The organism is Pseudomonas entomophila (assembly GCF_013523165.1).
Lineage (GTDB): Bacteria > Pseudomonadota > Gammaproteobacteria > Pseudomonadales > Pseudomonadaceae > Aquipseudomonas > Aquipseudomonas entomophila_A.
Map to the genome: position 1 here is coordinate 1 of NZ_JAAMQI010000014.1, position 57,671 is coordinate 57,671.

General features: G+C 65.1%; 43 protein-coding genes and 5 pseudogenes (1 of these 48 running past the window's edge). 19 read left to right on the forward strand and 29 right to left on the reverse strand.

Features of this window, described 5'->3' with window-relative positions; genetic code table 11:
* Positions 1 to 605 precede the first annotated feature (605 nt).
* The 3 genes from G7Z99_RS12745 to G7Z99_RS12755 form a co-directional block, all read right to left on the reverse strand.
* Positions 606 to 1,712 (reverse strand): NADH:flavin oxidoreductase/NADH oxidase, encoded by a 1,107-nt coding sequence (locus G7Z99_RS12745; protein ID WP_181094281.1) that lies wholly within the window; start codon positions 1,710 to 1,712, stop codon positions 606 to 608.
* A 103-nt stretch (positions 1,713 to 1,815) separates the two neighbouring features.
* On the reverse strand, positions 1,816 to 3,525 hold the full coding sequence (gene recJ / locus G7Z99_RS12750; protein ID WP_181094283.1) for a single-stranded-DNA-specific exonuclease RecJ: 1,710 nt from the start codon (positions 3,523 to 3,525) through the stop codon (positions 1,816 to 1,818).
* A 27-nt stretch (positions 3,526 to 3,552) separates the two neighbouring features.
* Positions 3,553 to 4,095, reverse strand: coding sequence for a YaeQ family protein (locus G7Z99_RS12755; RefSeq protein ID WP_181094285.1), 543 nt, complete (start codon positions 4,093 to 4,095; stop codon positions 3,553 to 3,555).
* 129 nt (positions 4,096 to 4,224) lie between these two features.
* Here G7Z99_RS12755 and G7Z99_RS12760 point away from each other — a divergent pair, with 129 nt between their 5' ends.
* Positions 4,225 to 5,424: a CaiB/BaiF CoA transferase family protein gene (locus G7Z99_RS12760; protein ID WP_181094288.1), complete on the forward strand. Its 1,200-nt coding sequence runs from the start codon at positions 4,225 to 4,227 to the stop codon at positions 5,422 to 5,424.
* A gap of 202 nt (positions 5,425 to 5,626) precedes the next feature.
* Here G7Z99_RS12760 and G7Z99_RS12765 read toward each other — a convergent pair whose 3' ends face one another.
* From G7Z99_RS12765 to ffh, 12 genes are all read right to left on the reverse strand, one after another.
* A complete protein-coding gene (locus G7Z99_RS12765) occupies positions 5,627 to 5,908 on the reverse strand; it encodes a DUF3509 domain-containing protein (RefSeq protein ID WP_181094290.1) in 282 nt (93 codons plus the stop codon).
* A gap of 80 nt (positions 5,909 to 5,988) precedes the next feature.
* Positions 5,989 to 6,429 carry a histidine kinase gene (locus G7Z99_RS12770; RefSeq protein ID WP_181094292.1) on the reverse strand — a complete coding sequence of 147 codons (441 nt, stop codon included), beginning with the start codon at positions 6,427 to 6,429 and terminating at the stop codon, positions 5,989 to 5,991.
* 152 nt (positions 6,430 to 6,581) lie between these two features.
* Complete coding sequence (thrC, locus tag G7Z99_RS12775) at positions 6,582 to 7,991, reverse strand: threonine synthase (protein ID WP_181094294.1); 1,410 nt, start codon at positions 7,989 to 7,991, stop codon at positions 6,582 to 6,584.
* Between the two features lie 149 nt (positions 7,992 to 8,140).
* The gene (locus G7Z99_RS12780; protein ID WP_181094296.1) at positions 8,141 to 9,445 is read right to left on the reverse strand and encodes a homoserine dehydrogenase; all 1,305 of its coding nucleotides are present in this window, start codon (positions 9,443 to 9,445) and stop codon (positions 8,141 to 8,143) included.
* A gap of 79 nt (positions 9,446 to 9,524) precedes the next feature.
* Entirely contained in the window at positions 9,525 to 10,268 is a 744-nt protein-coding gene (locus G7Z99_RS12785; protein ID WP_181094298.1) for a disulfide isomerase DsbC N-terminal domain-containing protein, read from the reverse strand.
* 151 nt (positions 10,269 to 10,419) lie between these two features.
* Positions 10,420 to 11,316 (reverse strand): site-specific tyrosine recombinase XerD, encoded by an 897-nt coding sequence (gene xerD / locus G7Z99_RS12790; protein ID WP_181094300.1) that lies wholly within the window; start codon positions 11,314 to 11,316, stop codon positions 10,420 to 10,422.
* Between the two features lie 132 nt (positions 11,317 to 11,448).
* On the reverse strand, positions 11,449 to 11,859 hold the full coding sequence (locus tag G7Z99_RS12795; protein WP_181094302.1) for an acyl-CoA thioesterase: 411 nt from the start codon (positions 11,857 to 11,859) through the stop codon (positions 11,449 to 11,451).
* A gap of 99 nt (positions 11,860 to 11,958) precedes the next feature.
* Positions 11,959 to 12,309 (reverse strand): 50S ribosomal protein L19, encoded by a 351-nt coding sequence (gene rplS, locus G7Z99_RS12800; RefSeq protein ID WP_008094487.1) that lies wholly within the window; start codon positions 12,307 to 12,309, stop codon positions 11,959 to 11,961.
* Positions 12,310 to 12,351: 42 nt separating this feature from the next.
* The gene (trmD, locus tag G7Z99_RS12805; protein WP_181094304.1) at positions 12,352 to 13,104 is read right to left on the reverse strand and encodes a tRNA (guanosine(37)-N1)-methyltransferase TrmD; all 753 of its coding nucleotides are present in this window, start codon (positions 13,102 to 13,104) and stop codon (positions 12,352 to 12,354) included.
* A gap of 3 nt (positions 13,105 to 13,107) precedes the next feature.
* A complete protein-coding gene (gene rimM, locus G7Z99_RS12810) occupies positions 13,108 to 13,644 on the reverse strand; it encodes a ribosome maturation factor RimM (protein WP_181094306.1) in 537 nt (178 codons plus the stop codon).
* A gap of 5 nt (positions 13,645 to 13,649) precedes the next feature.
* Entirely contained in the window at positions 13,650 to 13,901 is a 252-nt protein-coding gene (gene rpsP, locus G7Z99_RS12815) for a 30S ribosomal protein S16 (RefSeq protein ID WP_060392783.1), read from the reverse strand.
* Positions 13,902 to 14,133: 232 nt separating this feature from the next.
* Positions 14,134 to 15,513: a signal recognition particle protein gene (gene ffh / locus G7Z99_RS12820; protein WP_181094308.1), complete on the reverse strand. Its 1,380-nt coding sequence runs from the start codon at positions 15,511 to 15,513 to the stop codon at positions 14,134 to 14,136.
* 239 nt (positions 15,514 to 15,752) lie between these two features.
* Here ffh and G7Z99_RS12825 point away from each other — a divergent pair, with 239 nt between their 5' ends.
* From G7Z99_RS12825 to G7Z99_RS12835, 3 genes are all read left to right on the forward strand, one after another.
* A complete protein-coding gene (locus G7Z99_RS12825) occupies positions 15,753 to 16,562 on the forward strand; it encodes a cytochrome C assembly family protein (protein WP_181094310.1) in 810 nt (269 codons plus the stop codon).
* A gap of 9 nt (positions 16,563 to 16,571) precedes the next feature.
* Positions 16,572 to 17,777 carry a transporter associated domain-containing protein gene (locus G7Z99_RS12830; RefSeq protein WP_181094312.1) on the forward strand — a complete coding sequence of 402 codons (1,206 nt, stop codon included), beginning with the start codon at positions 16,572 to 16,574 and terminating at the stop codon, positions 17,775 to 17,777.
* Between the two features lie 229 nt (positions 17,778 to 18,006).
* Positions 18,007 to 19,311, forward strand: coding sequence for an MFS transporter (locus tag G7Z99_RS12835; protein ID WP_181094314.1), 1,305 nt, complete (start codon positions 18,007 to 18,009; stop codon positions 19,309 to 19,311).
* Between the two features lie 305 nt (positions 19,312 to 19,616).
* Here G7Z99_RS12835 and purT read toward each other — a convergent pair whose 3' ends face one another.
* The 5 genes from purT to G7Z99_RS12860 all read right to left on the reverse strand — a co-directional run bounded on the left by purT (position 19,617) and on the right by G7Z99_RS12860 (position 22,783).
* Positions 19,617 to 20,801: a formate-dependent phosphoribosylglycinamide formyltransferase gene (gene purT, locus G7Z99_RS12840; protein WP_181094316.1), complete on the reverse strand. Its 1,185-nt coding sequence runs from the start codon at positions 20,799 to 20,801 to the stop codon at positions 19,617 to 19,619.
* 62 nt (positions 20,802 to 20,863) lie between these two features.
* Complete coding sequence (locus tag G7Z99_RS12845) at positions 20,864 to 21,364, reverse strand: VUT family protein (RefSeq protein WP_181094318.1); 501 nt, start codon at positions 21,362 to 21,364, stop codon at positions 20,864 to 20,866.
* A gap of 61 nt (positions 21,365 to 21,425) precedes the next feature.
* Positions 21,426 to 21,620 carry a DUF1289 domain-containing protein gene (locus tag G7Z99_RS12850; protein ID WP_181094320.1) on the reverse strand — a complete coding sequence of 65 codons (195 nt, stop codon included), beginning with the start codon at positions 21,618 to 21,620 and terminating at the stop codon, positions 21,426 to 21,428.
* Between the two features lies 1 nt (position 21,621).
* On the reverse strand, positions 21,622 to 22,146 hold the full coding sequence (locus tag G7Z99_RS12855; RefSeq protein ID WP_181094322.1) for a gamma carbonic anhydrase family protein: 525 nt from the start codon (positions 22,144 to 22,146) through the stop codon (positions 21,622 to 21,624).
* A gap of 37 nt (positions 22,147 to 22,183) precedes the next feature.
* Positions 22,184 to 22,783 (reverse strand): CoA pyrophosphatase, encoded by a 600-nt coding sequence (locus tag G7Z99_RS12860; protein WP_181094324.1) that lies wholly within the window; start codon positions 22,781 to 22,783, stop codon positions 22,184 to 22,186.
* Positions 22,784 to 22,910: 127 nt separating this feature from the next.
* Between G7Z99_RS12860 and G7Z99_RS12865 the strand changes: the two genes are divergently transcribed.
* The 6 genes from G7Z99_RS12865 to G7Z99_RS12890 all read left to right on the forward strand — a co-directional run bounded on the left by G7Z99_RS12865 (position 22,911) and on the right by G7Z99_RS12890 (position 34,947).
* Positions 22,911 to 23,465: an NUDIX hydrolase gene (locus G7Z99_RS12865; protein ID WP_181094326.1), complete on the forward strand. Its 555-nt coding sequence runs from the start codon at positions 22,911 to 22,913 to the stop codon at positions 23,463 to 23,465.
* A 17-nt stretch (positions 23,466 to 23,482) separates the two neighbouring features.
* The gene (locus G7Z99_RS12870) at positions 23,483 to 24,043 is read left to right on the forward strand and encodes a L,D-transpeptidase family protein (RefSeq protein ID WP_181094328.1); all 561 of its coding nucleotides are present in this window, start codon (positions 23,483 to 23,485) and stop codon (positions 24,041 to 24,043) included.
* 145 nt (positions 24,044 to 24,188) lie between these two features.
* Positions 24,189 to 25,871, forward strand: a complete 1,683-nt coding sequence (locus tag G7Z99_RS12875; protein WP_181094330.1) for a ShlB/FhaC/HecB family hemolysin secretion/activation protein — start codon at positions 24,189 to 24,191, stop codon at positions 25,869 to 25,871.
* 26 nt (positions 25,872 to 25,897) lie between these two features.
* Positions 25,898 to 30,436, forward strand: coding sequence for a hemagglutinin repeat-containing protein (locus tag G7Z99_RS12880; protein ID WP_181094332.1), 4,539 nt, complete (start codon positions 25,898 to 25,900; stop codon positions 30,434 to 30,436).
* A gap of 196 nt (positions 30,437 to 30,632) precedes the next feature.
* The gene (locus G7Z99_RS12885; protein ID WP_181094334.1) at positions 30,633 to 32,672 is read left to right on the forward strand and encodes a PhoX family protein; all 2,040 of its coding nucleotides are present in this window, start codon (positions 30,633 to 30,635) and stop codon (positions 32,670 to 32,672) included.
* Between the two features lie 232 nt (positions 32,673 to 32,904).
* On the forward strand, positions 32,905 to 34,947 hold the full coding sequence (locus tag G7Z99_RS12890) for an HET-C-related protein (protein WP_181094336.1): 2,043 nt from the start codon (positions 32,905 to 32,907) through the stop codon (positions 34,945 to 34,947).
* Positions 34,948 to 34,989: 42 nt separating this feature from the next.
* Here G7Z99_RS12890 and G7Z99_RS12895 read toward each other — a convergent pair whose 3' ends face one another.
* Together G7Z99_RS12895 and purL are read right to left on the reverse strand one after the other, a co-directional pair.
* A complete protein-coding gene (locus G7Z99_RS12895; protein WP_181094338.1) occupies positions 34,990 to 35,301 on the reverse strand; it encodes a Nif3-like dinuclear metal center hexameric protein in 312 nt (103 codons plus the stop codon).
* Between the two features lie 2 nt (positions 35,302 to 35,303).
* On the reverse strand, positions 35,304 to 39,200 hold the full coding sequence (gene purL / locus G7Z99_RS12900; RefSeq protein WP_181094340.1) for a phosphoribosylformylglycinamidine synthase: 3,897 nt from the start codon (positions 39,198 to 39,200) through the stop codon (positions 35,304 to 35,306).
* A 272-nt stretch (positions 39,201 to 39,472) separates the two neighbouring features.
* Between purL and mltF the strand changes: the two genes are divergently transcribed.
* Entirely contained in the window at positions 39,473 to 40,930 is a 1,458-nt protein-coding gene (mltF, locus tag G7Z99_RS12905; RefSeq protein WP_181094341.1) for a membrane-bound lytic murein transglycosylase MltF, read from the forward strand.
* Positions 40,931 to 40,957: 27 nt separating this feature from the next.
* Here the strand turns inward: mltF and tadA are convergent, their stop codons facing one another.
* From tadA to G7Z99_RS12925, 4 genes are all read right to left on the reverse strand, one after another.
* The gene (gene tadA, locus G7Z99_RS12910) at positions 40,958 to 41,446 is read right to left on the reverse strand and encodes a tRNA adenosine(34) deaminase TadA (RefSeq protein WP_181094343.1); all 489 of its coding nucleotides are present in this window, start codon (positions 41,444 to 41,446) and stop codon (positions 40,958 to 40,960) included.
* Positions 41,446 to 42,828, reverse strand: coding sequence for a multicopper oxidase family protein (locus tag G7Z99_RS12915; protein ID WP_181094345.1), 1,383 nt, complete (start codon positions 42,826 to 42,828; stop codon positions 41,446 to 41,448). Before G7Z99_RS12915 ends, tadA begins: the two co-directional genes overlap by 1 nt.
* A gap of 193 nt (positions 42,829 to 43,021) precedes the next feature.
* Positions 43,022 to 44,974 (reverse strand): DUF4034 domain-containing protein, encoded by a 1,953-nt coding sequence (locus G7Z99_RS12920; protein WP_181094347.1) that lies wholly within the window; start codon positions 44,972 to 44,974, stop codon positions 43,022 to 43,024.
* Positions 44,975 to 45,115: 141 nt separating this feature from the next.
* Positions 45,116 to 45,466 carry a hypothetical protein gene (locus G7Z99_RS12925; protein ID WP_181094349.1) on the reverse strand — a complete coding sequence of 117 codons (351 nt, stop codon included), beginning with the start codon at positions 45,464 to 45,466 and terminating at the stop codon, positions 45,116 to 45,118.
* 307 nt (positions 45,467 to 45,773) lie between these two features.
* Between G7Z99_RS12925 and G7Z99_RS12930 the strand changes: the two genes are divergently transcribed.
* From G7Z99_RS12930 to G7Z99_RS20285, 7 genes and pseudogenes are all read left to right on the forward strand, one after another.
* Positions 45,774 to 47,720, forward strand: coding sequence for a putative bifunctional diguanylate cyclase/phosphodiesterase (locus tag G7Z99_RS12930; RefSeq protein ID WP_181094351.1), 1,947 nt, complete (start codon positions 45,774 to 45,776; stop codon positions 47,718 to 47,720).
* A gap of 318 nt (positions 47,721 to 48,038) precedes the next feature.
* On the forward strand, positions 48,039 to 49,280 hold the full coding sequence (locus G7Z99_RS12935; RefSeq protein WP_181094353.1) for a DUF1835 domain-containing protein: 1,242 nt from the start codon (positions 48,039 to 48,041) through the stop codon (positions 49,278 to 49,280).
* A gap of 425 nt (positions 49,281 to 49,705) precedes the next feature.
* Positions 49,706 to 50,860, forward strand: a pseudogene (locus G7Z99_RS20150) (FIST signal transduction protein); the annotation flags it as partial.
* A 486-nt stretch (positions 50,861 to 51,346) separates the two neighbouring features.
* Positions 51,347 to 51,727 (forward strand): annotated as a pseudogene (locus tag G7Z99_RS20155) (methyl-accepting chemotaxis protein); the annotation flags it as partial.
* Positions 51,728 to 51,941: 214 nt separating this feature from the next.
* Positions 51,942 to 52,733 (forward strand): annotated as a pseudogene (locus G7Z99_RS20160) (cache domain-containing protein); the annotation flags it as partial.
* A 417-nt stretch (positions 52,734 to 53,150) separates the two neighbouring features.
* Positions 53,151 to 53,852 carry a methyl-accepting chemotaxis protein gene (locus G7Z99_RS20165; protein WP_375139153.1) on the forward strand — a complete coding sequence of 234 codons (702 nt, stop codon included), beginning with the start codon at positions 53,151 to 53,153 and terminating at the stop codon, positions 53,850 to 53,852.
* 139 nt (positions 53,853 to 53,991) lie between these two features.
* The gene (locus G7Z99_RS20285; RefSeq protein ID WP_181094359.1) at positions 53,992 to 56,133 is read left to right on the forward strand and encodes a methyl-accepting chemotaxis protein; all 2,142 of its coding nucleotides are present in this window, start codon (positions 53,992 to 53,994) and stop codon (positions 56,131 to 56,133) included.
* Between the two features lie 149 nt (positions 56,134 to 56,282).
* Here the strand turns inward: G7Z99_RS20285 and G7Z99_RS12955 are convergent.
* Positions 56,283 to 56,463: pseudogene (locus G7Z99_RS12955) on the reverse strand (transposase); the annotation flags it as partial.
* Between the two features lie 103 nt (positions 56,464 to 56,566).
* Between G7Z99_RS12955 and G7Z99_RS12960 the strand changes: the two are divergent.
* Positions 56,567 to 56,841: pseudogene (locus G7Z99_RS12960) on the forward strand (transposase); the annotation flags it as partial.
* A 42-nt stretch (positions 56,842 to 56,883) separates the two neighbouring features.
* On the opposite strand, the gene G7Z99_RS12965 reads toward G7Z99_RS12960, so the two are convergent.
* Together G7Z99_RS12965 and G7Z99_RS19740 are read right to left on the reverse strand one after the other, a co-directional pair.
* The gene (locus tag G7Z99_RS12965; protein WP_181094361.1) at positions 56,884 to 57,381 is read right to left on the reverse strand and encodes an SMI1/KNR4 family protein; all 498 of its coding nucleotides are present in this window, start codon (positions 57,379 to 57,381) and stop codon (positions 56,884 to 56,886) included.
* Between the two features lie 14 nt (positions 57,382 to 57,395).
* A protein-coding gene (locus G7Z99_RS19740) for an HNH endonuclease (protein ID WP_308812293.1) crosses the window boundary here: on the reverse strand, positions 57,396 to 57,671 show its 3' portion. It continues 141 nt past the right edge of the window; only the last 276 of its 417 coding nucleotides appear in the window; the start codon falls outside the window, past its right edge; the stop codon is at positions 57,396 to 57,398.

Sequence of the window (57,671 nt, forward strand, 5' to 3'; positions counted from 1 at the left end):
GGTCTGCTCGGAGGCGCCAAAGGTCAGTCGGGCGGGCTGGGTGGCCTGCTGTCAGGGGCCGGGGGCGGCGCCCAGCAGATCGCTCAGCCCACCCCCTTTGCCCGAGGTACGGTCCTGAAGCAGCGATTGGCCTGATTTGAACAGGTTTTCGAGCAAGGCACGGGTATTCATCTGCAGTCTCCTGAAGGGAATGGCTTGCAGATTAGAGTCCTTGGCTTGACAGGCGCTTAAAAGATTGTGCTTCGGGATGTTGCGTAGGAGTCCACCCGCCGCCTTGGCGCCGCGCTGTCACGCAGAGAACATGACGATAGTTAGGAGGGCCCTGGGCTTTACTGCTAATCGATTTTAGGGCCGCTTTACGGCCCATCGCGGCACAGGGGCCGCTCCTACACCCGTAGTCCCACCGCGGGGTTGCAGGCTATCGCAGTCACCTGTGTGCGGCCCCTGTGCCGCGATTGGGCCCGCAGGGCCCACAAAGCTCTTTAATTAATTAATTTAAAATCAACAAGTTATCTTATGCTCTATGAGAGAGGGGAGTAGCCTGGGCGGCCTCATGGAACAGGACGCCACCCTGGGCACGCGACGAGCGGCCCAGGGCCTTGCCGTCAGTCGCGCAAATCCGACTCGTGAATCGGCTGATCGCGGTGCGTGGCCCGTTGGTATTGCGCCGGCCAGACCGCCTGCTTGCCGCCCAGGTCGTCGTCGGCATGCAGAGGCCAGTACGGGTCGCGCAGCAGCTCGCGGGCCAGGAAGATCATGTCGGCCTGCCCGGTGCGCAGGATATGCTCGGCCTGGGCCGGCTCGGTGATCATGCCCACCGTGCCGGTGGCCAGCCCCGACTCCTTGCGCACCTTCTCGGCGAAACGCGTCTGGTAGCCTGGCCCGGTCGGGATCTCGGCGTTGGCCGACGTGCCGCCAGACGACACGTCGATCAGGTCCACGCCCAGGGCTTTCAGGCGCTTGGCCAGCTCGACGGTTTCATCGGGGTTCCAGCCGTCCTCGACCCAATCGGTGGCCGAGACGCGCACGAACAGCGGCAGCTCCTGGGGCCAGACCTCGCGCACGGCCTCGGTCACCTCCAACGTCAGGCGAATGCGGTTCTCGAAACTGCCGCCATAGCTGTCGCGACGCTGGTTGCTCAGGGGCGAGAGGAACTGGTGCAGCAGGTAGCCGTGGGCGGCGTGCAGCTCGACCACCTTGAAGCCGGCTTCCAACGCGCGTTGCGCCGACGCCACGAATGCCTGCACCAGGTCCTTGATCTGGGGTTCGCTCAGCGCCACAGGCGCGGTGTGCTCAGGGTCGAAGGCGATCGCCGACGGCCCTACCGGCTGCCAGCCGCCGGCGTCGACCGACACGCTGCCGTGCTTGCCCAGCCAAGGGCGATGGGTGCTGGCCTTGCGCCCGGCATGGGCCAGCTGGATGGCCGGTATCGAACCCTGGGCGACGATGAAGCGAGTGATGCGTTGCAATGGTGCGAGCTGTTCATCGTTCCACAGCCCAAGATCTTCGGCGGTGATGCGACCGTCCGGCGTCACGGCGACGGCCTCGGTCATCACCAGGCCCGCACCACCGACGGCACGGCTGCCCAGATGGACCAGGTGCCAGTCGTTGGCCAGGCCGTCGACACTGGAGTACTGGCACATCGGCGAGACGGCAATGCGGTTGGGCAAGGTCAGCTGGCGCAAGGTGTACGGCTCGAGCAGCAGGCTCATGGGGGGTCCTCCGAAGGCGACAAGGGGGCCGGCCGTGCTCACCCAGGAAGGGCAAGGCACGTACCGGCTTCTCTGAGCCTAGACCCGTTTCACCGTACCCGGTTCAGCGGGGTTCGAGGTGCGTGATCAGCAACTGGACGCTTTCCTGACCGCGAAACTCGTTGACGTCCAGCTTGTAGGCCAGCTCCACCCAGCGCACGGCAGGGTCGGGCCAGACCGCGAGATCGACACCAAAGGCGATTCCGTCCAGGCGCACGCTGCCACACTCGCTCTTGAGCACCACTTTCAGGTGACGCTCGCCGACCAGGCGCTGCTCGACCAGCTGGAACACCCCATGGAACAACGGCTCGGGGAAGTGCTGGCCCCAGGGGCCGGCATGACGCAGGGCGCGCGCCAGCTCCAGGTGGAACTCTTCCACGGCCAGTGTACCGTCCGACAGCAGACGGCCGGTCAGGTCTTCCTCGCGCAGCTGGCGACGCACTTCCTCGTCGAAGGCCTCGGCGAACGCCGGGAAATGCTCGGCCGGCAGCGACAGCCCGGCGGCCATCGCATGCCCGCCGAACTTGCTGATCAGCGCAGGGTGACGGGCCGCCACCGCATCCAGGGCATCGCGCACGTGAAACCCTGGCACCGAGCGCGCCGAGCCCTTGAGCATGCCGTCACCGGCGTCGGCGAAGGCGATGGTCGGGCGGTGATAGCGCTCCTTCAAACGCGAGGCCAGGATGCCGATCACGCCCTGGTGCCAGTCGGCGTCGAACAGGCACAGGCCGTAGGGCATGGACTCGATGGGCAGGTCCTTGAGCTGCGCCAGCGCTTCGCGCTGCATGCCTTGCTCGATGGACTTGCGGTCGCGGTTGAGGTCGTCGAGCTGGGCGGCCATCTCGCGTGCCAGGTCAGGGTCGTCGCACAGCAGGCACTCGATCCCCAGGCTCATGTCGTCCAGGCGACCTGCCGCGTTGAGCCGGGGCCCGAGGATGAAACCCAGGTCGGTGGAGCTGATGCGCTGGGGCTCGCGCCGCGCGACCTCGAGGATCGCCTTGATACCCGGACGCGCGCGTCCCGCGCGGATGCGCTCGAGGCCCTGGTGGACCAGGATACGGTTGTTGGCATCCAGCGGTACCACGTCCGCCACGCTGCCCAGCGCCACCAGGTCGAGCAGCTCGCCGATGTTCGGCTGTTGCTGGGTGGCGTAGCGGCCCAGGCTGCGCAGGCGCGCGCGCAGGGCCACCAGCACGTAGAAGATGACCCCTACCCCGGCCAGCGACTTGCTCGGGAACGGGCAGCCCGGCTGATTCGGGTTGACGATGGCGTCGGCGTCGGGCAACTGCGGCCCCGGCAGATGGTGATCGGTGACCAGCACCGTGAGCCCGGCTGCCTTGGCGGCGGCGACCCCCTCGACGCTGGAGATGCCGTTGTCCACGGTCAGCAGCAGGTCCGGCTGACGTTGCAAGGCGACCTCGACGATCTCTGGCGTCAACCCGTAACCGTAATCGAAGCGGTTGGGCACCAGGTAATCGACGTGGGCGGCGCCGAGCAGGCGCAGGCCAAGCACGCCGACGGTACTGGCGGTGGCGCCGTCGGCGTCGAAATCACCGACGATGAGGATGCGCTGTCGCTTCTCGAGCGCCTGCACCAGCAGTTCGACCGCCGTGTCGATGCCCTTGAGCTGCTGGTACGGCAGCAGACGCGCCAGGCTCTTGTCCAGCTCGCCTTCGCACTGCACGCCGCGCGCGGCGTACAGCCGCGTGAGCAAGGGCGGTAACGGCCCGAGGAACGGCAGGGTGTCAGGCAGTGGGCGGGGTTCGATACGCATGGACATCTCAGTTGGGATCGGGGGGAATCAGCCGCGTTCGCCGAGCAGCCAGTCGAGCTGGACCTCGTGCTGGCCACGGTCGTCGGTGACGAACACGGTGCCCTCGCTGATCATCACGTCCCATTTGATGGTGCGTGGCATGTCCTTGGCCAGGATCTCCAGCACCTCCTGGGGCACGGCAGCGATGTTCAGGTTCTTCAAGCCCTTGACCGCGTCGACCACCTTGCCCTGCCAGACGCGCAGGCTGCCATAGGCCAGCAGGCTGGTACGCTCGGTACGGCGCGAGCACCAGGTCAGGCGCTCGGCATCCGGCTGCCCGACTTCGATCCAATGCAGGATGCGGTCGTCCAGGCTGCGCTCCCACAAGGCCGCTTCGTCGACGTCCGACAGGCCCCGTCCGAAGGTCAGCTGCTCGTTGTACCACAGCGCGTAGGCCAGCAGGCGCACGGCCAGCCGCTCTTCGGTCTCGGACGGATGCCGGGCGATGGTCTGGCGAACGCTTTCGTAGACACCTCGGTCGAGGTCGGTCAGGTTGAGTTCGAACTTGTAGGTGGTGGACGGCTGGGCCATGGACGCGGGCTTCTGCAAGAAAAGGCGCACAGTCTACCTGATCCTGTCGGCGGGTGGGCCGCAGCGGTATCGGTCCGACGAGGGCCTGTGGTAAAACCGGGCGCCTGTTCCCACCGCCATGGATGCGTCATGACTACGTCCAGCAAACCCCTCGCCGGCCTCAAGGTCGTCGAACTCGGCACCTTGATCGCCGGCCCCTTCGCTTCGCGGATCTGCGCCGAGTTCGGCGCCGATGTCGTGAAGATCGAATCACCCGACGGCGGTGATCCGCTGCGCAAGTGGCGCAAGCTCTACGAAGGGACGTCGCTGTGGTGGTTCGTGCAGGCGCGCAACAAGCAGTCGTTGACGCTCGACCTCAAGCACCCCGAAGGCCTGGACGTGCTCAAGCGGCTGCTGGCCGACGCCGACATCCTGATCGAGAACTTCCGCCCTGGCGTGCTGGAAAAACTCGGCCTGGGCTGGGAGGTGCTGCATGCGCTCAACCCGCGCCTGGTGATGGTCCGGTTATCGGGGTTCGGTCAGACCGGGCCGATGAAGGACCAGCCGGGCTTCGGCGCGGTGGGCGAATCCATGGGCGGCCTGCGCTACATCACCGGTTTCGAGGACCGCCCACCGGTGCGCACGGGCATTTCCATCGGCGATTCCATCGCAGCGCTGTGGGGCGTGATCGGCGCGCTCATGGCCCTGCGGCATCGCGACGTCAACGGCGGACAGGGCCAGGTGGTGGACGTGGCGCTCTACGAGGCGATCTTCGCGATGATGGAAAGCATGGTGCCGGAGTTCGATGTGTTCGGTTTCATTCGCGAGCGCACCGGCAACATCATGCCCGGCATCACCCCCTCCTCCATCCACACCTGCGCCGATGGACGCCATGTGCAGATCGGGGCCAATGGCGATGCGATCTTCCAGCGCTTCATGCGCGCCATCGATCGCGCCGACCTGGCCGATGACCCGGCACTGGCGAGCAACGATGGCCGCGATGCGCGCCGCGACGAGCTGTACGGCGTGATCGACCGCTGGGCCGGCGGGCGGCCCCTGGACGAAGTGGTGAGCGTGCTCAACGCGGCGGGCGTACCGGTCAGCCGCATCTATTCGGCCGAGGACATGTTCAGCGACCCGCAGTTTCTGGCGCGGGAGATGTTCCTGCACGCCAAGCTGCCTGACGGCACGCCATTCCGTATGCCAGGGATCGTACCGAAACTGTCAGAAACGCCTGGCGGCACCGAATGGGTGGGGCCGGCCCTGGGCGAGCACACCGAGGCGATCTTGACGCGACTGGGGTTCGACGGCGAAGCGATCGCCGGGCTGCGGGCTCGCGGGGTGGTCTAGCGGCCTGGCGAGCCGGGCGCATCGGGCTGCAAGCCTGTGCAAGGCGCCTCGCGCCCCGCCTGAACGCTGGAAAAAAGAAACCCCGGGCGCTGGGGAAGACGCCCGGGGTCAAGCGGAAAAGCCCTTCAGAGCTTTTCGAGGCAGCCAGCCAACACCGGAGCAAAGCGCCGCACGACTGCCATCCACCTGTCTGACGACGCCTTCAGGCGAAGGTTCCCACCGACTGCTGGCAGTGCTGCAGCGCAGCGATCACACAGGGCTGCAAGCGTCCTTCGGCGATTTGCAGGTCACGGTGCAACCCGTCCACCAAATCCACCAGCAGGCGCTGGTCCTGCAATTGCGAGAGGGTCACCGCGCGTCGTAGCACCAGGCGACCTTGGCGGTCGAAGAGCGACAGCTCACGCATCGAACGGGCATCGGTTTCACCGAGGGTGGCGTGATAGGGAGTCAAGGCTTCATTGAGCAATTTGCAGATTCGTTCCATCCGACTCACTCGCTTGTTCTGGTTAGGTAGGAAGACTGACCGTGCCAGGACAGGGAAAGTTCGCACCTGCCGGGCCTCGTTCAACGAGCATATGACGTTGCCATGACCGTTTGCTGACACTGCCAACGCGCATGCGGGTGACTGCGACGCAACGTGTGCAGATGCTGCGCCAGGGTACGGGTTGACAAGGGCCAGTCCAGTTCGCCCAGCACCCAGAGGCCGAGCGCCTGCGCCTGACGCGCCAGGTTGTCCTCGCCACCGCGTGGATGACCGACGAACAACACCGCATGTGCACCTTGGGTGCAGGCCAGCTGCTCGATCAACGGCTGGCCTTCCGTCAAGCGCAGGCCATGGTCCACCACCAACAGGTCGAGCGGACGATGGCGTTCGAGCCAGGCGCAGGCCAGTGCCAGATCGTCGGTCACCCGGACGTCGAACACACCCTGCGCGTTCAAGGCCTGGTGCAGGTGGATCTGATGAAAAGGGCTGTGCTGGTGGATCAGGACACTCAGACGGTCCATGCGCTTCTCCTGCAATAGACGGGCACGCTGGGCCGGCCACTGTAGGAGAGGGCTTAGGGAATGGTCTGTAGGAAAGAACTGAAGGGTCTTAGGAAATGGCCGAGGGACGACCTGAAAACGGCGCCTCTTGGCGCCGTTTTCTAAACACCTCGCTACAACGGCGTACCACGGTTGCCGTGCTGCGTCACGAATGCCTGGACGGCCTTGAGGTCGTTGGGCAGAACCGTGCACCGCTCTTCACGGCTGAACAGATCGCTCAGGTGGCTCGGCAGCTCCAGGGCCTTGCCGACGCCCGCTTGTTCCACGGCCTCGGGGAACTTGACCGGGTGCGCAGTACCCAGGATCACCATGGGTGTATCCAGGCTACGGCGGCACTCGCGCGCGGCCTTGACGCCGATGGCCGTGTGCGGGTCGAGCACCTCACCGGTACGGGCGAAGACCTCGGCGATGGTCTGGCAGGTCTGCTCGTCGCTGACCGCGAGGGAATCGAACAGCTTGCGCGCCTCGGTCCAGCGGTCTTCTTCCACCGTGAAACCGCCACCCTGACGGAAGCGGTCCATCAGTTCGGCGATCGCGGCGCCGCTGCGCCCGTGCAGGTCGAACAGCAACCGCTCGAAGTTCGAGGACACCATGATGTCCATTGACGGCGACAGGGTGGCGTGCAGGGTTTCCTTGACGTAGCGGTTGCCGCTCATGAACCGGTGCAGGATGTCGTTGCGGTTGGTGGCGACCACCAGCTGGCTGATCGGCAGCCCCATGTTGCGCGCCAGGTAGCCGGCGAAGATGTCGCCGAAGTTGCCGGTCGGCACCGAGAAGGCCACCGAACGTGCCGGCCCGCCCAGCTGCAGCGCAGCGTGGAAGTAGTAGACGATCTGGGCCATGATCCGCGCCCAGTTGATCGAGTTCACCGCCACCAGGCGTGTGCCCTTGAGGAAGGACTGATCGGCGAAGCTGGCCTTGACCATTTCCTGGCAATCGTCGAAGTTGCCTTCGATGGCGATGTTGTGGATGTTCTCGCCGAGGATGGTGGTCATCTGCCGACGCTGTACCTCCGACACACGCTGGTGCGGGTGCAGGATGAAGATGTCGACGTTGTCGCAACGACGGCAGCCTTCGATGGCCGCCGAACCGGTGTCGCCACTGGTGGCCCCGACGATCACCACGCGCTCGCCACGCTTGAGCAGCACGTGATCGAGCAGGCGACCGAGCAGTTGCAGGGCGAAGTCCTTGAACGCCAGGGTCGGGCCGTGGAACAGCTCCATGACCCATTCGTTGCTGTCGAGCTGGCGCAGCGGTGCCACGGCAGCATGGGCGAACTCACCGTAGGTCTCTTCGAGAATCCGCTTGAAGTCGGCATCGGCGATGCTGCCCTCGACGAACGGGCGCATGACCCGGAACGCCAGCTCGTGGTACGGCAGGCCAGCCCAGGACGCGATCTCCTCCTGGGTGAAGCGCGGCAGGTTCTCCGGCACGTAAAGGCCGCCGTCGCTGGCAAGGCCCGCCAGCAGGACGTCTTCGAAGTTCAGGGCCGGGGCCTGGCCGCGAGTGCTGATGTAGCGCATGTGTGCAAACCTCTGGGCGCTGGGTGGGGAGACGTGGCTGCAAGCTCGTCAGCGGTGCTTGTACGCTACGCCCTGTTACCCAGCGCGACTGTAATGAATTCTGGTATCGCTCGGGCGGGGGTCCGGCTTGTCGCCTGCCGCCCGACCCTTCAACCCAGCTGTTCGACCCGAATGCGGACCACCTTGCCGACTACGTCCTGCAGGTCTTCCAGCGCGACGATGGCATCGTTGATGCGCTGCTCGATGACGCGGTGGGTGACCAGGATCATCGGCACCAGGCCATCCTGCTCCTCGGCCTCCTTCTGCATGATCGACTCGATGTTGATGCCGCGCTCGGACAGGATGCTCGCGACCTGGGCCAGCACGCCTGGATGATCCTTGGCCTGGATGCGCAGATAGTAGGCGCTCTCGCAGGCCTCGATCGGCAGGATCGGGTGGGCCGACAGCGCGTCCGGCTGGAAGGCCAGGTGCGGCACGCGGTTTTCCGGGTCGGACGTCATGGCACGGACCACGTCGACCAGGTCGGCGACCACCGACGAGGCGGTCGGCTCCATGCCGGCGCCAGCGCCATAGTAGAGGCTCGAACCGGCGGCATCGCCGTTGACCATGACCGCGTTCATCACGCCGTTCACGTTGGCAATCAGCCGGTCGGCCGGGATCAGGGTCGGGTGCACGCGCAGCTCGATGCCGCTGTCGGTGCTGCGCGCCACGCCCAGGTGCTTGATGCGGTAGCCCAGTGCCTCGGCGTAGTTGACGTCGGCCGTGGTCAGCTGGGTGATGCCTTCGGTGTAGGCCTTGTCGAACTGCAGCGGGATGCCGAACGCGATCGATGCCAGGATGGTCAGCTTGTGCGCGGCGTCGATGCCTTCGACGTCGAAGGTCGGGTCGGCCTCGGCGTAGCCCAGCGCCTGCGCTTCGGCGAGCACGTCGGGGAAGGTACGACCCTTGTCGCGCATCTCGGTGAGGATGAAGTTGCCGGTACCGTTGATGATGCCGGCGAGCCAGTTGATCCGGTTGGCCGACAGGCCTTCGCGGATGGCCTTGATCACCGGGATGCCGCCGGCCACGGCCGCTTCGAAGGCGACGATCACGCCTTTTTCACGGGCCTTGGCAAAGATTTCGTTGCCGTGCACGGCGATCAGCGCCTTGTTCGCCGTGACCACGTGCTTGCCGTTCTCGATGGCCTTGAGCACCAGATCGCGCGCCAGGGTATAGCCGCCGATCAGTTCGATGACGATGTCGATCTCGGGGTTGCTCGCGACCTCGAACACATCAGCGGTAATGGGGGTACCGGCAATCTGACAGTTGGGGTTCTGCGAACGCAGGGCGATCTGCGCCACTTCGATGCCGCGGCCGGCCCGCCGGGCGATTTCCTCGGCGTTGCGCTGAAGTACATTGAAGGTACCGCCACCGACGGTCCCCAACCCACAGATGCCTACTTTGACCGGTTTCACTGTCAACTCCCCATGAACGGCCGACGACGTGCCGACCGTGAAAACAGCCGTCTCCCCATGGCGACGGCGTCAGATTAGATTACTTGCCTTCGGCCAGGACCAGCTTGGCCAGCTGTGGCGCAGGCTGATAGCCCGGAATGACCTGGCCGCTCTCCAGCACGATCGCGGGCGTCCCGTTGACGCCGATCGACTGGCCGAGGTGGAACTGCTTGGCGACCGGGTTGGCGCAGCTGGCGGCCTTGACGTCCTTGCCGTCGATCAGCTTGTCCAGCGCCGCACGGCGATCACTGGAGCACCAGACCGCCTGCAACTGCTCGTCGCCCGCCGAGCCTGGCCCCTGACGCGGGAAGGCGACATAGCGCACTTCGATACCGCGACGGTTCAGCTCGGGCACTTCGGCGTGCAGCTTGTGGCAGTACGGGCAGGTGGTGTCGGTAAAGACGGTGATGTGCGACTTGGCCTTGCCCTGGGCAGGATAAACCACCATTTCGCCGACGGGAATGCTGTTGATCAGCTTGGCCACACCCGTGCGCTCGGTCTTCTCGGTGAGGTTGACCGGCTTGCCGTCCTGGACCTGGAACAGGTAGCCCTGCATCACGAACTGCCCGTCGGCGCTGGCATACAGCACGCGCCCGCCCTGAAGCTGAACTTCGTAGAGGCCGTTGACCGGGCTGGCCGCCACGTGCTCCACCGGCACGTCCAGTTCGAGGGTCTTGAGCGTCTTGCGAATGGCCTGCTCGGCGGCCGGATCCGGGCTCGCCGCAACGGCGAACGTGCTGGCCAGCGCCAAGGCGGCGGCGGCGAAAAGCGGGGTCACGCGCATGAAAACTCCTGGGGGCGGACGAGGACGGCGCAGCTGCCTGCCAGACACCGTCGGGCGCTCTGGCAGCGCAGGCTACAAAGCGCCCAAGCCTACCACAACCGAAGGCCGCTGACCGACACTCACGGCCGCTCTGGCGCAACATGAACGGCGCTCATCCACGCGGGTGGTGTTCGGCATGCAGTTGCTGCAGGCGCGCCTTGGCCACATGGGTATAGATCTGGGTGGTGGACAGGTCGCTGTGGCCCAGCAGCATCTGCACCACCCGCAGATCGGCGCCATGGTTGAGCAGGTGAGTGGCAAAGGCATGGCGCAAGGTATGCGGTGACAGCGTCTTGTCGATGCCCGCGACGAGCGCATGGTGCTTGATCCGATGCCAGAAGGTCTGGCGGGTCATCTGCTCGCCCCGCTGACTGGGGAACAGCACATCGCTTGGCCGTCCGTTGAGCAGGTCGGCACGACCACCGCGCAGGTAGCGCTCGACCCAGACCACCGCCTCCTCGCCCATCGGCACCAGGCGCTCCTTGCTGCCCTTGCCCATCACCCGCAGCACACCCTGGCGCAGGTTGACCTGGTCGAGCCGCAGGCTCACCAGTTCGGTCACCCGCAACCCGCAGGCGTACAGCACCTCGAGCATGGCCCGGTCCCGCTCGCCGATCGGCTCGCCCAGGTCCGGCGCCTGCAACAAGGCCTCGACATCGGCCTCCGACAGCGACTTGGGTAGCGGCTTGCCCAACTGCGGCATCTCCACCAGCAAGGTCGGATCGACCGCGACATGGCCCTCGCGCAGCAGGTAGCGGAAGAATCCACGCAGCCCGGAAATGAAGCGCGCCGTGGAGCGTGGTTTGTAACCCTGATCCACACGCCAGGCCAGGTGATCGAGGATCAGCTCGCGCCCTACCCCTTCCAGCGCGACGCCTTGCTCGTTCAACCAGCCGTTGAACAGGACGAGGTCGCTGCGATAGGACACACGCGTGTTGTCGGACAGCCCCTTCTCCAGCCAGAGCGTGTCGAGGAAGGGATCGATCAGGGGGTGGTCGAGTGCCGGCATGGGGTACCTGGGTAGGGAGAGCGGAAGTGGCAAGCTGCAAGCCAGAGCGGCCAGGGCTGCCGGTATCATTCGATCGCCATGGGACCAGCAGCGCGGCTTTGGCGGGTAGCGTATGGCTCGACGCCCGCTGCCTCAGTCGCCCTGAGGCAGGATCGGCACCGGCCGCTTGTCCTCGTCGATGGCCACGAAGCTGAACACACCGTGGATCGCCCGCTCGCGCCTGTCCACGTACATGTCCTCGACGAAGACCTCGACCTCCACCTGCAGGCTGGTGGTGCCGACCTTGATCACCGTCCCGACCAGCTCGACGATGGAACCGGCGGCGATCGGGTGCTTGAAATCGATCCGGTCGGTCGACACCGTCACCAACGGCAAGCGGCAGAAGCGCGTGGCGGCGATGAACGAGACCTCGTCCATCCAGGCCAGGGCCGTACCGCCGAACAGGGTGTTGTGGTGGTTGGTGGTGGACGGGAATACCGCCTTGGTCACACGCGTGACCGACGATTCGGTACGGCGCTGGATCTCATGGTCACGGGTCGTCATGGCATCGCTTCACGAAAACAAAGGGGCACATAGCAAAAAAGCAGCCCGAAGGCTGCTTTTTGTCTCGCAAGGTAGCCAGGGCCACCGGTCAAACTGCACTCAGGACAGTTTTTCCTTGATGCGAGCGGCTTTGCCGGACAGGTCGCGGAGATAGTACAGCTTGGCTTTACGCACGTCACCACGACGTTTCACGGCCAGGCTGTCGATCTGCGGGCTGTAGGTCTGGAAGGTACGCTCGACGCCAACGCCGCTGGAGATCTTGCGCACGGTGAAGGCGCTGTTCAGACCGCGGTTACGCTTGGCGATCACGACACCTTCGAATGCCTGCAGACGGGAACGCTCGCCTTCCTTCACTTTCACCTGAACGACGATGGTATCGCCGGGTGCGAAGGTCGGGATTTCCTTGCTCATCTGCTCGGCTTCGAGCTGCTGGATGATCTTGTTGGTCATGCTGTGCTCCTAAGGCGGATGTTCGATCCACCATCGATACGTTTAACTATCGTCCCGCTCGCGGAGATATTCCTCGAGCAGCTTGTTCTCTTCTCCAGAAAGCGAGCGACTTTCCAGAAGATCGGCGCGTCGCTCGAAGGTTCTCCCGAGGGATTGCTTCATTCGCCAACGCCGGATGTGTGCATGGTTGCCACTGAGCAACACGTCGGGTACGCGCCGATCCGCATACACCTCAGGCCGGGTGTAGTGCGGGCAGTCCAGCAGACCGTCGGTAAAGGAATCCTCTTCCGCCGAGTCCACATGCCCTAAAGCTCCGGGCAGCAGTCGCGTAACCGCATCGATCAGCACCATGGCCGGCAGCTCGCCACCGGACAGAACATAGTCGCCAACCGACCACTCCTCATCGACATGCGTCTCGATGAAACGCTCGTCGATGCCTTCGTAACGACCGGCGATCAGGATCAACGACTCCTGTTGCGCCAGGCCTTTGACCGCTTGCTGCGTCAGCTTGCGGCCTTGTGGCGACAGGTAGATCACCTTCGCCGCAGCTCCAGTCGCCTGCCTGGCCTCGGCCAGGGCATCTTCCAGAGGCTTGATCTTCATCACCATGCCCGGACCACCGCCGAAAGGCCGATCGTCCACCGTGTGGTGCCGATCCGTGGTGTAGTCCCGCGGGTTCCAGCAGGTCACCTCGAGCAACCCCTGTTTCACCGCGCGGCTGGTAATGCCGTACGCCGTGATGGCCGAGAACATCTCGGGGAACAACGTGACCACATCGACGCGAAGGTTACCCATCGGTCAGAAGTCCGCGTCCCAATCGACCCGCATCACGCCTGCATCCAGATCGATGGCTTGCACGCATTGCGCCGTGTAGGGCAACAAGCGTTCGCGATCGTCCAGGCTGCCTGCGCAGGGCCGCACCACCAATACATCGTTCGCGCCGGTCTCCAACAGGTGATCGACCTTGCCGAACAGCTGTTCGTCCTGGTTGATGACGCTCAGACCCACCAGCTGGTACCAGTAGTACTCGCCGTCGGTCAGGTTGGGCAAAAGGCTTCGCTTGACACAGATGTCGTAACCGCTCAGAAGACGTGCTTCATCGCGATCGTCGAGGCCCTTGAGCTTGACGACCAATCCCTTTTGCGAGGGACGACCGCTGACCAGCTCTGCCTGCTTTACCACGCCTTCGTGCCGAAGCGTCCAGCGGGGATAATCCAACAGGTTCTCAATCGGATCGGTAAAGGAATACACCTTCACCTCGCCGCGAACGCCGTGAACCGAAAAGATCTTGCCGACGACGATCAGGTCGTCCGCGTTTTCTGGCGTCGCGTTCATGGTGCTCAGGCAGCGGCCTTGGCAGCGTCCTTCAGCAGCTGAGCAACACGCTCAGACGGCTGCGCACCCTGGCTCAGCCAGTAGGTAGCACGTTCCTGATCGACCGACAGACGAACTTCGCCGCCAGCTGCGATCGGGTTGAAGAAACCGATACGCTCGACGAAACGGCCATCACGGGCGTTACGGCTGTTGGTCACGGTCAGGTGGTAGAATGGGCGCTTTTTGGAGCCGCCACGGGCAAGACGGATGGTTACCATGTGAACATCGTTCCTGTAGTCGGTGCTGCAAATCTGAATGCACAGTGGGCACGGGTGCCCAAAAGGCCGCATATTCTCAGGGAATATACGGGCTTTTGCAAACGCCTTTTGGAAAAAAGGCCGTTCGCCTGCGTTCAGACCTGCCGGTTACGCCGCCCGCAAGGGCGGCAATGTCCCCGCCAGGGCGGGGTTTCCAGTCGGCCGCGGCGCCCGCGACCGACCTGAATCGGGGTCAGAGCTTGGGCATGTTGCCGCCACCTGGCAGCATCCCGCCCAGGCCGCGCATCATCTTCGACATGCCGCCCTTGGTGGAGAACTTCTTCATCATCTTCTGCATCTGCTTGTGCTGCTTGATCAGACGCCCGACGTCCTGCACCTGGGTGCCGGAACCCAGCGCGATGCGGCGCTTGCGCGAGCCACTGATGACGTCAGGGTCGCGGCGCTCGGCCGGGGTCATGGAGTTGATGATCGCCTCCATCTGCTTGAACTGCTTCTCGGCCGCGCCCTGGGCGTTGCCCATCTGCGACAGGTTCATGCCACCGATGCTCGGCAGCTTGTCCATCAGGCCGCCCAGACCGCCCATGTTCTTCATCTGCTGAAGCTGGTCGCGGAAGTCTTCCAGGTCGAAGCCCTTGCCCTTCTTGAGCTTCTTGGCGAGCTTGTCGGCCTTGGTCTTGTCCAGGGTCTGCTCGGCCTGCTCGATCAGGCTGAGCATGTCGCCCATGCCGAGAATCCGCGAGGCGATCCGCTCGGGGTGGAACGGTTCGAGCGCGTCGCTCTTCTCGCCCATGCCGATGAACTTGATCGGCTTGCCGGTGATGGCACGCACCGACAGTGCGGCACCGCCACGGGCATCGCCGTCGACCTTGGTGAGGATCACGCCGGTCAGCGGCAGTGCATCGCCGAAGGCCTTGGCGGTGTTGGCGGCGTCCTGGCCGGTCATGGCGTCGACCACGAACAGCGTCTCGACCGGCTTGACCGCCGCGTGCAGCGCCTTGATCTCGTCCATCATGTCGGTGTCGACGTGCAGACGGCCGGCGGTGTCGACGATCACCACATCGATGTACTTGAGCTTGGCTTCGCGGATCGCCGCTTCGGCGATGGCCACCGGCTTCTGGCTGATGTCGGACGGGAAGAAGGTCACGCCGATGTCGTTGGCCAGGGTCTCGAGCTGCTTGATCGCCGCCGGACGGTAGACGTCGGCCGAGACCACCATGACCGACTTCTTCTTGCGTTCCTTGAGCAGTTTGGCGAGCTTGCCGGCGGTGGTGGTCTTGCCCGCGCCCTGCAGGCCGGCCATCAGCACCACGGCCGGTGGCGCGGCGTTGAGCGCCAGCTCTTCGTTGGCCGCACCCATCAGGCCTTCGAGCTCGGCCTGGACGATCTTCACGAACGCCTGGCCCGGGGTCAGGCTGCGCGATACCTCGGTGCCGACCGCCCGCTCCTTGACGCTGTTGACGAAATCCTTGACCACCGGCAATGCGACGTCGGCTTCGAGCAGGGCCATGCGCACTTCGCGCAGCGTGTCCTTGATGTTGTCTTCGGTCAGCTTGGCCTTGCCGGTGACATGGCGCAGCGTCTGTGACAGGCGGTCGGTCAGGTTTTCGAACATGGTGATCCTTTCAGGCTGGCGAGCCGAGATTTTCAGGCGCCGGGGCGGCAGACGACACGCGCGGGGCGCAACAAGCCGGCGAGTATAACCAAGACTGGCGCCGTCGCCCACCTGCCCGGACACCGCGCCGCCGCCGAGCGGTGCCCGCGCCCTGTCCCTGCACCGGCTGGCCGGCAGGCTTCCTAGGCAGGCGCGTTCTATGCCAAACTCCGACCTTTAGGGCTTGCCTCACAGGACTTATGCTCTCCTCACCCAGTCTCCTCCCCAATCTGATCGCCGCCTGCCTGTACGCCCTCGCCGCGTTCCATCAGGGCACCTGCCTGGCCAAGGGCACGCGTGCCGACAAACGGCTGCTCGGTGTGCTGGGTGGCATCGCCGTCATGGCCCAAGGCATCGCCCTGTTCTTCCAGTTGCTCACACCGCTGGGCCTGAGCCTGGACTTCTTCAGTTCCGCCAGCCTGATCGCCACCGCCGTCATCGCCCTGACACTGCTGGCCTGCCTGCGCATCCCCGTGGAGAACCTGCTGCTGTTGCTGTTCCCCCTGGGCGCCATCACCGCGCTGCTGTCGCAGTTCGCCCCGCCCGGCACCGTGCCCCTGATCAACGAGCAACCGGGCATCCTGGCGCACATCCTGCTGTCGATCCTCGCCTATGGACTGTTCACCATGGCGATGTTCCAGTCCCTGCTCCTGCTGCTGCAGGACCGTCAGCTCAAGCACAAGCACCCCTCGGGGCTGATCCGCAACTTCCCGCCCCTGCAGACCATGGAAAGCCTGCTGTTCGGCTTCCTGTGGGCCGGCTGGGGCCTGCTCACGCTGTCGCTGATCTCCGGCTGGCTGTTCCTGGACAACCTGTTCGCCCAGCACCTGGTGCACAAGACCTCGTTGTCGTGCATCGCCTGGGTGGTGTTCAGCGTCCTGCTGCTGGGGCGCCATCGGTTGGGCTGGCGCGGGCACAAGGCGATCCGCTGGACGCTGGCCGGGTTCTGCCTGCTGATGCTGGCGTACTTCGGCAGCAAGCTGGTACGCGAATTCATCCTGCATATCTGACCGCTCATCATGGATACCCCCACGCTCGACCCCTTGATCGCCCTGCTGGCCCTGGCCCTGTTGTGGTCGCTGCTGTTCAGCGCAGTGGAAGCGGCGCAGCGCCAGCTCATGGCGGCCTCGCCCGAGACCCATGCCGACCTGCCACGGCTGTCCGTGCGGGCATTGATCCTGTGCGCCGGCGTGGGCCGCCTGCTGGTACTGGGCAGTGCCTTGCTGATCGGCCAGCGCCAGGCACCGGCCCAGGGCTTCTGGCTGGCCGGACTGGGGGCGACCTTCGTGCTGCTGGTGCTCACCGATTACCTGCCGCGACGCCTGGCGCATCGCCATCCCCGTGCCGTTCTGAGCCTGGGCCACAGCCTGCTGCGCGCGCCGCTGTGGATCGTGCAACCGCTGGCCTGCCTGCTCGATGGCTGTGCGCGCCTGCTGCTACGCCCGTTCCAGCGAGGTTCGGCGGCCCATGCCATGCAGGTCGAGCAGCACGATGCGCTCGAGGAGCCGCCTCGGAGCGATCCTTCACGTGCCGGCCTGCTCGAAGGCGTGCGCGCCCTGCAGCGCATCACCGTCAATGACATCCTGATCCCGCGCAATGACGTCGACGGCATCAACCTCGACGACCCGATCGAGACGATCACCGCCCAACTCCGGCGCACCCGCCATACGCGCCTGCCGGTCTACCATGCCGACATCAACCAGGTGCAGGCGGTGCTCAACCGCAAGACCATCGAGCACCTGCTCACGACCGACAGCCTCACCGTCGAGCGGCTGAAAGCGGCGTGCCACGAGCCTTACTTCGTGCCTGAAAGCACGCCCCTGCAGCAACAACTGCTCAACTTCCACAAGCAGCAGCGCCGCCTGGGGATGGTGGTGGACGAGTATGGCGATGTGCTGGGGCTGGTGACGCTCGAGGACATCCTGGAAGAGATCGTCGGCGAGTTCGAGGACGAGCAAGGGCTGGACAACCCCCACGTCCATCCCCAGGCCGATGGCCGCTACGTCATCGACGGCGTGGCCTCGTTGCGCGAGATCAACCGCAGCCTGGGCTGGCACCTGCCCTGCGATGGCGGCCCCAAGACCTTGAACGGCCTGGTCACCGAGGCACTGGAAAGCATCCCTGCCAGCGCCGTGTGCCTGAAGATCGGGCGGTACCGCCTGGAGATCCTCGAGACCGAGGACAACCGTGCCAGCAAGGTGCTGGCCTGGACCCTGACTCGCTAGCTATACTCGAGCCACGCTTACCCAGCCCTGCCGCACCCCCTGCTACCCGCCCCCGGGGGTCAGCGGCCAGTCCACGGCTCGACGCACCTGCGGCATCGCCTCACCACCCTGAGCGCTGCCCTCCCGGCCCTACCCCGCCTGGCCCGTCGAGACGCTGAACCACAAGAATAGGCTTCGGCCTGCGCGCCCGCGCATGCCGTGAAGCACCAGACTGCCAGGGATCGATCCTATGACTGCCAGCGACACGTTCGCCTCCACCGCGCCGACCGCGCCGGTGAATTCTCCTGCCCGCGTAGCCACCGCCAGCTTCATCGGCACCGCCATCGAGTTCTACGACTTCTACGTCTATGCCACGGCGGCGGCCCTGGTGATCGGACCGGTGTTCTTCCCTTCCGGCTCGGGTACCGCCCAGATGCTGGCCGCGTTCATGACCTTCGGCATCGCCTTCCTGGCTCGGCCGCTGGGTTCGGCGCTGTTCGGGCACTTCGGCGACCGGATCGGGCGCAAGTCGACGCTGGTCGCCTCGTTGCTGCTGATGGGCGTCTCGACCACCCTGATCGGGGTGCTGCCAGGCTACGACAGCATCGGCCTGTGGGCCCCCGTGATCCTGTGCCTGCTGCGCTTCGGCCAAGGCCTGGGCCTGGGCGGCGAATGGGGCGGCGCGGCGCTGCTGGCGACCGAGAACGCCCCGGAAGGCAAGCGCGCGTGGTTCGGCATGTTCCCGCAGCTGGGCCCTTCGATCGGCTTTCTGGCGGCCAACGGTCTGTTCCTGGCCCTGGCCCTGCTGCTGAGCGACGCACAGTTCCGCGACTGGGGCTGGCGTATCCCGTTCCTGCTCAGCGCCGCCCTGGTGGTGGTGGGCCTGTACGTACGCCTCAAGCTCGAGGAAAGCCCAGTGTTCGCCAAGGCAGTCGCCCGCCAGGAGCGCGTGAAGCTGCCTGTGGTGGAGCTGTTCGCCCATTACTGGCAACCGATGCTGCTGGGCGCCATGGCCATGGTGGTGTGCTATGCACTGTTCTACATCTCCACGGTGTTTTCCTTGAGCTATGGCGTCTCGACCCTGGGTTATACCCGTGAGGGCTTCCTGGCGATGCTGTGCTTCGCGGTGGTCTTCATGGCACTGGCCACGCCGTTGTCGGCCTGGCTCAGCGACCGCTATGGGCGCAAGCCGGTGCTGATGATCGGCAGCGTGCTGGCCATCGCGTCGGGCTTTGCCATGGAACCGATGCTGACCTCGGGCTCGAGCATGGGCGTGGCGGCGTTCCTGGCGCTGGAGCTGTTCCTGATGGGCGTGACCTTCGCGCCAATGGGCGCGTTGCTGCCCGAACTGTTCCCCACCCACGTGCGCTACACCGGCGCCTCGGCCGCCTACAACCTGGGCGGCATCGTCGGCGCCTCGGCGGCGCCGTTCTTCGCGCAGAAGCTGGTGAGCCTGGGCGGGTTGAGCTGGGTCGGGGGCTATGTGTCGGCAGCGGCGGTGATCAGCCTGGTGGCGGCGATGTGCCTGAAGGAAACGCGGAATCGGGCGCTCTGAGCGGCAAGCGGCAAGGATGCCCAGCATGGCGGCGCCTGCTTGGGCCCTGTCGCGGGCAAGCCCGCTCCCACCCGGGACAGTACAGCCTGCCAAGAAGGAGGGCTGCACACCCTCCTGTGGGAGCGGGCTTGCCCGCGATGCAGGCGGCGACTGATCGGACGCTATCGCGGGCAAGCCCGCACCACCAGGGGCGGTGCAGCCTGCCAAGAAAGGAGCGCTGTACACCCTCCTGTGGGAGCGGGCTTGCCCGCGATGCAGGCGGCGACGCATCGAAGACCGTCGCTGGCAAGTCCGCTTGCAGCCTCTTACAACTCCACGACCACTGCCTGCGACGCCCGGGTCGCCTTGGCGCGGGCGGCCTCGATCGATTCATCCCGTGCCAGGCATACCCCCATGCGCCGCTGGCCGTTGACCTCGGGCTTGCCGAACAGGCGAATGGCCGTGTCCGGCTCGGCCAGGGCCGCACCGAGGTTGGCGAACGCCGTCTGGCTCGACTGGCCTTCCACCAGAATCACCGCCGAGGCCGATGGCCCGAACTGACGTACCACAGGAATCGGCAAGCCAAGGATGGCGCGGGCATGCAGGGCGAACTGGGACAGGTCCTGGGAGATCAGGGTGACCAGGCCGGTATCGTGCGGCCGCGGCGAGACTTCGCTGAACCACACCTGATCGCCCTTGACGAACAGCTCGACGCCGAACAGCCCGCGTCCGCCCAAGGCGTCGGTGACCGCCTTGGCCACCCGCTCGGACTCGGCCAGGGCCTTGGCGCTCATGGCCTGGGGTTGCCAGGACTCCTGGTAGTCGCCCCCTTCCTGACGGTGGCCGACCGGCGCCAGGAAGGTGGTGCCGCCGACATGGCGCACGGTCAGCAGGGTGATCTCGTAGTCGAAGTCGATGAAGCCTTCGACGATCACACGCCCCTTGCCGGCGCGCCCGCCCTCCTGGGCATGGTGCCAGGCCTTTTCCAGGTCGCTTTCGCCGCGCAGCAGGCTCTGGCCCTTGCCCGACGAGCTCATCACCGGCTTGACCACGCAGGGGTAGCCCAGGTCGGCCACGGCGCGCGCGTAGTCCTCGAAGGTGTCGGCGAAATGGTACGGCGACGTGGGCAGGTCGAGTTCTTCAGCGGCCAGGCGGCGAATGCCTTCGCGGTTCATGGTCAGTTGCGTGGCGCGCGCCGTCGGCACCACGTTGAAGCCTTCGCTTTCCAGCTCCACCAGCGTCGCGGTGGCGATGGCTTCGATCTCCGGCACGATGTAGTGCGGCTTCTCGGCTTCGATGACCGCGCGCAATGCAGCGCCGTCGAGCATGTTGATGACGTGGCTGCGGTGCGCGACCTGCATGGCCGGTGCATCGGCATACCGGTCCACGGCGATCACTTCCACGCCCAGGCGTTGCAGTTCGATGACCACTTCCTTGCCCAGCTCGCCACAGCCACAGAGCAGTACACGGGTCGCGGCGGGCGACAAGGGGGTTCCGATACGCGTCGTCATCTCAGGTCCTCGAAAGCATGGAGGGCGGACGCTCGGGCCCGCCGCTGAAAAGGACCGGTAGTCTACACCCGACGTCCTGGTTTGGGGCCGTGGTGAGTGCTGAGCTGCACGCTGCGCCGGTCGCGCCACGCCATGGCCAGCCACACCGCGGTCACGCCCGCGCACTTCGACAGCAGCGCTGTGCCGGCCACCACTGGGGTCAGTGCGCCGATCATGCCGAAGAAGATGACCGTGTCCACCGGGATGCTCAGCGCCGAACTCAACCACAGCCGGTCACGCAGGGGCCGCCGGGTGACGCTGAACACCAGCCAGTCGATCAGTTCGGAGACGAAGAACGCCGTGGCGCTGGCCAGGGCAATCGCCGGTTCGGAGGTGACGTAGGACAGCACCAGCGCCGCCAGCATGGCCACCAGCGCACCATGGCCGTAGCGGGTCTGGACCATGTCGCGCAGGATGAACACCAACCCGCCCCAGGCGGACCAGATGACGTCCAGGTGCGGCGCACTGGAAAAGGCGTAGTTGATCAGCACCACGCTGCTGATGTAGGCAAGAAGGTAGAACATAGGCAGGACCGTCGGACAGGCCGCACAGGGTACGTGAGTCGTTGCCCTCGGCCAAGTCCGTTTACCCGAGAACCAACCCTGCCTCGACGGCGCGCGCATGACACCGCACCAGCACCTGACGGCGTTCGGCGTTGTCCATGCGCGACCATCGGGTGATTTCATCGACGCTGCGCTGGCAGCCGGTGCAGAGGTCCTGCTCGTCCAGTGCGCAGATGCTCACGCAGGGCGAGGCCACGGGTCGCTCCTTGACGTCCATCTCAATCCTCCTGGGGCGCGAGGTCGCGCGCATAGCGTTGGGCATTGGCCACGTAATGCGCGGCGCTGGCCTCGAGCAGGCGTTTCTGTGCCTCGCTCAGGGTGCGCACGACCTTGCCCGGCGAGCCGATCACCAGCGAGCCGTCGGGGATTTCCCGCCCTTCGGGAATCAGGGCGTTGGCGCCGATGATGCAATGCTTGCCGATGCGCGCACCGTTGAGAATCACCGCATTGATGCCGATCAGGCTGTAGTCGCCCACGCAGCATCCGTGCAGCATGGCTTTGTGGCCGATGGTCACGCCACGCCCCAGCGTCAGCGGCGAGCCCGGGTCGGTGTGCAGGACGGCGCCGTCCTGGACGTTGCTGTCCTCGCCGATGTCGATCAGCTCGTTGTCGCCACGCAACACGGCGCCGAACCAGACGCTGGCCTGCGCCTGCAGGCGGACCTTGCCGATCAGGATGGCGCCTGGGGCGGTCCAGCTGTCGGGGTGGGTGTCGACGCGCAGGTCGCCAAGGCGGTAGTTCATGGAAAGTCCTCGAATCGTCAGGAAAAGATGAAGCCGGTCAAATCTCGATGAAGTGCGCAGGCGGCCGGTGCAGGCCGATGTCGGCGTCGAAGAGCAGGTTCATCAACTCGACGATCATGATCGCGGTGAGGCCCCAGATCCGGTATTCACCGAAGCGGTAGCTCGGCACGTACCAGTGCTGGCCCTGGGCATCGACCCGGTGCGTGTGCTCCTGGGGCGGCTCGCGAAAGAACGCCAGCGGTACGCTGAAGACCGCCGCGATCTCGGCATCGTTGGGTTCGTAGTCGACGTAGTCGGGAATCACGCCGACGAAAGGCGTCACCTTCAGCCCGTGCAGCGAGATCAACGGGCTCAGCGGGCCGAGTACCTCCACCAGGCCTGGCGGCAGGCCGATTTCCTCGTGCGCCTCGCGCAGGGCGGTGAAGATCAGGTCAGGGTCCTCCGGATCGCGGCGCCCGCCGGGGAATGCCACTTCGCCGCCGTGGGTCGACAACCCTTTGGCGCGCAAGGTCAGGACCAGCTGCGGATCGTCGCCGCGGGTCACGGGCAGCAGTACCGCAGCCTCCGGAAGACGGCGGTCGGTCGTCAGGGTGCCGGGGGTATGGGTGCTCATCCGGCGAACAAGCTCGTCCAGCATCACGCAGTCTCGAATCAAGGCCTGCCTGCATCATGCACCAAAGCCACAACCCAACCCAAGCCCTGCCACGACTTGCGGCGCACCACGCCGGCACGCCAAGATAGCGGCATCCACCAGGAAGCCAGACATGAATTTCTGCAGCGCGTGCGGTCAACCGGTCATCCAGCGCATTCCCGAGGGCGATACCCGTCTGCGGTATGTCTGCGAGCATTGCCATACCATCCATTACCAGAACCCGAACATCGTCGCCGGGGTCCTGCCGACCCACGAAGGCCGCGTCCTGTTGTGCCGCCGTGCCATCGAGCCACGGCACGGCTACTGGACGCTGCCGGCCGGCTTCATGGAAAACGGCGAGACCCTCGAGCAGGCCGCTCGTCGCGAGACCGTCGAGGAAGCCTGCGCCCGCGTCGGCGAGATGACGCTGTACCAGCTGTTCGACCTGCCGCACATCAACCAGGTGCACGTGTTCTTCCGGGCCGAGCTGGCCGATATCGACTTCGCCATCGGGGTCGAGAGCCTGGAGGTCAGGCTGTTCGACGAGCACGAGATCCCTTGGTCGCACCTGGCGTTCCGCACCGTGACACGCACCCTGCAATGCTATTATCGTGACCGCCTCACGCAGCACTATCCCATCGGCAACGAATACCTGCCGCCGATGCAGCTCGCCCCACCCCATAGCTAGTTCCACAGGATCGCTCCATGCGCTGGTTGCTCGCCCTGCTCTGCTTCGGTTTCACCGGCCTGTCCCAGGCGGCCTATACCGAGACCCTCATCCGCAAGCCGTTGCCCGCGCCAGGGCAGGCGCCGGCCGTGGCGCCTGCGCAGGTCGCCCAGCGCGTGGTGGACAAGGTGCTGGTGGTCAAGTCCGAACGGCGCCTGCAGCTGATCAGCCGGGGCGAGCCGCTCAAGACCTACCGCATCTCGCTAGGCAAGCAGCCCAACGGGCCCAAGCTGCAAGAAGGCGACAAGCGTACGCCCGAGGGGCTGTACTGGATCGACTGGCGCAAAGTCAGCGACCGCTACAACCTGGCCATGCACATCTCCTACCCGAACATCAGTGATGCGGCCCGCGCCACGCGCGAGGGCGTGCCCGCCGGCGGCATGATCATGATTCACGGCACGCCGATCGACGAGCACTATCCGGAGTGGTACTTCCACACCCTGGACTGGACCGAAGGCTGCATCGCCATGCGCAATGCCGACATGCGCGAAGTCTGGAGCCTTGTGAAAGACGGCACGCTGATCGAGATTCGGCCTTGATGTCCTAGGACGTAGGAAAAGTCTCCAGAACGTCCCTACCTGATCCCGCGTTCCTGGCCGACACGCTTCTCGGCCTGAGACGGCATCGCGCACACGCCCTGCTTTCTACAGTCACCGCAGATCCACCACGATGGGTATCTGCGGCATGCGCCTTCTCACTCCGTTCACTCACGCCACGGCCCTGCGGCTGCTGTGCCTGGTCGGTTGCCTGGCCCTGCCCTCGGTGGCCAGAGGCGTCGACCCGGCCAGCCAGCTGTTGCGCGAGCAGCAATCGGACTTTCGCACCCTCGAACAGCAGCAGCGCCTGCAACGCTGGCAACAGCGTGAACCGACGACCCCGGCGCCCGACAAGGAGGTGCCGGCGGCCACGAACGCCGCCTGCTGGCCTTTCACCGGCCTGAGCCTGAGCGGCAATCAGGTCGTGTCGAACGCTGACCTGGACGTGGCCGTCCAATCGGCCCTGCGCCCCTGCATGGGCGTGGCCGACATCAATCGGTTGCTCGCCGTGATCACCCGGCGCTACGTCGACGCCGGCTACCCTGCCGCGCGACCCTATCTGGCCAGCACGCCGCGTCCGAACGAGCCCCTGCAGGTGGTGATCGTCGAAGGCTTCGTCGAGTCGATCGCGCTGGCTGACCCCAGCCTGCCGTTGTCGCTGCGCGGCGCGTTTCCGAACATGCTGGGCGAGCCGTTGCACCTGCCGACGCTCGAGCAGGGGCTCGACCAGCTCAACCGACTCCCGGCCTTCACGCTGTCGGCCGATCTGTTGCCGGGCGATCTGCCAGGTGGCACGCGGCTGGTGCTGCAACCCCAGCAGGTCGGCACGCGCTGGCATGTGTCGGGCACGCTCGACAATCGGGCCAGTGAAACCGTGGGACGGCACCGCCTGGGCCTGAAGGTCGGTGTGGATTCGCCAGCCCACCTGAACGATGCCCTCAGCATCGCGCTGTCGACCGCACTGCCTGGCACTGGCGGGCAGAGCCAGGCCTTGGCGATGCACTACAGCGTGCCCTACGGGCCATGGACGCTTGGCGTCATGGCCAGCCGCATCACGTACCGCTCCACGCCGCAGACGCCTGGCCGTCCCACTGGCGAAAGCCGCTTCCAGGGGCTGAACGTGAACCGGATGCTGTGGCGCAACCAGCGAGGCCTGCTTGGCGCCTCGCTGCGGCTCGACCAGAAGCACACCCTCAACCACCTCTACGGGCGCAAGACCACGCTGCAGAGCACACGCCTGACCACGCTCGACGTGGGCCTGGACCTGCTCTGGCTTCAGGATGGCCTGTGGAATGCCTCACTGGGCCTGTCCCAGGGGCTGTCCTCCCTGGGCGCCGATGCCCCTGCACCCACGCGGCAAGCGCCTCGTCCGGACTTTCGCAAGTACCGGGCCAGCCTGCTGTACCTGCGCCATGGACGCCCCATCGACTGGCGCTGGCAGAGCAGCGTGAACCTTCAATACAGCGCCGAGCGACTGCCTGCCCTCGAGCAGTTCTCACTGAGCGATGACACGGCCGTACGCGGTTTCCGCCAGCACTACGTCGCCGGCGCCACGGGTGCCCTGTGGCGCAACACGTTCAGCTACCCCCTGTGGCAACCCGACTTCCTTGGCGTGGACCTGCGCGCCGCTGCCGGGCTGGACGTCGGCTGGAGCCGCCATGCCCAGGGCGAGCCGTCGCAACGACTGGTCGGCGGCGCCCTGGGCCTGCACCTCAACCTGCCGCACGCACGGCTGCGCCTGGACCATCAGCGTGCGCTGTCCGCCCATGGGCCGCGCCGGGGCAGCCTGGAGCCTGGGTTCTGGGTCGCCGAGCTGAGCATCGATCTGTGATTCACCCACACGAAGAGAGACCCCCTATGAAACAGCACGCCCACACGCCTCCAAGGCGTCCCGACGCTCTGCGCTGGGCCATCTTCCTGGCCATCCTGGGATCGGCTCCTGCCCTGGCCGCCGGGCCTTTGCAGGCCACGCCAGGTCCTGGCGGCACGCCGCTGATCAACGACGCCCACGGCGTGCCGGTCATCGACATCGTGGCGCCCACGGCCAACGGCCTGTCGCACAACCAGTTCCTCGACTACAACGTCGGCGCGTCCGGCCTGGTGCTGAACAATGCCCTGGAGGCCGGCGCTTCGCAGCTGGCCGGCGCGCTGGCCGCCAACCCGCAGTTCCAGGGCCAGGCGGCGTTGACGATCCTCAACGAGGTGGTCAGTCGCAACGCCTCGCTCATCGAAGGCCGGCAGGAGATCTTCGGTCGCCCGGCCGACTATGTGCTGGCCAACCCCAATGGCATCACCGTCAATGGCGGCCAGTTCATCAACACTACCCGAGCAGGGTTTCTGGTCGGCACGCCGATTCTCGAGGACGGACGGATCCGCTACCTCGACACCCTCGGTGCCGAGGGCAACTTGCTCGTGCTCAAGGAGGGTGCCGCCAACCGGGACGGTGCCCTGGCGTTGATCGCGCCCCGCATCGAAGTGCTCGGCAGCCTGGAGACCAAGGGCGACCTGGACGTGATCGCCGGCCGCAATCGGGTCGACAGGCTCGATGGCAGTATCGCACCGCACGCCAGCGGCCCTTCCACCGAACTGGATGCCACGTTGTTCGGCGCCATGCGCGCCGGACGCGTGCGCGTCGTCAGCACCACCGAAGGTGCAGGAGTACGCATGGTCGGGACCGACGTGCAGGCCCAGGACGGTATCAGCATGCGCTCTGCCGGCGGCCTGCAGATCGAAGGCGGCCAGGACAAGCAGGGTCAACTGCTCACGGAACGAGGCGACCTGACCCTGGCGTCGACCCGCAACCTGTACATGCGTGACGTCAAGGCACGTGCCGAGCGGATCGACGTGACCGCCGGCGGCACCCTGACCCTGGATGCCAAGAGGCGGCAGCACATCGAACGGCAACGGGAAAGCTGGAAGAACAAGGCCTGGTTCGTCACCTACGAGACCTACGACAGTGACAAGACCCTCACCCGGCGCACACACGAAGGTACCGAACTGCTGGCACGCAGCGACATGCGCCTGACCTCCGGAGGCGACCTCGACCTGCGCAGTGCGCGTGTCGAGGCAGGCGGTGACCTGAGCGTCGACAGCGCAGGCAAGCTGAGGCTCGGCCCGACCCTCGACAGCCAGCACGTCGCGCAGCGCATCCAGCACCGCAAGCACCTGTGGCGTGGCGACACCGACACCGATCGCTATCAGGAGTCGGGCAACCCCACCGTCCTGGCCGGCCAGCGCGTCAGCCTCACGGCCCAGGACACACTGACCGTCACCGGCAGTCAGGTGACCAGCCGCGGCGACATGAGCCTCACCGCCCGACAGATCACCGTCGACGGGCAGAAGGTGCGCCAGAGCGGTACCGAGCATGCCTATCGGGGCGACCTGGTGTCGGGCGCCTTCTTTGGCGGACGCGGCAACGAGGACGCGCAAGGCGAGCGTACGCTCGGCAGCACGGTCCAGGCCGACGGCACGCTCGAGGTCACCGCCGACCAGGTCCGCATCCAGGGCAGCCGGGTGCGCAGCGAAGGCGATGCGGTGCTGTACAGCCGAAACGGCGCGCTCTCGGTCGAAGCTGCCGTCGACAGGCAGCGCCAGCAACGGGACCAGAAGAACAGCCAGGTCTTCGGGCTGCTCGGCAGCCGTACCCAGAGCCGGGAGGAGCGCCAGGACGTGCTGGTCAGCGATGTCTCGTCGGACACCAACCTGCGCCTGGCCAGCGACGCCGAACTGCAGGTCCGTGGCGCGCGCCTCACGGCCGGGCAACGCCTCGAGCTGCAGGCCAAGGGCGACCTGGACATCGTCCCGGAGCGCCAGACCCGCGAACGGCACGCTGACGAACAGCACCGTACATTCACGGCAAGCGCCGGACAGACGCGCGCCCCACAGGGAGACACGCCAGGTTCGAAGCAGTACGCGGCCAACGTCGGCTATGAGGTCGACGACACCACCACGCGCATGCGCACGACCGCCCACGTCGGCAGCGCGCTCAAGGGGGCCGAGATTGTCCTCGACAGCGTCCGGAACGTGCGCCTGGACACTGCCACCCTCACCACCGACAGCGGGGATGTCACGGTCAAGGGCCAGAAGGTGACACTGGCTGCCAGCCACGATGAACACGGCAGCGAAACCACCACGACGCGTACCGGTGGCGGCCTGACCGTCGGGGGCGGCATCGATCGGGTCAACAGCGCCTTCGAAGGCCATCGGCGGCAACAGGTCGATCAGGTCCGTGACACCACGGTGGCGCGGACCACGATCACCTCGGCCGGCGACCTGACGATCGAGACCCCGCACTTGATCGACCAGGCGGCGCAGCTCAGTGCCGGCAAGCAGGCGCGAACCGTGGCCAAGACCCTCGACAATCAGGCCGTCAGCGACACCCACGAGCGTACCCAGCGGCAGAACGACTGGCAGGGCACGCTGGGCGCGAGCCTGGAATACCGCGACCTGACCCGGCCGATCGAGCGCCTGGTCACCGGCGAAGAGGCCGCACGCTTCCAGCAGGCCGGGCCGGAAGACGCCATGGCGCCGCCCAACCTGGGTGCCGACGTCACTGCCGGCCACCTGCGCCGTGAGACGCACGAACAGAGCACCCAGGCGCAGGTGGCCCAGTACACCGGCGGCACGGTCACGGTCGAGGCCGACACGCTGTTGGACGAAGGCACGGTGTACAAGGCCGAGGGCGGGCGGCTCGACCTGGCGGTCCAGGACCACCAGGCACGGGCGGCGCAAGACACCACCCGCCGCCAGGTGAGCGAGCTGGCCGTGGACGGCGATGGCCGCGTGGACAGCAGTACAGGCGAGGACATCAACCTGCGCCTGGCCGGCAAAGGCGGTTCGCTGACGCAGGACACCGAGCGCCGCACGGCACGCCCCGCGACCTTCCAGGGCCACCAGGGCGTGCAGATCCAGCTGGGCAGCGACGGTCGCTACGAGGCCAGTGGCTTCGAGGGAGGCCAAGGTGACGTGACGGTGCGCAGCGACGGCACGCTCACGGTGGTGCAGGCCGATGATACGCAAGCCGAACGGATCGACCAGCTCAACGGCAATGCCTGGGCCAAGGGCGGCAATCGCCCGACGAACGTGGGCGTCGAAGCCCGTGGCTACCTCGATCGCGTCGAGCGGCAGCGCACCGACACCCAAGCCCGGGTCGCCCAGGCTCAGGCGGACGGCGACGTACGCTTCACCAGCGCCGGCGATCTGCACCTCGAAGGCCTGCGTATCGGTACACGCGAGCGACCGGTGGCAAGCGCGGAGCTGAACAGCGGCGGCGTGGCCTCGCTCGTCGCAGGGGCCGACACCCACCAGGCCCACGGCTCGACCCTCGGCGGTGGCGGCGAACTCGGCTACAAGCAGGGCACCAGCAGAGGCGGCAGCCTGGGCGGGCACCTGACCAGCGGACGGGTCGAGGAGCGCGAAACCAACGCCGTGATGGCCGAGGTCCACACGCGAGGCAAGGCCACCGTCGCCAGCCAGGCCCGTGACGATCAAGCCGTCCACCTGCGTGGCGTTCGCATGACGGCCGGCGAGATCGCCTTTCAGGCGTCCAACGGAGGGCTGCGGGTAGAGGCTGGCGACAGCCGCGAACACCGCGACAACCTCGACGTCACCGGTGGTGCCGGCCTGGCTCTGAACAAGGCAGGTGCGCCGGACGCCGACAGCCGTGGGCTGCACGGTCGCGTACAGATCGGCCTGGACAAGCGCGACAATCAGGTGCATGTCGACAGCCAACTGCGCGCCGACCGCCTCACGCTGCTCAGCCAAGGCGACACCCGTCTGGAAGGCGTGCAGGTACAGACCGGCCAGATCTCAGGGGAGGTCGGCGGCGACCTGCACGTGGCCAGCCTCAAGGACAGCGTGAACACACTGTCGGTCAAGGCCGACGCACGTTTGAGCCACGAGAAGAACCCACAGGGCTACACCAATGCGGTCGCCGCCGTGACCGGCCCTGCCAGCGAGAAGGTCCTGGACAAGGTCGGTCCGGCCTTGAGCAAGATCGAGCCGAGCATCTCGCCCACGCTAAAGGTGGACATCTCGCACCAGCAGCGTGAGACGGTCGCCCAGCAGACCGTGCTCAATGGCCAGAACGGCATCGACCTGAACGTGGGCGGCGACACCTCCCTGGTCGGCGCGCGCCTGCAATCGGTCAATGGCGCCGTCGACCTGCGCACCGCCTCGCTGTCCAAGGAGACCTTGAGCGGGTACGACTATCGCCGGGACGTGGGGCTGGATGCCTCGAACGCCCCCGTGGACCTGGGCACGGCCATCGCCCAGGCCAGCCAGGGCGCCGGTGCGGCCGATGGCGAGAACGCGCTCGACCTCGGACTGCTGCGCACCCGTGGGCACAGTACGTCAGCGCAGTGGACCTCCACGGTCCAGGGCAAGCAGGATCGCTGACAGGCGCGCCTGACCCGGGCCGGGCAGACGCTCGCCGTCTGCCCGGCAAGGAGCCGCCTGCCCGCAGACACAGGGCGGTTACTGCTCGAGGACGCCTCGGCCCTGCGCACGAGGCGTTCACATTTCTGCCAAACAACCGTCACACTGCCGCATTACAGTCGCGTTCGTTTCCCTTACGAACCGCAAGGATTTCCCGATGAGTCGAGCCTCCGGCGACAACCTGAACCGCAACCCGAGCGACCATGCACCGATGGCCCGTGTCATGGACGCCTACCTCAGCCGTCGCACGGTCCTTCGCGGGAGCCTGGGCGCGGCCGTCACGATGATGGTCGGTGGAGGGCTGACCGGTTGGCTGGACGACGCGCACGCCTCGGCCCTGGGGGCGCCACTGGGTGACTCACCGCTCGCCCTGGGCTTTCAGTCGATCCCCGGCTCGCGCACCGATGCGTGCACCGTCGCGACCGGCTACCGCGCCCACGTGCTCGCCCCCTGGGGCACGCCGCTCAACGACCGGGCCAAGCCGTGGCAGGCCGACGGCAGCAACAGTGCCGCCGACCAGGCCAACGCCATGGGCATGCACCACGATGGCATGCACTTCTTCGCGCTCGACGGCCGCTCCGACGACGGGCTGCTGGCGATCAACTTCGAATACATCGATGCCCAGGCCCTGCACCCGGCCGGCCCGACCCAGGATGCCCAGGGCAGGCGTCCGGCCGAGGAAGTGCGCAAGGAAATCAATGCCCATGGCGCCGGTGTGGTACGCCTGAACAAGGTCGACGGGCGTTGGCAGGTGGTCGACAACGATCCGCTCAACCGACGCTTCACCACCGCCACACCCATGGCCATCGCCGGCCCGCTGCGCGGCTCGACGCACGTCAGGACGCGCTTCTCGCCAGACGGCACCCAGGCCCGCGGCACCAACAACAATTGCGGCAATGGCCATACCCCATGGGGAACGTACCTCACCTGCGAAGAGAACTGGCCTGGCATCTTCGTCAACAAGGGGCCCTTGCCGGACGACCAGCGCCGCCTGGGCATCGGTACCGCCACCGGCCAGCACCGCTGGGAAAGCGCTGCGGGCGATCCCAGCGAGGTGGGCGACGAGTTCCGCCGCTTCGACGTGACGCCCCGTGGCGACAGCGCCCTCGACGACTACCGCAACGAAGCCAGCACCTATGGCTACATCGTCGAGATCGACCCGTTCGATGCCCAGGCTCCCGCCACCAAGCGCACGGCGCTGGGCCGCTTCCGTCATGAAGGCTGTTGCCCCGGCCTGCCGGTGGCCGGCAAGCCGCTGGTCTGGTACATGGGCGACGACTCCAACAACGAGTACCTGTACAAGTTCGTGTCCGCTGCGGTGTGGGATCCGGCCGACGCCTCACCCGCCGATCGCCTGGCCACCGGTGCCAAGTACATGGACCACGGCACACTCTACGTGGCGCGCTTCGATGCCGATGGCAGCGGCACCTGGTTGCCGCTGACCGTGGAAGCGACCACCCCGTCCGGTACGACCTTGGGCGCTGTGTACGGCGATCTTGCCGGCCTGTTGCTGAACACGCGGGGCGCGGCCGATGCGCTGGGCGCCACGCCCATGGATCGCCCCGAATGGACCGCGGTCAATCCGCTCAATGGCGACGTCTACCTGACCCTGACCAACAACAGCGTCCGCACCCCGGCCACGGTCGATGCAGCCAACCCGCGCGGCCCCAACCGCCATGGCCACATCATCCGCTGGCACGACGGCGACGACCCTACGCGCTTCACCTGGGACATCTTCGTGTTCGGGGCCAATGCCGCTGGCACCCCGGACATCAACCGCTCGGGCCTGACCGAACTCAACCAGTTCGCCAGCCCGGACGGCATGCGCTTCGATAGCCGAGGCATTCTCTGGTTCGAGACCGACAACGGTGAGGCCTCGGTGACCGACTACACCAACGATCAGCTGCTGGCGGTCATCCCCGCTCAGCTGGTGGATGCCAGTGGCAAACAGGTGCCGGTCGATGCACGCAACCAGGTCGATCTACGACGGTTCTTCGTCGGGCCCAACGGCTGCGAAGTCACCGGCCTGGCGTTCACGCCCGACAACACCACCCTGTTCGTCAACATCCAGCACCCGGACAACTGGCCCTTTACCGAGGACGCCACCCAGGCCGCGCCGGCCCCACGGCGCGTGCGACCGCGCTCGGCGACCGTGGTGATCCAGCGTCATGACGGTGGCCCGATCGGCACTGCCTGAGCGCGTGCCGCCCTCTGCCGGTGGTGGCCCCGCCACCGGCACCCCCTGCCACGGCGCTCGCGCATGCTGCCTTGCCGCTCCATGGGTAACCCTCCAGCATTCAACCCCCTTCACTCACTCGGCATGCTGGTCGCCCGATCACCCCAGAGAAGGCACCATGACGTACCCCTCTTCCTTTCCATCCTTCACCAGCCGCTTACCTCTCGACCTGCTCAAGCGAGTCGTCGATCGCATGGACGAACAGTCCTTCGTACTGTCCTTCAGACCGCTGATAGGCCGCCATTGTCTGCTGAAGGACTTCCTGGCGTTCCGAGAGCACCTGCGTCAGGACGCCATCGCCGCGCCGGTCTACTCCGTCGTACGCGACCTGCCGGGGATAACGGCCTACGATGCCGACGCCCGGTGCATCAACGTCAGCCAGTCGAGCATCGACGATGCCCTGCAAACGCCCGAGGCCAGCTTCAGCTTGATGACGCGTCTGCTCGAAGCCTTCGTGTTCTACGTCGTCGGTGAAGTGTTGCCAGGGGCGGACACGATCGAGCAAGACGATGCCCCTACCCCCATCGCGCCCCCGTCTGCGCAAGCGGCGATCGCCTTCACCAAAACGCTCCTGTTCTACGCCGGCCCGATCACACCCGGCACCGCCTTTGCCACCTATCAGCAAGAAGCCGATGCGTCGCCTGTCGCGCTCGTACTGGGCGAACTGACATCGCCTCGATCTGCACGCCGTCGCGTCAAGCGCTTTGCAGCCGGCTACGGCGAAGCCCATGTACCGGGCTCGTTCGGTCATGGCTCCATCGAGCAGGCGCTGCGCGAGGTAGGTTTCAGCGACGAGCAGTGCAAAGCCATCTACTTTGGTAACTGGTTGCGCGATCACTCGCAATTGGTGGACCCCAAACTCGTCCGTCCCGTCGATGAATCGCGTGTCGATCCCGAGGCACTCAAACAGATCGGAACGGCCTACGTACGGTTTTCACGGGAGCGGCTCGCCAAGATCGTCGACCTGCTGGCCTTGAAGGCCTTTGCAAGCCTGCAAGACACCCCGGAAGGCCGCCAGGCCTACACAGTGACGCCGGCCCTGCTAGGGGTGTACTTGCACCACGAACACATCGACAACCCGCTCGAGCTCGACCCGAACGCCCCCGACCCCCGGCAGATCGACCCTGACTTCATTGCGCCAGCGTTCCCGGGCGATGCAAGGCTCACCGTTCTGCCCAAACGGTCGATCAAACGTTACATTCGTCGCTCCATCGCCTACGTGCAGGCCAGGTTGAAAGCCGCCAAGCGTGAAGGCGCGACGCCGACGGGCATGCGCTACCTGGGTGATGCGCTGCATGTACTGGAGGACTATTTCGCCCATTCCAACTTCGTCGAACTGTGCCTCAAGCGCGTGGCACGCGACGATGTACTGGTCTGGACAACGCCGCTCGAGAACCCTTCTCCTACAGGGCATGCCTGGCCCGTCGTCACAGGCATGTTCGGCCAACTCGACATGATCGGCAGCCTGATCGACCCCTTGTCCAACCACTTTTTCCCCACGGATCTGGACGAGTCGCAAAGCCAAGAAGAACAGGACGTCTTCGACCAGATCGTGCTGACGGTCCTGGAGGAGGAAAATCTGCCCTGGCTGATCAAGCTGTACGGCTTGTATGTCGAGGCGCGCCGAGAGCTGAACAACAACTATTACTACAAGATCTACAACACGACCGTCAGCACCTTGCAGCACCATTTCAAGCCGCTGAACTATGCAGGCAATTTCATCATGAAACCGCTGATGAAATGGGCAGGTGACCATGTCGCCACCTTGCAAGTGCTTCAGCACAAAGACCCCAACCTGGACGCGACTGCACCCTTGACGCACTCGCAATTGTCCAAGGACCACGACACCCATCCCTTTCATGCGCTGGCTGCGCAACTGGCCACGCTTGCGGTGCAACAGGTGGGTCAGGCCATGCTGGCCCATTGGTCAGGGAAGACTGAAGGGACCGAGGATCCGGTCGAGATCGCCAAAGGCTTCATCACGCATCCATGGGACACGTCCTGGTGGACGGAGACGGTCGCCCAGTGGGCGCAGGAGCACCCGCACAACGTCGAGCAGGGCACCTCCATCGACACCTTGCGTCAGTTGCACACCCGTGAACTGGACAAGCTGGGTGCACGCATCCTGAGCGTGCTCAAAAACACCAACGAATACATTCAGGAAACCGAAACACTGACGGGCGTCAGTTGGCTTCAGGTTACCTTGGCAGATGAGGCCATCACGTTTGCGTTCTGATCACGCCGAGCCAACCTGTATCGGCGCCATCCAGCGTGAAGCTCAGAAATCGAGTAGCCGCCAGACCTCATAGGCTGGGGTTTCATAAGGATGCTGCTGCCTGAGCGCGTCGACGACCTGAGCGATCAGGTCGTCGGCCACCACCAGCTCGACTTTCCATTCCTCCAACCGCTCGACCTCGCCCGCCTGCCCGATGAATGGCTGACTGCCATCCAACGGGCGAAACTGGCCTTGGCCCAGCGTCTGCCAGGCACACTGGTCGTAGCTGCCGATGCGTCCGCCACCGGCGGCGAACACAGCGGCCTTGACCACGTCCAGGTGACTGGGCGGGACGAAGAACGCGAGCTTGTGCACGCTCAGTCCACCCAGACCCGCGCATTGCGGAACATGCGCATCAGCGCGCCGTCTTCCTGCCAGTCGTCCGGGCACCACGAGTTCTGCACGGCGCGGAACACACGCTCCGGGTGCGGCATCATGATGGTGACGCGACCGTCGCGGTTGGTCAGGCCGGTGATCCCGCGCGGCGAGCCGTTCGGGTTGGCCGGGTAGGCCTCGGTGACCTTGCCGTGGTTGTCGACGTAGCGCAGGGCCACGCAACCGGACGCATCGGCGTCGATCAGCGCCTGCTCGCTGGCGAACTCGGCGTGACCTTCACCGTGGGCGATGGCGATCGGCATGCGCGAACCGGCCATGCCCTCGAGGAAGATCGAGTTGGATTTCTGCACTTCGACCATGGCCACGCGCGCCTCGAACTGCTCCGACCGGTTGCGCACGAAGTGCGGCCAGTGCTCGGTGCCTGGAATCAGCTCGTGCAGGTTGGACATCATCTGGCAACCGTTGCACACGCCCAGGGCGAAGCTGTCGCTGCGCTCGAAGAAGCCCTGGAAGGCCTCCCGTGCACGGCGGTTGAACAACGCCGACTTGGCCCAGCCCTCGCCGGCACCGAGCACGTCACCGTAGGAGAAGCCACCGCAGGCGACCAGGCCCTTGAAGTCGGCGAAGTCGACACGGCCGGCGAGGATGTCGCTCATGTGCACGTCGATGGCGGCGAAGCCGGCGCGGTCGAAGGCAGCGGCCATCTCGACCTGGCCGTTGACGCCCTGCTCGCGCAGGATGGCCACTTGTGGGCGGATGCCTTTCTTGATGTACGGGGCGGCGATGTCCTCGTTGACGTCGAAGCCCAGCTTGGCGTCCAAGCCTGGGTTGTTCTCTTCGAGCAGCGCGTCGTATTCCTGGTCAGCGCAATCGGCGTTGTCGCGAAGGCGCTGGATCTGGTAGCTGGTCTCGGCCCACTGGCGCTGCAACAGACGACGCTGGTCGTCGAACAGCACGTCACCGTTGAGGCTGATGGAGACCTCGCCGTTGTTGATCGGCTTGCCGATCACCGCGACGCATTCGCCCAGGCCCGCGACGCTGAACTGGGTCAGCACGTCGGGCGTGGCGTCCTGACGCACCTGGATCACCGCACCCAGCTCTTCGTTGAACAGAATGCCCGGAACTTCGCTGCGGCTGTCGGTCAGCGGATCGAGGTGCAGGTCCAGGCCACAGTGGCCGGCGAAGGCCATTTCCAGCACGGTGGTGACCAGGCCACCGTCGGAGCGGTCATGGTAGGCCAGCAGGTGACCGTCGGCGTTGAGGCCCTGGATCACGGCAAAGAAGGCCTTGAGGTCTTCGGCATCGTCGACGTCCGGCGCCTGTGCACCGAGCTTGCCGTAGGTCTGGGCAAGGATGGATGCGCCCATGCGGTCCTTGCCGCGACCCAGGTCGATCAGGATCAGGTCGGTTTCACCCTTGTCCATGCGCAGGCGCGGGGTCAGGGTGCCACGGATGTCCGTCACCGGGGCGAAGCCGCTGACGATCAGCGACATCGGCGCGGTGACGCTCTTCTCGGCGCCCTCCTCGCTCCAACGGGTCTTCATCGACATGGAGTCCTTGCCGACCGGGATGGTCAGGCCCAGCTCCGGGCACAGCTCCATGCCGACGGCCTTGACCGTGTCGTACAGGCGCGCATCTTCACCGGGGTGGCCAGCGGCCGACATCCAGTTGGCCGACAGCTTGATGTCGGACAGTTTCTCGATACGGGCGCCAGCCAGGTTGGTCAGCACCTCGCCGATCGCCATGCGCCCGGACGCTGGTGCGTCGAGCAGGGCCAGCGGGGTGCGCTCGCCCATGGCCATGGCTTCACCGGTGTAGACATCGAAGCTGGTGGCGGTGACGGCGCAGTCGGCGACCGGAACCTGCCACGGGCCGACCATCTGGTCACGGGCGACCAGGCCGGTGATGGAGCGGTCGCCGATGGTGATCAGGAAGCTCTTGCTGGCCACGGCCGGGTGGCGCAGCACGCGCTCCACCGCCTCGTCCAGGTCCAGGGTGCTCGGGTCGAAGTCATCGCCCAGCTCGGCTTCGCGGGTGACCGAACGGTGCATGCGCGGCGGCTTGCCCAGCAGCACGTCCAGCGGCATGTCCACCGGCGTGTTGTCGAAGTGGCTGTCGGTGACGGTCAGGTGCGGTTCTTCGGTGGCTTCGCCGACCACCGCGAACGGGCAACGCTCGCGCTCGCAGATGGCCTTGAAGCGCTCGAAGTCGTCCGCGCCGACGGCCAGCACGTAGCGCTCCTGGGATTCGTTGCTCCAGATTTCGTGCGGGGCCATGCCCGGCTCGTCGTTGGGCACGTTGCGCAGCTCGAAGCGGCCGCCGCGGCCCCCGTCGTTGACCAGCTCGGGGAAGGCGTTGGAAATGCCACCGGCACCCACGTCATGGATGAAGGCGATGGGGTTCTGCTCACCCAGCTGCCAGCAGCGGTCGATGACCTCCTGGCAACGGCGTTCCATCTCCGGGTTCTCGCGCTGCACCGAGGCGAAGTCCAGGTCTGCCGAGCTGGCGCCGGTGTCGACCGAGGAGGCCGCGCCGCCGCCCAGACCGATCAGCATGGCCGGACCGCCGAGCACGATCAGCTTGGCACCGACGGTGATCTCGCCCTTCTGCACGTGGTCTTCACGGATGTTGCCCAGGCCGCCGGCGAGCATGATCGGCTTGTGGTAGCCGCGCACTTCTTCGCCATGCGGGGTCTGGATGGACTGCTCGAAGGTACGGAAGTAGCCGGTCAGCGCCGGACGCCCGAACTCGTTGTTGAACGCTGCGCCGCCGAGCGGGCCGTCGATCATGATGTCCAGGGCGTCGACGATGCGCTCGGGCTTGCCGTAGGCCTGCTCCCAGGGCTGCTCGAAGCCGGGGATGCGCAGGTTCGACACGGTGAAGCCGGTCAGGCCGGCCTTGGGCTTGGCGCCACGCCCGGTAGCACCTTCGTCACGGATTTCGCCACCGGACCCGGTGGAGGCACCGGAGAACGGCGAGATGGCGGTCGGGTGGTTGTGGGTCTCGACCTTCATCAGGATGTGCACGGGCTCGCGCACCGCACCGTACTGACGCGTCTCGGGGTTGGGGTAGAAACGGCCGGCGACGTTGCCGACGATCACCGAGGCGTTGTCCTTGTACGCCGACAGCACACCTTCGCTGTGCATCTGGTAGGTGTTCTTGATCATCCCGAACAGGCTCTTGTCCTGCGCCTGGCCGTCGATGTCCCAACTGGCGTTGAAGATCTTGTGGCGGCAGTGCTCGGAGTTGGCCTGGGCGAACATCATCAGCTCGATGTCGTTCGGGTTGCGCGCGAGCCCCTGGAACGCCTGGACCAGGTAGTCGATCTCGTCCTCGGCCAGGGCCAGGCCCAGGTCGACGTTGGCCTGGGCCAGTGCGGCGCGACCGCCACCGAGGATGTCCACGGAGGTCATCGGGCGCGGCTGGGCGTGGCTGAACAGGTCAGCGGCCTGCTCCAGCTGGCCCAGCACGCGCTGGGTCATGCGGTCATGCAGGTGCGCGGCAACCAGTGCGGCTTCGGCGTCGGACAGTTCATCGGCGATGAAGTAGGCGATGCCGCGCTCGAGGCGACGCACGTTGCCCAGGCCGCAGTTGTGGGCGATGTCGGTGGCCTTGCTCGCCCAGGGCGAGATGGTGCCCAGGCGTGGCACGACCAGGAACAGTCGGCCGGCTGGCTCCTGCACCGGGACGCTCGGACCGTACTCGAGCAGGCGACCCAGCACCTGCTGCTGCTCGGCGGTCAGCTCGCCGTCGACCTCGGCGAAGTGGGCGAATTCGGCATACAAACCAGAAACAGCGGGGACTTTCTGGCTCAATTGCTCGAGTAATTTACCGTGGCGAAAGGCAGAAAGGGCAGGAGCGCCGCGCAGGATCAACATCGTCGGGACAGCCTCAAGAAGGGGTGTGCTTGGAGGCCGGGCATTCTAGCGTAAAACACGGGGAATCGGCACCCGGTTGGAACGAGCGGTCGGCGATGCGGTCGGGCTGCAAGTCAGCGCTACCTCAATGTTCTGTCCACCTGCCCCACCGCCCTACCGTCCACTTGCCAGCTGCAGCGCGCGACTTGTCGCTCGCAGCTCGCCGCCGCTACCAGAGCCCTAGTCGATTGTCGAGATATGGCGCAGCCAATGCTTTGCGTATACTGCACCCTATGTCCGCCACCATTGCTTTGCGCCAGCGTTGCGCCAGATGGCTCCTCGCAACCGCCCTCTTCCTCATGCTCGGTGCCTGCGTTGAAAAACCCAGCACCCTCGAGCGCATCAAGGAGGACGGGGTGCTGCGCGTGGTCACCCGCAACAGTCCGGCGACCTACTTCCAGGACCGCAACGGCGAAACCGGCTTCGAGTACGAGCTGGTCAAGCGGTTCGCCGACGAACTCGGGGTCAAGCTGGAAATCCAGACCGCCGACAACCTCGACGACATCTTCGCCCAGTTGAGCGCGCCGTCCGGGCCGGTCCTGGCCGCCGCCGGGCTGGTGAGCAGCGAGCAGCGCAGCGCGCAGGTGCGTTTTTCGCACCCCTACCTCGACGTCTCGCCCCAGGTCATCTACCGCAACGGCCGGCCGCGACCGACCACTGCGCAGGGCCTGGTGGGCAAGAAGATCATGGTGCTCAAGGGCAGCAGCCATGCCGAACAGCTGGCCGCCCTGAAAAAACAGTACCCGGCGCTGGAGTACGAGGAGTCCGATGCCGTCGAGGTCGTCGACCTGCTGCGCATGGTCGACGAAGGGCAGATCGACCTGACCCTGGTCGACTCCAACGAGCTGGCGATGAACCAGGTGTACTTCTCCAACGTGCGCGTGGCCTTCGACCTGGGCGAGACACGCAGCCAGCGCTGGGCCGTGGCGCCCGGTGAAGACAACAGCCTGCTCAACGAGGTCAACGCCTTCCTCGACGAAGCCGAGGGCAATGGCGTGCTGCAACGCCTCAAGGACCGTTATTACGGACACGTGGACGTACTGGGCTACGTGGGCGCCTACACCTTCGCCCAGCACCTGCAGCAACGCCTGCCGCGCTACGAGAAGCACTTCAAGGTCTCGGCCAAGGTCGAGGGCGTGGACTGGCGGCTGCTGGCGGCCATCGGCTACCAGGAGTCCATGTGGCAGCCGGAGGTCACCTCAAAGACCGGCGTGCGCGGCCTGATGATGCTGACCCAGCGCACGGCCCAGGCCATGGGCGTGTCCAATCGCCTCGATGCCCGGCAGAGCATCCAGGGCGGGGCCAAGTACTTCATGCTGATCAAGGAACAGCTCGACGACAGCATCCAGGAGCCCGACCGTACCTGGTTCGCCCTGGCGGCCTACAACGTCGGCAGCGGTCATCTGGAAGACGCGCGCACCCTGGCCAGGCGCGAGAAGCTCAACCCCGACAAGTGGCTGGACGTGAAGAAGATGCTGCCGCGCCTGGCGCAGAAGCAGTGGTACCGCCAGACCAAGTACGGCTATGCGCGCGGTGGCGAGCCGGTGCACTTCGTCGCCAACATCCGCCGCTACTACGACATCCTCACCTGGGTGACCCAGCCGCAGCTCGAGGGCCAGGCCGCCGACGCCAGCCTGCACGTGCCCGCGGTCAACCCGAGCAAGCCCGTCGAGGCCGCCGCGCCGAAGTGAGCGCCGGCAGCACGACCGTCCCAAGCCTCACGGGGTCGTCTTGCGTCCACGCCTGGCCTTGAAGAATTCGCTCAGCATGTGCCCGCACGCCTCCCCCAGCACCCCGCCTTCGTACAGCACGCGGTGGTTGAGAAACCCCTGCTCGAAGAACTGCCCCTGGCTCTGCACCACGCCGGCCTTGGGTTCCGTCGCGCCGTACACCACCCGCGCCACCCGCGCATGCACGATCAGCCCGGCGCACATGCTGCATGGCTCGAGGGTGACGTAGAGCGTGCTGCCGGGCAGCCGATAGTTGCCAGCGGCTCGCGCTGCCTCACGGAGGGCAACCATCTCGGCATGGGCACTCGGGTCGCTGTCGAGGATCGGGCGATTGAAGCCTTGGCCCACTACCTCCCCGTCCTGCACCACCACGGCGCCCACGGGGACCTCGCCCAGGGCTGCACCTTGCGCGGCCAGGGCCAGGGCCAGCTGCATGAATGCCTGATCGCGGCTGCGATCGATGATCCGTGGCCGCATCACACCACCGCGATCGCGGCCATCAGGCCGGTTTCCATGTGGTCGATGACATGGCAGTGAAACATCCAGGTCCCCGGGTTATCGGCCACCAGCGCGACCTGGGCCCGCTCGTTGCGCCCCAGCAGGTAGGTGTCGGTGAACCAGGGTTCGGTGATCTTGTGACGATTGGAGCCGATCACCTTGAAACTCATGCCATGCAGGTGGATCGGGTGCTGGTACTGGGTCATGTTCTTCAGGTCGAAGATGTAGCTCTTGCCCTGCTGCAAGGTGGCGATGGGCCGATCCGCGCAGGTCTTGTCGGTGATGTCCCAGGCCTTGCCGTTGATCTGCCAGAGGCTGGGCGGCTTGCCGTCGTCCACGCCGGTCGACAGCTTGCCGGACCACTCGAAGTTGAAGTTGAGGGTCTCGGCGCTCTCCAGGTCCGGTTCGGCGATCGGGTTGGCCGGCAAGGCCGGTGGCCACTCACCGGGAGGTTGGTGGCTGGCGACCGAACGCAAGGTGCCCAGGCGCACGAAACCATCGCGCAGCGAGATCTCCTCGCCTGCTTCGGGAATCTTGATGGCCAGGCAAAGCCGCATGCCGGGGCCGAGCCAGTATTCTTTCTCCAGCGGCCTGGGCCTGACCGGGTTGCCGTCGATCGCATAGATCCGGGCTTCGCAGTTGCCCTTGAGGTTGATCCGGTAGGTCCAGGTGTTGTCGAGGTTCAGCAGACGCACCCGCACCACCTGCCCTGCCGGCAGCTCGGTGACCGACTCGGCGTGGCCGTTGATGGTGATCAAGCGTCCGGCCGTGCCGTTGCGCGCTGCTTCGCGTGGCACGCTGAAGGGCATGAAGGCGCCTTGTTCGTCCACGTGCCAGGTCTTGAGGCTGAGCACGCGCTCATGGCTGAAGCCGGTCGGCTCGCGCTCGTCGACGATCAGCGGCCCGACCAGACCACGGCCCAGTTCTTCGGAGCTGGCCACATGGGGGTGATACCAGTAGCTGCCGGCGTCCGGCACGCGGAACCTGTAGTCGAAATATTCGCCTGGCTTGACGGGCAGCTGGGAGACGTAGGGCACGCCGTCCATCTCCAACGGCAGGCGGATACCATGCCAATGGATGGTGGTCTCGATCGGCAGGTGGTTGATGAAGCGGACCCGCAGCCAGGTGCCCTGGCGAACCCGCAGCTCGGTGCCTGGCGCGGAGGGGCCGAATGCCCAGGCCGGGGTGATGTGGCCGGGCACCAGCTCGACGTCCAGGGGCGCGGCGATCAGTTCGTAATCGTGGCCGGCATTCTTGTCTTGCACCTTGCCCAGCCAATAGCGCGTGGCGCCACCGGCCCCCAGGCCGACCACGGCCAGACCGGTCAGGCCCTTGAGAATTTGTCGGCGGGTCAGGGACATCGGGCGGGTACCTCGTCATGCAGGAGCGTTGTGCCAACAGCGTGGCAGCGAAGGGCGAATACGATACACCTGCAATTGCGAAAGATTAAGCGACGCGTGACGGCTGGAGCTGAAAGAAATGTCATGTTGGCCTGGCCAGGACGGCTCAGGTGGACGCATGGCCGCGATCCACCTGAGCACCAGGCACGAGCGCCTAGCGCTTCTCGGCCTTGGCCAAGGCGCGCCGGTAACGCATCCCGCCCATCAACCCTTCACTCAAGCGCTCGCGCAACCGCACGCTGCGCGCATCGTCCGGCTGCAGGCGACAGGCCTGTTCGCACCAGTAGACTGCCTGTGGGTAGTCATGGCCTTGCGGGCAGTCCTCGGCGCGGTAGTGTTCGGCGAGCACATACATGGCATCGGCCCAGCCGCGCTCGGCATACTGCCGCAACACCGCCAGGTTGCGCCGCACGCGTTCGGAGTCGACCTTGTGCCTGGTCAGGTAGCCATGAATACCGATGAAGCAGTTCGGAATGCGGTTGAGTGCCCGAGGCGTGAGCGTCGGCTGGTCGACCAGCTCTTCCAGGCACGCCACCTCGCAGTCGTTGCCCAGCTCGCGCAAGGCTTCCACGTCCCAGCCGGGCAGGCCGCCCTCCTCCACGCCACGGTCGCAGACCACGCTCAGGTTGTACAACGCCCGTCCAAAGCCATGAGCACCCGCTTGGCGATACCAGTGTAGGGCCGTCACCGGGTCATCCTCTTCGTGCAGGTAGGCCAGGGCGAACTGCATCTCGGGCACACCCAGCCCGGCCGCGTACTCGACCATGTGCCGCAGGGCCGTGCCGTGCAGGCTTTCATCGAAGGCGTAGTACACGTCATTGAAAGGACACTCGCCTTCCGGTACCGGCATCGGCCCATGGGTGAGCGCCTGTCGATACCAGTGCTCGGCCTGGGCAGGATCACGGGGTACCGCACACCAACCGGTGTCGCACAGCAGCCCATGGAGCACCGCAGCGAAGGCCGACTGCTGGCGCGACTGGGATACCACCTGGCCGAACCAGGGGCCCATGCCCGTGTGCGTCGCCACGCACAGCATGCGATAGAGTACGTCGTCCGCCGCGGTCAGCTGAGGCCAGTCGACCAGGACTTGCGCGTAGCAGGCCTGGGCATGGTCCGTTTGATCGGCCAGGTACGCCAGGTCGCCCAACGCCAGGCTGACCCGAGCCCGTGCAGACGCCGGCAACGGTCGCTCCAGCAGCTGCTGACCCCGCTGGAAGGCGGCCTGACAGGCTGCCTCGTCCTCGACGTTCACGTTGTCGGCATCGAGGTCGTCGAGCCAGGCGACCAGACGGATCGCATTGCGCTGCGACTCATCGAGACGAGCGGCCAGCGGCGAATCGGCCAGCCAGAGGATCTCCTCGTGGCTGCCGCCCCAGCGCGGCGTGCGCAAAAAGGCATACAGCTCCAGGGCCCAGGCGCCCACTGGCGAGGCCTGGAGCGCCTGATGCAGCCAGAAGAACCCTTGCGGTTCGCCTTCGCCACGGGGGTAAGCGGCCAGTGCAGCCACCAGACGAGTCGGGGGCACGGCGGGCAGCGCCGGCACGGGTGGCAGGTTCGGCCACTGAGCGAGCGCCGCCTGCCGACGCTGATGCAACGCGGCCAGCTCGGCGTCACTCCACTGGCCTGTCAGCCAGGGCATCAACCAATCGGGTTCGCCGAACACCAGCACCGTGCGCATCAGGCTCACGCTCATCACCCAGGGTAGAGGCTGACGCTGGGCCACATCCACTGCCTGGAGAAACAGCGCATCGCAGGCCAGGTGGGCCTGCTGCCATTGCCCCTCGCTCACGTCGTCGGCCAGGCCCTGGCCGCGTGCCTCGCTGGCAGCCTTTTCCCACAACAGGCAGGCGACGACGTCTGGCCAGACGCTGTCCGGGCACTGGCGCTTCCACACGGGCCACTGGTCGGCGTACTGCTGGCAGGCCCCGGCGAATGCCTGAATCGTCGCGCATTGATCGCCGAGCGCCTGTTCGCTGGCGTTGTCGGCGGCCGACAGCAGGCGCTGCAAATGCGCCTCGACGGCGTCGAAGCGTGCGTCGATCAGGTCTTGCACCACCTGAGGGTACTGCATGGCGTGGGGGGATTGAGGAGAGTGGCGGAGCGTCATGCAAATCCTTTTGGTTGTAAGGGAGACAGAGACAAGCCTACATCACCGGCGTGGCGCTGTGAGCCGCAGACAGGGACGGCAGCCGACGCCGAAACCCTCGCACCTGCCACCGAAGCCGCTGGCGCGTACGGCCTGCGCACGTCATCGCGAGGCGCCGGCGTGGAACAGGCGGATCAGTTGCACCACCAGCAGCCCTGTCGCTACGAGCATCAGCATGACCCCTGCTGGCAGCGTGACCAACATGTACCAGCCCATGACGCCCAGCCGATACAAGGTCGGACCTGCATCCCACCCCAGGATCCAGCAGGCGTGCGGGCTCCCCTCGTCCACCTGGCAGCCGAACTGGCTGGCCACCGTGCCGGCGCACAGCGCCAGAAGCAAGGGCGCAGCGGCGAACAGGGTGATGCCCAGCATGCCCAGGGTGTAGTAACCCAGCAACTGACGAAGGCTGAAGGGTGTGGAACGGTGAGCAGACGGAGGACGTGAAGGCATGGGCATGTGTTCGGGAAATGGGGTTGGGGGGCGAGCCTGACAGGAAGCCAGGTTCGCCCGACGTTAGCACAGCGAGCGGCAGGGGGCGTGCCGTTGAAAGGCGCGTCGTGGCGGGCGGGGTGTCAGGCAAGGCGACCGCGCCTGGCTGACGGAACGAAGTCAAAGTGCCATCAGTCGTAAAACTTCAGATTCCCGAGGATTGGCCGACACGGTTCATTGGGAGCAGTATCTGGCCCTGCTCGGTCCAGGCTGGATAGGGGTAATCCGGCCGGTCATCCATCTGGTCGTCTTTTCAGAGCATCGCCTAATGAAAAAAACACTGCTCGGTCTCCGAGCGTCGATGTCCGTACCCAAGGACAACCCTGGCCTGGTCAAGGCGCAATACATCTCGTTGTCCCGCCAGTTGCCGATGATGTATTTCATCCTGCTGATCAATACCTTGATGCTGGCGGGCACCCATTTTGCGCTCGCGCCGCGCTGGCTGGTGGTCTATTGCCCGGCGATCATGACGTTGTTCGGCGTGCTCCGTGCGGCGAACTGGATACGTACGCGCAAGCGTACACGCACGCCAGCGCAGATGCTGGCGGCGCTCAGGCGCACGAACATGCTCGCACCGTTCGTGGCCGTGGCGTTCACCGCCTGGTCCCTGGCGTTGTTTCCCCACGGCAACAGCTATACCCAGGCGCATGTCGCTTTCTACATGGCGATCACCGTCATCGGCTGCATCTTCTGCATGATGCACCTGCTGCCTGCGGCCCTGGCCACCACGGCCGTGGTGAACACGGCGTTCGTGGTGTTCTTCGCCTCCACCACCATCCCGACCTTCATCGCCACGGCGATCGACGTCCTGCTGGTGTCGGTCGCCATGCTGATCATCCTCAAGGCGCAGTACGCCGACTTCACTCGGCTGGTGAACATGCAGGCGCAGACGGCCAAGCTCAGCGAAGAAAACCTTCACCTGGCCAACCAGGACAGCCTGACCGGGCTGGCCAATCGGCGGCAGTTCTTTTCCCGCCTCGACACGTTGCTGTCGCGTACGCCCGAGCAAACGGGCCGCCTGGCCGTGGGGCTGATCGACCTGGATGGTTTCAAGCCGGTCAACGATCTGTATGGCCACAGCATCGGTGACAAACTGCTCTTTCAGGTCGGCCAGCGCCTGACCGGACTGCTTGGCGACGAGGTGCACCTGGCCCGGCTGGGGGGCGACGAGTTCGGCCTGATCATCATTCAGGCCATGAGCGACGACCAGTTGCGGGCCTTTGGCGAGACCCTCTGCGACAGCCTGCGCGAGCCCTTTCTGCTGGTGGACATCCCCGTCCAGATCAGCGCGTCACTGGGTATCGCGACCTTCCCGGACCAGGCGACCTGCGCCACCCAGGCGTACGAGTACGCCGACTATGCCCTGTACCAGAGCAAGCGCCACCGCCCCGGCACGGTCTGCCTGTTCAGCGGCGCCCACCGTCAGCAGCTCAACCGCGAAGGGCTGACCGAACAGGCCCTGCGCAGGGCAGACCTGGACAGCGAGTTCTACATGGTCTTCCAGCCCATCGTGGACATTTACCGTGAACGAACCGTCGCCTTCGAAGCCCTGGCACGCTGGGAAAGCCCGGAGCTGGGTCACGTGTCGCCCGGTGACTTCATCCCGATCGCCGAGCGCATCGGCATGGTCAACTGCCTCACGGTGCCGCTGCTGAGCAAGGCACTGGACGCGGCCGTGCACTTCCCTCCCGGTATCCGCCTGTCGTTCAACCTGTCGGCCCACGATTGTGGGTCGGAGGACGCCGCCCAGCAGATCGTCGAGCTGATCAAGAACAGTCGCTTCGACCCGGCCTGTCTTGACCTGGAAATCACCGAAACCGCCGTCATCCAGGACCTGCCCCAGGCCCAGCGAGCGATTAGCCGGTTTCGCGAACTAGGCTGTGGCATTTCGCTCGACGATTTCGGTACCGGCTATTCCAGCCTGAGCCAGATCCACGCGCTGTCGCTGACCAAGTTGAAAGTGGACCGCACCTTCGTCACCCACATCCATCGCGATCCGGCCAGCTCCAAGATCGTCAAGTCGCTGATCACCCTGTGCCAGGACATGCAGCTGGAGTGCATTGTGGAGGGCGTGGAAACCGCTGCAGAACTCGGAGCCCTGAAAAACCTCGGCTGCGTCCTGGCCCAGGGCTACTTGTTCTCCAAACCCATGCGCGCCAGCGACATCGGCGCCTGGCTCGAAGGTGAGCAGCTGGCCAAGGTTCAGGCGGTCTGATCCGTTGAGAAGGTCAAGCCGCGCACTGTGCGCGTATGCCGGCAACAGCCCAAGGTTCAGCCGTGCCGCACAGTGACTCGCTACCGATGCGGCAGGCACCCTGAAGGTCAGCCACCGGCCAATCGCTGCTTGATCGGCCCCGTATGTCTGGCCGCTCGCACAACCGGCCTTTGCTTCCCCTCGCCCTTCCCGCTAAAGTCGACGTTCGGGCGTGTGCTGCGCCTGCGGTCCGCGCGAAGGGGTTACCCAGGCAGGCGTTTCCAGACTTCCATTCCAGCTCCCGGCTTGTCGGCGGACCGAGCCCTGCAAGGAGTTGGCATGCCCGCCCTGAACGCTTCACGCCATCATGGCCTTCTCGATGTACCCTCGCTGCGCAAGCGCGCCAAACGTCTGTTGAAAGCAGTGAACGACGACAACGCCGACGACGTGCGTGCGCAGTTGCACGCGATCGGCCTGCCGGGGCCCCGCTATCGGCTTGCCGACACCCAGTGGCTGGTGGCACGTGAAGCGGGCTTCCCCAGTTGGCCGAAGCTGATCGCCCATGCCGACAGCATTGCATTCGCCGCGCGTCATCCGGACTTCGCGGCGACTGGCGAGGCGGCGGTCCAGCATTGGCGCTGCGGCAACGACATCGAGCACAACCTGCGGGTCGCTGGTTTTTCAGGCTCGTTCCACATGTTCGAGGACCCGATGGTCATGGGCCCGGTCCCTGCCTTGCCTGACGAGGACTACTGGTCGGTACGGACGTCTTTCGTGGAGCAGGCGTTCGGTCTGTCGGCACGCGAGGCCCGACAGCGTCAGACCCGGCAGCGCATGGCATTAGGGCAGCTGGATGCCGACAGCGAGCTGGTGCTGTGGTGCGAAGCCGATGCCTACGATCAGCTGTTTCTGGTCCGGGTCCTGTCGAGCTTGCCCGCCTTGCCGCGCAGGCTCGAACTGGTCGAGATCGACCGGGTACCTGGCGTCGAGCGATTCGTCGGGATCGGGCAACTGGCCCCGGACCTGCTTGCCTGGCTCTGGCCGCAGCGGCGTGCACTCGGCGAAGATGCGCTGGCCCTGGCGCGCACTGCCTGGGCGGCCTACACCTCGGCGACTCCAAGCCACTGGGCACGGCTCGCCGCCCACGTGCACCCGGCGTTGCCCTTGCTCGGGCCTGCGTTGGCGAGGCAACTGCAAGAGCTGCCGGGAGCGGGCGATGGGTTGAGCCTCACCCAGCGCTTGATACTGCGCGTGCTGGCAGACCATGGCGAGCTGTCCTGCGCCGAGGTGTTCAGGCACCTCAGCCTGCGCTATGAGCCGCTGCCTTATCTGGGTGATGTGATGTTCCATGCGCTGCTGCGACCGCTGGTCGATTCGATGCAGCCTCTGGTGCAGGAACAGCCAGGGGCCGAGTGGCAGAAGCGCGCCATTCGCCTCACGGTGCTGGGTGAGCGCGTCTTGCTGGGGCGCCTGCACTGGCTCGATTGCGCACCCGCAGCGCGCTGGGTCGGCGGGGTTCATGTCGTCGCCGATCAGAGGCCGTGGGTCGTGAACGATCGAGGGCAGGTGTGGCGTCGTTGAGTGGACCGGCACAGAGAAAGCATGCCTGCCAGGGAAGCCAGCGCGTTCAGCCGCTGGCGATCCTTGCAGGTGGTCAATGAGTGACGGCTCCGGCAGCTGACGAGGTATTCCCCCCTGCCTGGCGAGCATGTCCTGGACTGTGTGCTGTGCCTCATTGTCGAACCTGTCGATTCGCTGCCGGGCTGTTGCTTTACAGGGAAGCCGACGCTCCAGGCGTGATCTGCTCCCAGGTGGCTACATGCCTGACCTGCCTGATGCATGCCCCTAGTGTTTCGATGACTGATTGCGTTCTGGCCGGTAGCAACCTGCTGAGCCTGGGGAAACTCACGACCACGCGTCCATCCGCCGCATCTTCCACCCTCCAGCCCGCACGCAACCTGCCGATAGGTCTATTAACCGTACGCCTCCCTTCGATCGAGCGCCCCATGAATCCATTCGCCCTCCTGAAAAACCCGCGCCCTTCGCGCCCAGGCACCGCCACGCTCACCAGCACCGCCCGTGACCTGGACGCTGCCCTCACCGGCCTGCGTATCGCCCCTTCGCTGATCACCGGCTTCATCTCGCCGCACCTGGACATCGACGCCGTCGCCGCCACGCTCAAGCGCCGCTTCCCCCAGGCCACCCTCAGCCTGTGCACCACCTCCGGCGAACTCTGCAACGCGCCCCAGTCGCTGTATTGCGCCACGGGCGAGCGCTGGGACCGGATCGTGCTGCAGCTGTTCGACGACAGCGTGATCGCCTCGGCCGAGGTGGTGATGGTGCCGTTGGAGTGCGAGGACATCCGCGGGGGCGGTCAGCGGGTAGGGATGCAGGAGCGGATTGCCAAGCTGGTGGCCAACATCAAGCGGGTGCAGGTGCGCACGTCGATCGACCATCGCGACACGTTGGCGTACGTGGTGTTCGACGGGTTGTCGGCCTCGGAGTCGTTCTTCATGGAAGCGCTGTACGAATCCGGGCGGTTTCCTTGCCTGTTCGTAGGGGGATCGGCCGGGGGCAAGTCGGACTTCCAGAAGACGCTGATCCATGACGGCCAGCGCAGCTACCAGAACCATGTGCAGATCGTGTTTTTGAAAACGGCGGCGCAGGTGCGGTTCGACGTGTTCAAGAGCCAGAATTTCAAGGCAGAAAACCTGACCTTCAGCGTGCTGACGGCGTCGGTGGAGGACCGCACCATCGACCAGGTGATCGACAGCCACGGCAACATCAAGAGCATGGTGCAGGCGTTGTGCGATGCGTTCGGTTGCGCGCCGCAGGCACTGGAGTCGAAGCTGGCGGATTATTCGTTCGCGATTCGGGTAGGCAGTGAGCTGTTCGTGCGGTCCATCGCGCGCATCGACTACGAACAACAGATCGTGCAGCTGTTCTGCGACGTGGCGCCGGGCGAAGAGCTGGTGATGGTGCGGCGTACGCCGCTGCGGGAGGCAACGCGCCTGGACTATGAGCAGTTCCTGCGGGGCAAGGGCGGCCAGCCGGTGGCGGGTATCCTGAACGACTGCATTCTGCGTCGGCTGAACAACGGCGCCGAGCTGGGCAACATGGCCGGCGTATTCGGCGATGTACCGTTGGCAGGGTTCTCGACCTTCGGCGAGATCCTGGGCCTGAACCTGAACCAGACGCTGACGGCGATCTTCTTCTTCCGGGTGGCCAAGGGCGCGAGTTTCACGGCCGAGTACGTGGACAACTTCATCGCCCATTACGGCGAGTTCAAGGCCTTTTTCCTGCGCCGCCAAGTGAAGAAGCTGGCCGGGCTGAACCATGTGGTGGTCAAGCAGATTGCCGCGTTCAAGACCAATGACTTCACCGACACCTTCAATACCCGAGGGCTGGACCGCAGCATCCTGCCCGTCTTCGAAGGCTTGACCGACCTGGGTCGGGTGCTGGCCCAGGCCGAGCGGCAGCAGGAGGACATCGCTTCGCAGCTCAAGCAGTACTCCGGTGAACTGCACGCGTCGATGGACGAATTGGTCGGCACGATTGGCCAGCAGAACACCGTGTCGGCCCAGGCCGGCGCCACGGTAGAGGGGCTGTCCAGCCAGGCGGACGTCGCGGTGGAGGGCGCACGCGCGCTGGCAGGGTCGAGCCTGCGGATCCAGTCGATCGTGCAGGTGATCCAGCAGATCGCCGGGCAGACCAACCTGCTGGCGCTGAACGCGGCCATCGAAGCGGCGCGCGCCGGTGACCTGGGCCGGGGTTTTGCGGTGGTGGCGGACGAGGTCCGCAAGCTGGCGGAAATCACCCGCAAGAATGCGGCAGACATCGGCGTGGACATCGACGTGTTGTCGGGTGAGATCCAGCGGGTGGCCCAGCAGATCGAGGATCAGTCCACCGGGGTGGGCGCGTTGCGGGAAATGCTCGATACCCTGGAGGCGTCCAGCCGGGCGACCGAGGGGACGGCGCAACGGACCAAGACCCTTGCGGACACGCTGACGGGGCTGACGCATGCGTGACGTAGCTGGCGGCGTTTCCTGGCCAGCTACCGCCCACTCACTCGACCGCTCAGGTAGTGCCTCAACTCTCGGGCTCACCTGCCGTCATTGATGACAGCCGACCTCAATCTTGTGGAGCTTCAGCATGCCGCTACTTCCCAACCGCATCTCAGGGCGAATGACACTGGGTATCCTGACACTGCTGGTTCTGACCGCCTTGGCGATCTACGCCGTCATGACCTTGGGCGGCAAGCCGCGGTTGGTCGCGGCAGGCACCGAGGCCGCGGAACAATCGGCCAATGCGATTACCCGTCAGCTGGCCATGCAGGTGAATCGCATCGAAGGCACCGTGACGGCGATGGCGCACTTGGCCGAAACCCTGCCCCACGACGAGGCCCTGCTCAAGGCCACCCTGCCCAACGTGATCGACAGCCAGGGCGATGCCGCCATCGCAGGCGGCGGGCTGTGGCCAGAACCCAACCGTTTCACGGCCGGCACTGATCGCCGAAGTTTCTTCTGGGCACGCAACGCCAGCAATGGGTTGGACTATTCGGACGAGTACAACGCCGCGCAAACCCCGCCGTATCAGGCCGAGTCCTGGTACACCGGCGCAAAGTCCGCGCCACCGGGGCGCTGCGTCTGGTCGGACGCCTACCAGGACCCGGTCAGTGGCGTGGCCATGACGACCTGCAGCGTGCCCTACCAGGCGCAGGGTACGTTTGCCGGTGTCGCCACGATCGACCTCAAGCTTGACGGCCTGGCAGCCTTTCTCGAGGCCCATGGCAACGTCACCGGCGGCTACGCGTTTGCCGTCGACGCATCAGGGAACCTGTTGTTCTTCCCCGAGGCCAAGAGCACCCAAGGCTTGCCGACCCTTGCCGGGTTGAGCCAGGAGCAACCATGGTTGAAGCCGGTCACCGACAGCCTGTCGCGCCAACCTGCCGGCACGACGACGCTGTATCTCGAACACGACGCGCGCCTGGAGGGGCCGGCCTATGTCACCTTGGCGACCATGGAAGGCACCGGCTGGCGCATCGGGCTGGTCACGCCTGAAGCCCGCGTGGTCGGGCTTGCGAACACACTGACCGGGCAGATCCTGCTGTTCCTGTTGCCGCTGCTGGGCATCCTGCTGGGGCTCGCCTGGCTGGCGGGCAAACAACTGCTCACCCAGATCGAGGAAACCACTACGCAAATCGAACGCCTGGGCCAAGGCGGCCAGGCAAATGCACAGCTGGAGATTCTGCGGTCGGATGAACTCGGCGCGTTGCGCATGGCCGTCAACCACTACGCGGGCTCCTTGCGGACCATGCTGCGACAGATTGCCGAGGAGTCGGTATCACTGGAGGCCCAGGCCAACGACCTGGCGCAACTGTCCAACGGCCTGGCTGAGCGGGCAGAGGCTCAACGCCAGGACAACACCCTGCTCGCCACCGCCATCACCGAAATGTCGGCCAGTGCCCATGAGGTCGCGCACAACACCACGGATTGCTCGGACACGGCGCGCAGCTCGTTGGCAGAGGCGCAAAAGAGCCAGCACCAGGTCAACCGCAACGGTGAATCCATCGAAAGCCTGGCGACCGACATCTCGGGGGCGGCCACCGCCATCACCCAGCTGGGTGAAGACATCGAGCGCGTCGGCGGCGTGCTGGAGGTCATCAAGTCGATCTCCCAGCAGACGAACCTGTTGGCGCTCAATGCGGCCATCGAGGCTGCGCGTGCCGGTGAACAAGGCCGGGGGTTTGCGGTGGTGGCCGACGAAGTGCGTACGCTCGCAGGCCGCACACAGACGTCTGCCAACGAAATCCAGGAGATGATCACCCAGCTGCGCCAGGCTTCGAATGCTGCCGTCACGACCATGCAGAACGGCGCTCAACGCACCCGCGAGTCCGTGCAACAGGCCGTTGGCGTGGCGGCCACGTTGGGCACGACGGTAGGCAGTTTCGATGACATCGTTCAGCGTGCCCAACAGATTGCCGTCGCTGCCCAGGAGCAGAGCCATGTGACGCAGGAGATCAATGAGCTGGCGGTGCGTATCCATGCGGCCAGCGAGGAAGGCGCTCGGGATGCGAGCACTCTTCGGGAGCTGGGTAGAGGGATGCAGTCGATTTCGGCGCGGCTGGGTGGGTTGAGTCGCGGCGGGCAGTAACCCTCGACACACGGGCAAACAGGCATCAGCTCCACGAAGCTGATGCCAATCAGCCTGTACCCACCCTTCCGCCTTCCAGTTCACGAATCACGCGGCAGCGCCGATACATTTCCATATCCGACGTTTCCAAGGAACGCCCATGTTCAACCGCCTCTCCATCCAGTGGAAAATCACGCTGCTTGCAGCCCTGTGCCTGGTGCTGATCGTTAAGCTATTGGTGGGCACTTCGTTGTATCAGTCGCAGAACAGTGCCGAGATCGTCAAGGCGTCCAGTACCGCCATGCTGCAGGAGGCGGCGCAAAAGCGCATGGCTGCGCGTGGCGAGACGCAGGCCCTGCGCATCCAGCGCTACCTCATGGACGTCTACCAGTACAGCGATGGTTTTACCCGGCAAGTAAAATGGCTGATGGCCCAGGCCCGGCAGCGCAGCCTCGACCCCCGCTCCGTACGCGCCGATCTGTCCGCACAAATGCACAGCACCCTGCAGGGCAACGCCAACCTGCTGGGGCTGTATGTGGTGTTCGAGAACAATGGCCTGGATGGACAGGACGAGCAGTTCCAGGACCAGGCATCCTTGGGCAGCAATGAAAAAGGCCGTTTCGCCTTGTACTTGTCCCAGTCCAGCAGCGGTGCGCTGGAAACCGAAGTCATGAAGGAGAGCTTACTCTCCGACACTACCGTGATGAGCAATGGCACGCCCTACAACACCTGGTACACCTGCCCATTCGCCAGCGGCAAGGCCTGCATACTGGATCCCTACGTAGACGAGGTCGAAGATGTCAAAGTGCTGATGACGAGCATTGCGCTCCCCATCACCGTCGATGGCAAGGTGGTTGGCGTCGTCGGTGTGGATATCAGTCTGGCCAGCCTCCAGGAAATCAGCACCCAGGCCAATAACGAACTGTACGACGGCCAGGGCCACGTCAGTATTATCAGCCCGCTGGGGCTGTTTGCCGGCCACAGTGGCGACGCTTCAGTACTGGGCAAGCCCTTGAGCGCCAGCTTTGGTGAGCAGGGCAATGAACTCGCTCGCCTGATCGCCAACGGTCAAGCCCAGGTGCTGCACCAGAAGGACAGGCTACAGGTGCTGGAACCGCTGCAACCCATTCCGCAATCCAAGCCCTGGAGTGTGCTGCTGGATGTGCCAGAAGCCGTCCTCACCGTGCCGGCAAAGAAGCTTGAAGCCGAACTGGACCGCGGTCGCTCAAGCGACATCAGCATGACCTTGGGCATTGGTTTGCTCGCGGTCATCGCCGGCCTGTTGCTCATGTGGCTGACGGCCCGAGGCGTGACGCGCCCGATTCTTAAAGTGGCCGACATGCTCGACGACATCGCCACCGGCGAAGGCGACCTGACTCGCCGCCTGGATTACAAGAAACAGGATGAACTGGGTAGGTTGACCAACGGGTTCAACCGCTTCCTGGACAAACTGCAGCCGATCATTGCCGATGTGAAGCACTCCGTGCAGCAGGCCCGCAGCACGGCCGACCAGTCTGCTGCCATTGCCCGGCAGACCAGCGCGGGCATGCAACAGCAATTTCTTGAAGTGGACCAGGTGGCCACCGCGTTTCAGGAAATGAGCGCCACCGCACAGGACGTTGCGCACAACGCCGCGCAAGCCGCCCAGAGCGCCCGCGGCGCTGACGAGGCCACCCACGAAGGCCTGTCGGTGATCGACAAAACGACGCTCTCCATTGAATCGCTGGCCAGTGCAATGACCGTGGCCATGGAGGAAGTCGGAGGCCTTGCCAACAGCAGCCAACAGATCGGCCTGGTGCTGGAAGTGATTCGCTCGATTGCCGAGCAGACCAACCTGTTGGCCCTCAATGCCGCCATCGAGGCTGCCCGGGCCGGTGACGCCGGGCGTGGTTTTGCCGTGGTGGCTGACGAGGTGCGCAGCCTGGCCAAACGTACCCAGGATTCGGTCGAGGAAATTCGCCAGGTGATCGAGGGCCTTCAAAGCGGAACCCGCGACGTGGTCGGCACCATGAGCAGCAGTCATCACCAGGCGCAGAACAGCGTACAGCAAGTAGAGTTGGCAGTGGCGGCGCTCAAGCGCATCAGTGTCGCCGTCGGGATGATTACCGAGATGAACCTGCAAATCGCCAGCGCTGCTGAAGAACAGAGTTCGGTGGCCGAAGAGATCAACTGCAACGTGGCCGCCATCCGCACCGTCACAGAAAGCATCACCCAACAAGCCGATGAGTCGGCGCAAGTGAGCCAGACGCTGAACAGACTGGCCAACCATCAGCAAGAATTGATGGACCAGTTCAAGGTCTAGCAGGATCTTCGTGGCAAGCGCGGCGGCTCTGGCCAGTGAGCCGCCGCGACTCTGCTGCCCTTGCTCGAACACTGACCGCATGAAGGCGCTCATGGCTGACGATGGATTCCAGTCCGCTTCCCTCCTCCCTCAAGACGCTGCACTCGGGGCGTTGACCAAGGCCCAAATCGTTCAGGCAGGTCACGCCAGGGAGTGTCCGAGCAAAGGATCCACAAGATTCCGTGGAGAACCTGACGATCATCATTGCGAGGGCGGCCCATTTTCTGTTCTGGAGAAACAAGATCCTTGATCAGTGCCCATGATGCATGAGAGTTCGTAGCGCCTTGTCATGCGGGCCTCCAATCGGTCATGGCGGCAACTTTAGCCACAACGACTTTTCGTACAAAGCCTAACTCAATAGCCGGGTGTTGCACTCAGCCTCTGAAACAGCCCTGACAAGGTCAGAGCATGGCTTGCAGCGCGACCGCGATACCACATCCACTTCACGCCCACCTCGGCATCCTGGCTGAATCTGGTCGAGCGGTTTTTCTCAACGCTGAGCGAAAAGTGGATCAAGCGCCAGGCACACGTCAGCGTTAAGGATCTGGAAGCGTCGATCGAGCACTACTTGGAAACCTACAACCAAAACCCGAGCCATTTCGGTGGCACAAGAAGGCCGAGGACATCCTTGCCTCAGTTGCTCGCGCGGCGCGAGCACTGGGTAAATAATTTTCAAGGGAACTTCTGAAACACCACATTAGGGATAAGACATCAAAAATCAAGATCTTCCTCGGCCACAAGCGCACTACAAAAAGCTTCGAAAGAACCAGATAAAAATCTTTGCGCCGTAAGATGATTTATGCTTAGATGAACATCAGGCTGAAAAGCATCTGCCGTAAAGTATATAACACTGCCTGAATCCCTTTCGAAACAAATAAAGTTATCTGCCTCATCAAATGCGAAAGGCACTAAGTTTTGAGGTATTGTGTTTTTTTCAAGCATCTTCAACGCAAAACCGAGCAAATCGAAATAATCCTCAGGACACTTCTCACCCACAGCCAATATAGGACTGAAATATTCTATTCTAAAAGGGTCATAATTAGTACTTCCATTCCAGAACTCAAGGTTCGGCTCCCCCCCATTGCATCTTAAATACAGAGACTTAAACGCCTCAGGAAACTTAAAGCTTAAAGAACTTTCTATCCTTTCAAAATCCTGAGGCTGAATAGGCCGACCACCATTGGACAAAAAAAGCTTTTTCTCGATCACAGTTAATAACTCACTTAGCAGCTGGTTGAAGATGTTTTTAATGGCCGGCCTTTGAGCCAACCCTTTTCTTGTGAAATCGCAATCGCCTCGGCGGTGTCATAAGCACCTGAACGTAGCCCGAAATGTTTTTCAAATTGTGACGCAGAACCAGTATGTGGTAGAGAGGCTGAATGCGCAGAGTGCTCAACCAATTGCATAGTACTCTTACCAGTGACCGGATCAAAATCATCCAAATGATGCCACGTGTATTTACCCACGGCTTTAACTTGCGATTTTTTTAGGCCCGCCTG

Coding starts and splice junctions, on each gene's coding strand:
- G7Z99_RS12745 (WP_181094281.1), bottom strand. CDS start 1,712: ATGAGCCTGCTGCTCGAGCCGTACACCTTGCGCCAGCTGACCTTGCCC.
- recJ (WP_181094283.1), bottom strand. CDS start 3,525: ATGCGTATCGAACCCCGCCCACTGCCTGACACCCTGCCGTTCCTCGGG.
- G7Z99_RS12755 (WP_181094285.1), bottom strand. CDS start 4,095: ATGGCCCAGCCGTCCACCACCTACAAGTTCGAACTCAACCTGACCGAC.
- G7Z99_RS12760 (WP_181094288.1), top strand. CDS start 4,225: ATGACTACGTCCAGCAAACCCCTCGCCGGCCTCAAGGTCGTCGAACTC.
- G7Z99_RS12765 (WP_181094290.1), bottom strand. CDS start 5,908: ATGGAACGAATCTGCAAATTGCTCAATGAAGCCTTGACTCCCTATCAC.
- G7Z99_RS12770 (WP_181094292.1), bottom strand. CDS start 6,429: ATGGACCGTCTGAGTGTCCTGATCCACCAGCACAGCCCTTTTCATCAG.
- thrC (WP_181094294.1), bottom strand. CDS start 7,991: ATGCGCTACATCAGCACTCGCGGCCAGGCCCCGGCCCTGAACTTCGAA.
- G7Z99_RS12785 (WP_181094298.1), bottom strand. CDS start 10,268: ATGCGCGTGACCCCGCTTTTCGCCGCCGCCGCCTTGGCGCTGGCCAGC.
- xerD (WP_181094300.1), bottom strand. CDS start 11,316: ATGCCGGCACTCGACCACCCCCTGATCGATCCCTTCCTCGACACGCTC.
- G7Z99_RS12795 (WP_181094302.1), bottom strand. CDS start 11,859: ATGACGACCCGTGACCATGAGATCCAGCGCCGTACCGAATCGTCGGTC.
- rplS (WP_008094487.1), bottom strand. CDS start 12,309: ATGACCAACAAGATCATCCAGCAGCTCGAAGCCGAGCAGATGAGCAAG.
- trmD (WP_181094304.1), bottom strand. CDS start 13,104: ATGGGTAACCTTCGCGTCGATGTGGTCACGTTGTTCCCCGAGATGTTC.
- rimM (WP_181094306.1), bottom strand. CDS start 13,644: ATGAACGCGACGCCAGAAAACGCGGACGACCTGATCGTCGTCGGCAAG.
- rpsP (WP_060392783.1), bottom strand. CDS start 13,901: ATGGTAACCATCCGTCTTGCCCGTGGCGGCTCCAAAAAGCGCCCATTC.
- ffh (WP_181094308.1), bottom strand. CDS start 15,513: ATGTTCGAAAACCTGACCGACCGCCTGTCACAGACGCTGCGCCATGTC.
- G7Z99_RS12825 (WP_181094310.1), top strand. CDS start 15,753: ATGCTCTCCTCACCCAGTCTCCTCCCCAATCTGATCGCCGCCTGCCTG.
- G7Z99_RS12830 (WP_181094312.1), top strand. CDS start 16,572: ATGGATACCCCCACGCTCGACCCCTTGATCGCCCTGCTGGCCCTGGCC.
- G7Z99_RS12835 (WP_181094314.1), top strand. CDS start 18,007: ATGACTGCCAGCGACACGTTCGCCTCCACCGCGCCGACCGCGCCGGTG.
- purT (WP_181094316.1), bottom strand. CDS start 20,801: ATGACGACGCGTATCGGAACCCCCTTGTCGCCCGCCGCGACCCGTGTA.
- G7Z99_RS12845 (WP_181094318.1), bottom strand. CDS start 21,364: ATGTTCTACCTTCTTGCCTACATCAGCAGCGTGGTGCTGATCAACTAC.
- G7Z99_RS12850 (WP_181094320.1), bottom strand. CDS start 21,620: ATGGACGTCAAGGAGCGACCCGTGGCCTCGCCCTGCGTGAGCATCTGC.
- G7Z99_RS12855 (WP_181094322.1), bottom strand. CDS start 22,146: ATGAACTACCGCCTTGGCGACCTGCGCGTCGACACCCACCCCGACAGC.
- G7Z99_RS12860 (WP_181094324.1), bottom strand. CDS start 22,783: ATGCTGGACGAGCTTGTTCGCCGGATGAGCACCCATACCCCCGGCACC.
- G7Z99_RS12865 (WP_181094326.1), top strand. CDS start 22,911: ATGAATTTCTGCAGCGCGTGCGGTCAACCGGTCATCCAGCGCATTCCC.
- G7Z99_RS12870 (WP_181094328.1), top strand. CDS start 23,483: ATGCGCTGGTTGCTCGCCCTGCTCTGCTTCGGTTTCACCGGCCTGTCC.
- G7Z99_RS12875 (WP_181094330.1), top strand. CDS start 24,189: ATGCGCCTTCTCACTCCGTTCACTCACGCCACGGCCCTGCGGCTGCTG.
- G7Z99_RS12880 (WP_181094332.1), top strand. CDS start 25,898: ATGAAACAGCACGCCCACACGCCTCCAAGGCGTCCCGACGCTCTGCGC.
- G7Z99_RS12885 (WP_181094334.1), top strand. CDS start 30,633: ATGAGTCGAGCCTCCGGCGACAACCTGAACCGCAACCCGAGCGACCAT.
- G7Z99_RS12890 (WP_181094336.1), top strand. CDS start 32,905: ATGGACGAACAGTCCTTCGTACTGTCCTTCAGACCGCTGATAGGCCGC.
- purL (WP_181094340.1), bottom strand. CDS start 39,200: ATGTTGATCCTGCGCGGCGCTCCTGCCCTTTCTGCCTTTCGCCACGGT.
- mltF (WP_181094341.1), top strand. CDS start 39,473: ATGTCCGCCACCATTGCTTTGCGCCAGCGTTGCGCCAGATGGCTCCTC.
- tadA (WP_181094343.1), bottom strand. CDS start 41,446: ATGCGGCCACGGATCATCGATCGCAGCCGCGATCAGGCATTCATGCAG.
- G7Z99_RS12915 (WP_181094345.1), bottom strand. CDS start 42,828: ATGTCCCTGACCCGCCGACAAATTCTCAAGGGCCTGACCGGTCTGGCC.
- G7Z99_RS12920 (WP_181094347.1), bottom strand. CDS start 44,974: ATGACGCTCCGCCACTCTCCTCAATCCCCCCACGCCATGCAGTACCCT.
- G7Z99_RS12925 (WP_181094349.1), bottom strand. CDS start 45,466: ATGCCTTCACGTCCTCCGTCTGCTCACCGTTCCACACCCTTCAGCCTT.
- G7Z99_RS12930 (WP_181094351.1), top strand. CDS start 45,774: ATGAAAAAAACACTGCTCGGTCTCCGAGCGTCGATGTCCGTACCCAAG.
- G7Z99_RS12935 (WP_181094353.1), top strand. CDS start 48,039: ATGCCCGCCCTGAACGCTTCACGCCATCATGGCCTTCTCGATGTACCC.
- G7Z99_RS20165 (WP_375139153.1), top strand. CDS start 53,151: ATGTCGGCCAGTGCCCATGAGGTCGCGCACAACACCACGGATTGCTCG.
- G7Z99_RS20285 (WP_181094359.1), top strand. CDS start 53,992: ATGTTCAACCGCCTCTCCATCCAGTGGAAAATCACGCTGCTTGCAGCC.